We start from the raw sequence: 48,973 nt of genomic DNA, 5'->3' as shown, positions 1-48,973 counted from the left end.
AAAAAGGGGTCCCCTCCCCCAGTTCTCCCTCCTCTCCCAAAGGAATTTCTATGAGTAAACGTGGGATATGGCGGTTGACGGTGACGGAGTCGTTTAGCGCTTCGCATTGTCTGCGGGGCTACGAGGGGCCGTGCGAGAATTTGCATGGCCACAATTTTGGCGTCGAGGCGGTGGTGGAGGGCGAGCGGCTGGATCCGAAGGTCGAGTATTTGATGGATTTCAAGCGATTGCGAGGTGCTTTGCGAGAGATCTTGGCCCCCCTGGATCACCATCATTTAAATGAGGTGCCGCCGTTTGACGTGGAGAATCCTTCGTCCGAGAATCTGGCCCGGTATATTTACCGGAAGTTGGAGGGGGCGTTGGAAGGCGAGGCGGCCCGGCTGGTGAGCGTGTCGGTTCTGGAAAAGGAAGCCAGCAAGGCGACCTATATGGAGTATTGAGGGTGCGGCTTTTGCTCCAGCGGGCGCGGCGGGCCTCGGTGACGGTGGACGGGAAGGGCGTGGCCGCCATCGGCCCGGGTATTTTGGCCTTGGTGGGCTTTGGGCGGGATGACGGCCCGGATTTTGCCGATGGTCCGGTGTGCCGGGCGATGCTCGGGAAGCTCTGCGATCTGCGCATTTTTCCCGATGCCGCCGGCAAGTTCGATGTCAGCCTGCGCGAGGCCGGCGGGGAGCTTTTGCTGGTGTCGCAGTTCACGCTCTACGCCGCCTGTCGCAAGGGCCGCCGGCCGTCCTTTTCCGCCGCCGCCCCGCCGGATGTGGCGGCGGCGCTCTATGACCGGTTGCTCGTCCTGGCCGGGCAAGTGTTGCCCGGGCGGGTGGCTTCCGGCGTCTTCGGCGCGGACATGGATGTTTCCCTTGTCAACTGGGGGCCTGTGACCATTCCCCTCGACAGCGCGACCTTTGGGGCATCCCGGCCTCTTGACGGCGCTTGAGGTTTCAGCGCAAAGCGTAATCGGGCCCACACGCGGCAAGCGGCCGCAAGCCATCCGGAGCGGGATTTTGAAACAGCCGGTGATTCACAAGGTCTTTGGCGCCATCTCCCATCCTGGCGACAGCCGTCGGCTGGCCAAGGACGTGGTGGAGTATCTGGCCCGCGAGCATCTGGCCGATGTCGACGCCTTGCACGACCTCGACATCATCCTGACCGAGGCCTGCGCCAATGTCTGCCGGCATGCTTACGGCGGGAACCCGGGCCGGGTGGAAGTCCGGCTGGCCGTGCTGCCGAAGGAGTGGGTGGAGCTCGAGATCGTCGATTGGGGCAAGGGATTCGCCTCGGGCGCCCGCTTCGAGAATCCGGGGCCGGATTCCGAAGGCGGCCGGGGCCTTTATATTATGCGCATGCTCTCGACGCACTGCCGGGTACATCGGCGGGACGGCGAAAACGTGGTCTTCATCCATAAGGACATAGGGACGACGCGGTGGAAAAGCTGACCCTCACGCATGTCGGAAACGCCTTGATGCTGCGCTACGTCGGCGAAATAACCCTGGAGATCACAGGGGATCTCAAGCGCCGCCTGGACGCGGAACTCGACGGGAACAGCGTGGGCACGGTCGTCATCGACCTTTCCGACGTCACGTTCATGGATTCCTCCGGCATCGGCTTTCTGGTGTCGGTCAACACCCGGATGCGCAGCGCCGGGCGGTCTTTCTACCTCTATCGGCTGAGCAAACCCGTTGAAAAGACCCTGGGGCTGGTCCAGTTGCTCCAGTTCTTCCAGATTCTCGCCGACGAAACCGCCCTGGCCGCCGTTTGCGCCTGACGGGGCGTCATGGTGCATTCCCGGCATGCCGCCACGCCAGGTTCCCGAAGGCCGCTTTTCCGTCAAAAGCCGCCCCGGGTGCTGTGCCTGACCAGCCGGTTGTTCCTTTTGGGCGAGGTGACGGCCGCTTGCGAGCGGCTTGGCGCGCCGTGCCGGTATCTCGAAACCGGCGACAGCATGGACCTCGACGCCTTCGTGGCCATGGTGCGCGGGGCGGTGGCCGAATTCCGCCCGGATTTCCTGCTGACCGTCAACCACCTGGGCGTGGACCGCGAGGGTGTGCTGCTTGCCTTGCTCGCCGAGATGCGCCTGCCCTTGGCCTCGTGGTTCGTGGACAGCCCGGAGCTGACCCTGCCGCTCTATGCCCCGGCGGCGACGGAAGACACGGTCCTTTTCACCTGGGACGTGGACAGCATTGAACCGCTTGTCGCGGCCGGGTTTCCCCACGTGCATTATCTGCCGCTGGCCGCCGACGAGACGCGTTTCGCGCCGCGTCCGCCCGAGCCGGCGGACCATCCCTGGCGGGCGCGGGTGTCTTTCGTCGGCAATTCCATGCGCGTCAAGACCGCCTTGCGCCTGGCCGCCGCCAGACCGCCGAAGGCGCTGCTCGACGCCTTTGGCGAACTGGCCGCCGGGTTCGGCGCGTCGCGCCACCGACTGGTGCGCGCCTACATGGCCGAGGCCCGTCCCGATCTGTTGCCGGCCTATGCGGCCCTTGGGACCGTGGAGCGGGGCCTGGCCTTCGAGACGGCCGTGATCTGGGAATCCACCCGCCGCTACCGGGCCGACTGCGTTTCGCGCACCATGGCGCACAAGCCGCTGCTTGTCGGCGATCCCGGCTGGCGCGACACCTTTGACGGCGAGGGAACGGACTGGCGCTACCAGCCGGAGCTGGCTTACTACAACCAGTTGCCGCTTTTTTATCCGCTCTCCGAGGTCAATTTCAACGCCACCAGCCTGCAGATGAAGGGCGCGGTCAACCAGCGCGTCTTCGACGTGCCGGCCTGCGGCGCGTTTCTCCTCACCGACGCGCGGGCCCAGATGGAGCGGCTTTTCGAGCCCGGCCGCGAGGTGGCCATATATAATGATGCCAAGGAGATTCCCGAACTCCTCGCCCGCTACCTGGCCGATCCCGCCGCCCGGCGGGCCATTGCCGCGGCCGGCCGCCGCCGGGTGCTGGCCGAGCACACCTATCCCAGGCGCATGACCGAGCTTTTCGCCGTCATGCGCCAGACCTTCGGGGGCGGCGCCTGATGCGGACGGGCCAGGAGCCGTTTGCCCGGTTGCCGGAAACGGTCCGCCGCCTGCTGCTCGTCGGCGGGCGCGGTCCGGGATTGGCTGCGGCCCGGGACGCGGCCATGGCCGCCGGGGACGGCTGTGCGCTTCTGGCCGACGCCCTGGCCCTGGCCGTGTGGCGGGACGCGCCGCTTTGGCCCGAGGCGGCGGCGGTGCTCGCGGCCCGCGATGCCGCCCGTGCTTTTCTGCCGCCCGAGACGGCTGTGCTTGCGGCCCATGTGGCCGCATATGCCGGGAAAAGCGTGCCCGAGCCGTATTTCGAGCGTCTGGCCGCCAGGCGCGAGACGGCCAAAATGCTGGCTTATCTGCTGACCCGGCAAGGGAAGGCCCCGGAAGATCCCGGCTTGGCCCACAGGATCGCCTGCCTGGCTCCCATGGTCGGGGATTTTGACGGGGCGATCGCCCGCATGGCCGCGCTCCCGGAGCCGCTTGCGCCGCTTGGGCGGCAGGTGGCCGGCGAGCTGGCCCTTTTTGCCGGACGGGCCGGGGAGGCGGCGGCGCTTTTGCGACGCGCCCTGCCGACGCCGGCCGTGGACAAGCGTCTGGCCGAGGCGCTTTTTGCCGGCGGGGACCGGGAAGGGGGGCTGGCCGCGCTTTCCCGGGCGGTTTCGGCCCGGCCCTTCGACGCCTTGGGACTGGCCCGGCTGCACGATCTGGCCGCCGGCTTCGATTGGCGCACCGATTCTCTCCCCGGCTCGGTCGCGGTATTGGTCTATTCCTTTAATAACGCCCGGCTGCTGGACCGCACCCTGGACGCCCTGTCCCGGACCGACTGGACCTTTGCCGCCGGCGGGGCGCGGCTGACGGTGCTGGACAACGGCTCGGGCGACGACACGGCCGCGCTGCTGTCCGGCTGGCGCGAGCGCATGGCCGGGCGCATGGATGTCGTGGCGCTTCCCGTCAATATCGGCGCGCCCGCCGCCCGCAACTGGCTGGCCGCTTTGCCCGGGACCCGAAGCGCCGATTTCGCGGTCTTTTTCGACGACGACGCCTTGCCCCCGCCGGACTGGCTGGGGCGGTTCGGCGCGGCCGTTGCCGCTCAGCCCGGGGCGGGCGTGTGGGGCGCGATGATCCGGGGCATCGGCAGCCCGCATTTCGTCCAAAGCGCGGACACGCACCTGATCCCCACGCCGCGCTTGCAGGGGGAGTGGGGCAGGGGATTCGACCTGGCCCGTCCCTGGCTGGCCACGGCCGATGACGGCGCGTACGGCGTCTGCCGGCCGTGCGCTTCGGTCACGGGCTGCTGCCATCTGTTTCGCGCTCCCGTTTTGGCCGATCTCGGCGGCTTCGACCTGCGCTTTTCCCCCACCCAGTACGATGACCTGGATATGGACCTGCGCCAGCTGCTCGCCGGCCGGCCGGCCGTGTGCCAGGGCCATTTGCGGGTGGTCCACGCCAAGGCCACGGGCGCGGCCTCGGGCCAGGGCGGCAAGCAGTACGGCTCGGGCTTCGCCAACCAGTTCAAGCTCCACCACAAATATGACGATGGGCAGTTCGCCGCCGCCGCCGAAACGGCGTTTGCCGCCCTGGCCGCCGACTGCGCCGCCAAGGCGGAGATCCTGACCGGCATGGGGCGCATCGCGCCGGAAACGGCGGCCCTGTGGCGCGTCGCGGAGGGCGGCCGTGTCGGCTGAAAAGCTCCCCATCGCCGTGCTCCAGACCCAGCGCATGGGGGATTTGATCCTCACCTATCCGTTGCTTTTGTGGCTGGCCCGGCGCTATCCCGGCCACCCGGTCACAGTGGTGGCCGAGCCCGATTTCGCCGCGCCTCTGGCCCCGCTGAGTCCCCCGGCCGACTACTGGCCGCTTGCGCGGGGAGGGGAGCTGGCCCGGCGCGAACACGCCCTGGTCGTAAACCTGAGCATCCGGCCCGAGGCGGCCCGATTGGCCGGCCTGATCCCGGCCGAAACGACCCTCGGCCCGGTCGCGGACGCGGCCGGCGTGGTGCGGGTGGCCGGCGACTGGCAGCTCTACCGGGCTTCGGTGGTCGGCAACAACCGCCACAACCGTTTCCATTGGGCCGAACTCAACGCCCTGGACCTGATCCCGGTCCGCGACATGGCGGCCACGGCCTGGCCCGAGCCGCGCGGCGGCCGGCCCGACCGGTCCAAGGTCGGGGTGTTCGTGGGCGCAAGCGAGCGCGACAAGCGGCCGTCCGCGGCCTTTGCCGGGGCGCTTTGCCGCGAACTGGCCCGGCGGGGGCTTTTGCCGGTGCTCCTTGGCGGTCCGGGCGAGGTCGCGCTCGGGGCCGAGGCGGCAAGACACGCCGGCATTCCGGTCTGCGACCTGTGCGGGAAGCTGGGGCTCATGGAGCTGGCCGTGCTCGGCCAGGAACTCTCCCTGCTCGTCACCCCGGACACCGGCCCCATGCATCTGGCCGCCTGGACCGGACTGCGCACGCTCAACATCTCCATCGGGCCGGTCAGCGCCTACGAAACCGGTCCGTACCAGCCCGGCCATTTCGTGCTGCGGCCCCGCATGTCCTGCCGGGGCTGCTGGGGCTGTGTGCGGGAGCGGCCGTTTTGCCGGGAGCGCCTGGACGCGGCCCGGGTGGCCTACGTGGCCTCCCGGCTGGCCCGGGGCGAAGCGGACCGGCTGGCCGGGGCGGTGGTCCCCGGCTACGAACTGCTCGCCACCGGCCGCGACGACCTGGGGCTTTACGGCCTGACGCCTCTTTGCCGGAAGGAGCTCCCCGACGCCCGGGAGGCGCTGGGAGCCTTTTGGCGGGCCCAGTTCGGCTGGCTGCTCGGAGCCTTTGACGCGGCCGAGCCCCGGACCGCCCTGGCCGTCCTGGCCGCCGCCCATCCTCGGCTCCTCGCCGCCCTGTCCCGGGGGCTGGCCGTTCTTGGGGCGCGCCTTGCCCGGCAGGCCCGCCAGGGGGACGTGCCCGATGCCGGGTTCGCCGCGGCCTTTGCCCCGGTGGTGCGGCCTCTGGCCGGATTCGTCGAGCGTCTGCTGCAAAACGCCGACGGCGACCGGGCTTCGCGCCTGCGCGCCCTGGCCTTGCTCGAGCGCACCGCTTCCCTCGTCTCCAGATCCTGATCGCCGGCCCGTCCGGCCGTGTCCCGCTTCGCCCGTTTAGGGCCCCGGAGGCTCTCGGCCCGGCAAGGCGGAAAAAAACTCCCTGTTCGTTTCCTTTCAATTCGGCAACCTCGCGCCAATGCTCCCTTTTTCAAATTGGAACGAGACTTGAACAATACCAGGCGTCAGGAGGCCCGGTATGCAGATTCTTCCGCTTGTCACCACCCGCGCGCAGGCCGCCGCGGACGCCACGCAGCAAAATGCCGCGCTCACCTCGCGTCAGTCCGCGATGTTTGCCAGCATGCTGCAAAGCGCCCGAAGCTCTACGGAAGCGAACCAAGTCTCGTCGGTCGCTTCCTCGGCTTCCGCCACCACCACCGTCACCGATCCCATGGAAGCGGCCAACACGCCAAGTCGGCAGGATTTGATGAATCTGCCCATGACCAGGGAAGATGTTGCCGCCCTGCACGACGACTTGGTGGAGCAGGGCTTTTCCGAAGACGAATTCGCCGCCATGGAGCAAAAGGCCGAGAGTCCGGAGGGCCTGACCTGGGGCGAAATGATGCACGAGGTGAAGAAGAAGATTTCCAAGACCGAGAGCAACGAGAAGAAGGAAGTGTCCAACGAGGATACGGTCCAGTTGCTCGGTCTTTTCGGCAAGCTCGGCTTTACCGCCGACGAGTCGCAATCCATGGTGGACGCGCTCGGCAAGGGCGAGGCCAACGGCGTCTGGTCCAAGATCAGCGACAAGGTGGCGAGCCTCGGCGACAATGATTCCGTCAGCCTCAGCTCTTCCGAAATGTCCACCCTCGGCCGGACCATGAACCTGTCCGAGGCCGCCCAGAAGCGCCTGACCGCCCTGTTCGACCAGTCCAATGCCGAATCCGGGCTGTCCGGCCAGGGCCTGCGCACGGCCTTCGGTCTGGTCAAGAACGAAGTGTTGTCCCAGCTGGGCCAGGAAGCGCAGTCCATGCAGGCTTTTCGCCAGGCCGCTTCGGTGGTGTTGGACAAGGCTTGGCAGCGCCAGCAGACCAAGATCAGCTCCGACCTGCATCAGGATGACGTGGCCCGCAAGGCCGCCCAGGTCGTGGCCATGGGCGGCGAAAAGAAGGCCAAGGCCCAGGACGTGCCCACGGCCAGCCAGCCCGGCATCGACGTGTTGGCCGATGTGCCCGACGCCGGCACCTCGCCCCTGCCCAAGGACGGTCAGGGTCAGCGGGTCCAGGGCCAGGACGTCCAGAGCCAGCAGACCCAGGCGCGCCAGGTCCATCAGGATGCGCGCGGCGCCGGACATGGCGCCCAGGCGCCGGCGTCCGAGCTGCACGGCAAGGCCGGCGCGGTGGCCACCGCGCAGGCGGCCGCGACCGGCAGCCTGAACGCGACGGCCGGCGGCGACGCGCAGACCGCTTCTTCTTCTTCTTCTTCGGGCGACGCGGCCCCGCAATCCCAGGTTTCGCACAAGCAAGCGGCGTCCGCGCCCCAGTTCGGGGTCGGCAACGCGGCCTCCGGCAACACCGGCGGATCCTCCGGCGGGCAGCAGGGCGGCGGCGCGGGCGGCTCGTTCGAGCACGGCGACCAGGAAGGCGGCTGGGGAGAATTTTGGAGCAAGGTGCGGGTGGACAAGTCCGGCGGGCAGGCCGCCACCGGCGCGGGAAGCAATACCTCCCAGACCATGGCCGCCATGGACGCGGTCGCCGGTTCGAACCGGGCGTCCGCGGCCAAGCCCTTTGACGCCGCCCTGGCGGCTCGGGCCGCGCGCCAACTCGAAACCGGTATTTTGCGCAACGTCGGCCAGGACACCAAGCAGCTGACCCTCAATCTTTCGCCCGACGAACTCGGCAAGCTGAGCGTCACGCTGACGGTCAAGGACAAGGAAGTCAAGGCGATCATCAAGGCCGACAATACCGACACGGCCGCCATGCTGCACGATCAGGCGGCGCACATCAAGAAGACCCTGGAGGACCAGGGGTTCAAGGTGACCAAGCTCGAGGTGCAGACCGGCGTTTCCCAGGACAACCAGAGCGCCTGGCAAAGTCCCGAACAGCACAACCAGGCCCGTGAACAGCGCGAGGCCATGGAACGGATGCGTTCCTCCCAGCGTCTGGCCCGGTCCGGCGGCGGCATCGCCCTGGACGCCGACGCTTCGGGATTCGTGCCCCAGGCCGCGACATCCGCCGCCTCCGGGCTCGACCTTTTCGCGTAACAACGGAGCATAGCCATGAGTTACGTCAGCAGCATCCTCGGCGCCGATACGTCGACCACGTCGACCACATCGAAGACAGGCGCGGCCAGCCTCGGCCAGGACGCCTTTCTGCAACTGCTTGTGACCCAGTTGCAGTATCAGGATCCCCTGAGCCCCATGGACGACAAGGACTTCGTGGCCGAGTTGGCCCAGTTCTCCAGCCTCGAGCAACTCACCGAGATCAATACCGGCATCGACAAACTGGCCGACCTCAACACGCAGTCGCAGGTCATGGGGGCGGTCAATTTCATCGGCAAGACCATCGAGGCCAACGGCGAAGCCGTGAGCCTCACCAAGGGCAAGGCCACTCCCGTGACCTTCACCCTGCCCGAGGATGCGAGCACCTGCCTCGTCAACGTGCTCGACAGCGCGGGCACCATCGTGCGCACCGTGGATCTTGACGCAAAGAAAGCCGGTGAAGTGGAATTTACCTGGGACGGCAAGGATCACGACGGCAACGTCTGTGACGACGGCCAGTACCGGGTCGCGGTGACCGCCACCAACGCCGACAGCGAAGTCATGAAGGTGTCGAGCACCATGACAGGCACCGTGGTCGGCGTCACCCAGCAAAACGGAACGTACTACCTCAATATCGGCGGCAATCGGTACGTGGCCTTCGGCGACATCACCAATGTGATCGACAAGACATCGTCGAACGACAGCGATTCGGGCAAGGATTCGGGCAGTAACTCAGGCAGCGATTCGAGCTCCTAGCCGCGTAGACACGGGACGAAAGGAGGAGGTTTATATGGGCGTTGGATTAAATACCGCCATGTGGTCGGGAGTGTCCGGTCTGATGGCCAACTCGACGAAGATGACCAGTATCGGCAATAACCTGGCCAACGTGAATACCTACGGCTTCAAGTCGGCGCGGACGGATTTCGTGACGCTCATGAGCGCGACCATCGGCACGGCTTCGGGTGTGGACCAGGTCGGGCGCGGCGTGCGCGTCGGTTCCGTGGTGACGGATTACTCGCAAGGCGGCCTCGAGATCACGGGCACGAACACCGACATGGCCATCAACGGCAACGGCTTTTTCATGGTCAAGCAGAAGAGCTCGGTGGGCTCCAACGGCAAGATGCTCAATACCGGCAACCAGACCATGTATTATACCCGGGCCGGCGACTTCCACTTCGACGAGAACGGCTACCTGTCGAGCACCACCGGACTGGCCGTGCAGGGCTGGAAGGTGGACCAGGACAAGATCGACACCGCCACCGCCTCGGGCACGACCCTGAGCAGCACCCCGATCACCGGGCAGATCCGGGACATCGTTCTCGACTCGTACTCCAGCCCGGCCAAGGCCACGACCAGCACCACGGTCATCACCAACCTGGATTCCGATTCCGTCAGCGCCACCACGCGCAACCTCGCCTCCGGCGGGAGCTTCTACGCCATGAGCGCCTCCTGGGACGGCACCAAGGATCCGGCCATGGCCTCCACCGCCTACGACTACCAGACCACCGTCAAGGTCTACGACGCCAACGGCTCACCCCATACCCTGACCGTGTATTACGACAAGATAAAGAACGACAACGGCAAGGAATACTGGGAATACTCCGTGACCTGCGACCCGGCGGAGGATGGTCGGGTGGACCTCCTGAGCAATGCCTTAGCGGGCACGCAGATGGCCGGTCTGCTCATGGTAGGCACCATGACCTTCGACTCATCGGGCTCGATGGAAAATATGAGCGCCTATACGCTCAAGGCCAGCAACGCCACCGCCGGCGCTTTCAACTCGAATCTGTGGAGCGTGGCCAACATCTCTTCCAGCGGCTATCCGGAGTTCACGGCCAACTTCAAGTCCGTTTCCAACGGCAGCTTCACGGACCAGGGCAACGCCACCAGCATCTCGCTCAATCTCGGTATGCGCTGCACCACGGGCTGGGCCACCGGCACCACCCTGGGCGACATCGACCCGACCGACATGACCACGCTCGGGTCCTTCAACCCGGCGCAGCTGAAGATCAACAGCAACGTGACCACCAACTACGCCACGTCCTCCTCCACGGTGTTCACCTCGCAAAACGGCTACACCGCCGGCCTTTTGACCAGCGTCTCGGTGGACAGCGACGGCGTGCTGACCGGCACCTTCTCCAACGGCGTGAGCCTCCAACTGTGGGTGCTGGCCCTGGCCAACTTCACCAACCTGCAAGGGCTCAATAACGCCGGCAACAGTCTCTACACCGCCACCCTGGAGTCCGGCGAGGGGACGACCAACCGGCCGAACAGCGGCTCCGTGGGCTCCATCTCCGGCAACACCCTGGAATCCTCCAACGTGGACATGGCCGCGGAGATGGTCAGCATGATCGTGACCCAGCGCGGTTTCGAAGGCAACAGCAAGACCATCACCACCGTGGACACAATGCTCTCGGAGATCATCCAGCTCAAGCGCTAGCCCCGTTCCTCCTCCTCGTCCGCAAAAAGGCCGCTCCCGTCCAGGGGCGGCCTTTTCCCTTTCTTGCGGCGCTCGGGGCGGAAAAGCTTGCCCTGCCTTCGTCCCGGTCTTGGCGGCCCGGGTTTGTCAACAGCGCGGGAGAATTGACTTTCGTGGGGGCATTTTTTTCCCGTATTCTTGAATTGAATGTCTATCTCGCTGTTATTTATTTGGAAATGAGTGTTGGTACGGTGTCTGCTTAATTTCAGCAAAACCAACAAGGAACGTCTGGTTGCAACAAGGAGGTTTTTATGGCCCTGACCATCAACAATAACATGATGGCGATGAATGCCGCGAGGAACCTGTCCCATTCCTACGGCGCCCTGGCGACTTCGACCCAGCGATTGTCTTCGGGGCTTCGCATCAATACCGCCGCCGACGACGCCGCCGGCCTGGCCATTCGCGAGCTCATGCGCTCCGACGTCGCCACCCTCAACCAGGGTGTGCGCAACGCCAACGACGCCATCTCCATGATCCAGACCGCCGACGGCGCGCTCCAGGTCGTGGACGAAAAGCTCATCCGCATGAAGGAACTGGCCGAACAGGCCGCCACCGGCACCTACACCTCGGACCAGCGCCTCATCATCGACTCCGAATACCAGGCCATGGCATCGGAAATCACCCGAATCGCCATGGCGACCGACTTCAACGGCATTTATCTTTTGAACGGCAACCTCTCCGGCGCCAACTACGATGGCGCGGGCATCAATTCCGTGGGCAAGCTCAAGGTCCACTTCGGCACCGGCAACTCCAGCGCCGAGGACTATTACTACGTCCGGATCGGCAACTCCACGGCTTCCGCTCTTGGCGTGGGCATGGGCGCGGCGGCGGGCACCTCCGGCCGCAGCATTTCCACCCAGGAGATGGCCCAGAAGGCCCTCGACGCCATCCAGACGGCCATCGTGTCCAAGGACAAGATCCGGGCCAACCTGGGCGCGTTGCAGAACCGTCTGGAAAACACCATTTCCAACCTGCAGATCCAGGCCGAGAACCTGCAATCGGCCGAATCCCAGATTTCCGACGTGGACGTGGCCACGGAAATGACCAACTTCGTGCGCAACCAGATTCTTACCCAGTCGGCGGTGGCCATGTTGTCCCAGGCCAACTCGCTGCCGAAGATGGCCATGCAGCTGATCAGCGGCTAGGCCTGACGGAGACGGGGTACATAATGGAAAAGGGCCAGGGAGGCGAGGACCGCAGGACGTCGGTCCCTCCCTGGTCCGAAACGATTCGATGACGGTCGCGGCAAAGAATTGACGCCGCTTCGCCAAGCGCCCCTGGCGGGGAAAACGACACTTTGCCTGAGGAGCTTTCGGCTTGCGGACGCGCCGCCGACCCTGCCGCCGCGACAGGCCGGCTACCAGGTCGCCGCGGCGTCCGAGATTTTCTCCAGCGCCAGTCTGGCGGCCATCTGCTCCGCTTTTTTCACGCTTTTTTCCATGGCCGTGAGCGCGTGGCCATCCGGCAGCTCCAGGCGCACGGTGAAGCGCTTGTCGTGCTCCGGGCCTTCGCTGTCGAGCAGGGTGTAGACGGGGCGCGCCTTGTGCACCTTCTGGGTGTATTCCTGCAGCCGGCTTTTATAGTCCCGGGTTTTGGGCGCGACGGACCGGACCGGCCAGACCTCGGCGAAGGTCGCGTTCACGAAGCTTTTGGCCACCCCGTAGCCCCCGTCCAGAAAGAGCGCGCCGATGACGGCCTCGAAGACGTCGCTTAATAGCGACGGCCGGGTCCGGCCCCCTTGATTCTCCTCCCCCTTGCCGAGCAGGATGTGGTCCTCCAGGGACAGGCGCAACGCCATGGCGGCCAGGCTCGATTCGTTGACGAGCTGGGAGCGCAGGAGCGTCAGTTCGCCTTCCGGCGCTTCCGGGAAACGGGCGAAAAGTTCCTCGGATACGGACAGCTCCAGTACCGCATCGCCTAAAAATTCCAGGCGTTCGTTGTGCTTGGCGGCTTCGCCGCGTTCATTGGCATAGGAACTGTGCGTCAACGCCGTGGTGAGCAGTTCCGGACGGACGAAAACATGCCCCAGGGCGTTTTCCAGGGCGGTGGGTTCAGACATTTTGCAGGCTCCAAATGGCGGCGGGTCGTGACATGGGCAGCGATACTAACGCGTTCGGGCGTTCTTTCCAAGGCACGGGCCGAACGTGACCGTGTTTTTACGCTCTCCCCGGCCAATTGTCTTGATTATCCCGGCCGGGGCAGGCATTTTATGCCGAGGACGTCCGTGATCGGCGCCACGTGCGGCGGCTGCGGACGAGCCGCACAGGAGGGCAGCCATGGCTGGACTGTATGTTGGCGCGACGGCCGGATATTCCGGTAAAAATATGGTGGTCATGGGGCTTGGGCTCCGGTTCCAGAAGGAAGGCTACTCCGTGGGCTACCTCAAGCCCGTGGGAGCCATGCCGCGCGAGATCGACGGCCGGCTCTGGGACGACGACGCCTACCACGTCCAGCGCATCCTGCGCACAAGCGAAGAACCCGAGACCCTGACCCCGGTCATCGCCTCCCACGATTTCCAGGTCAAGGCGTTCCGCAACCAGACCGGCGACGTCATGGGGCTCATCCGCGATTCCTACGAGAAAGTCTCCGCCGGCAAGGACATCACCATTGTCGGCGGCTCCGGCGGCATGCACACCGGCAAATACTGCAACGCCGACGGCGTGCGGGTGGTGCGCGAACTGGGGCTCACGGCCGTGGTCATCGACCGCTATTCCAAGGAGCTCAACTACGACTACCTGCTCGTGCTCAAGGAACAGCTCGGCGACCACCTGGGCGGCGTGATTCTAAACGACGTGGCCCAGAACTTCCTGGACGAAACCCAGACGCTTATCGCGCCCTTTTTGCGCGACCGGGGTATCCGGGTGCTCGGCGTGATCCCCAAGGACCCGCTCATGGGAGCGATCAAGGTCTCGGATCTGGCCGAACGCCTCGGCGGCAAAGTCATTTCGGCCCACCACAAGGCCGACCGCATCGTGGAGAGTTTTCTCATCGGCACCATGCAGGTGGAAAACTTCATGACCCATTTCCGCCGGCAAAAAAATTCCGCCATCATCGTCGGCGGCGACCGCTCCGACGTCCACCTGGTGGCCCTGGAGGGCGACAGCCCCTGCCTGGTGCTGACCGGCAATCTTTACCCCAACGACATCATCCTGACCCGCTCCGAAGTCCTGGAGATCCCCATCATCGTGGTGCGCGAGGATACCTACACCGTGGCCAAGAAAATGGAGACCCTGCTGATGCGCCATAAACTGCGCGACGAAATCAAAATCCGCCAGGGCGCGCAGCTTATTAACGCCAACCTCGATTTCGCCGTGCTGCTCGATATTTTGGGTCTCAAACGTTAGTTGGGGCTGAGAGAAGAACGTGCGAGAGGGGGACCCTTTTTGAAAAAAGGGTCCCCCTCTCGCGCTCTCCCCTCCCAAAAACTTTTAACGGTTATGGGTGGATAACGATAACACTCTGTAACTACTAAAAGTCTTTTGAAAGGGGGCCCGGGGGGAAACTTTTCTACAGAAAAGTTTCCCCCCGGTTGCTTCCTCCCCCTTCCCCTCTCCCTAATTCCGTCGATGTTCGTGGCAACTGATGAGGAAAAGCGCGGCGCGAAGGCGCAGCACCTCGCGCGGGGCCCGGTCCATGAGGCTGTGTCCCGGCATGGGCTCCATGGTGGCGAAGGCGGTTTCCTCCCGGGAGGGCCTGTCGGCGTAGCGCATGGTGCCCAGTTCGGCCAGGGCGGCCTGGACCTCGTTGCGTTCCCGGGCGAAGGCCTCGCTTAAGCGGGCGGCGTGTTCGGGCCGGTGGATATCGAGAATGCGGTCGGGTTGTTCGTGGCGTTGGACGGCGGCGTCTTTCATGGCGGACTCCTTGCCCGGTTCTCTTCGGCCGTCCGGGCGCAAGTCTTAGGGAGGGGCGGCCGATTTTTCCTGGCACGAATGCTGCTTTATCCCTGGAAAACGCAGGGAAGCGCCATCGTGAAAGCACTTGTGACGAAATTCCGCCCGGTTCGCCTTGTCCGACTGCTCTTGGTGTTGCTCGTCATCGCGCCATGCTGGTTTGTCGCGGCGGCAACCGATGCCCTGGCCACGGACGCGGCCCAGGCCGCCGTACGCGAACCGCAACCGCCCCAGGCCGATCCGTTGCCCCCGGTCGCGCCGGGCGAGGAGACCGACGCCGCCCATGGATTCCGGGTGGAGCTGGTCAAAAGCGCGCCATCCGCCGGAACCATGCGGGTCGGCGGCGCGGCCTCGTTCGCGGCCCGGATTTTCGACGGCGAACGGGAGCTGGACCGGGGGGACTACGTCTGTCGTTGGCGTTCCGACACCGAAGCCCGGTTTCTGGAAACCGAAGGGCCGTTCACCAATACGGCCGTCTTTTTGCGCCCGGGCCGTCAACGGGTCTGGGTCGAGGTCGTGCCCCGGTCCGGTCCGTCCGAAGGGCTGGCGGCGGTATCCGTCCCGGTGGAGCTGGATGTGGCCCAGCCGGCCTTTTCGCTCGGCGTGAGGCCGTCGTCGCCGCTGGTCGGCGAGGAGACCACGGTCGTCATTCGGGATTTTCCGGTCCACGACGGGGTGGAATTCCGCTGGGACCCGCTGCCCGCCTCGGCCAAGCTGGTGCGGGTGGGCGAGCGCAGCCTGACATTTTATCCGACGGCCGCCGGGGAGGTCCCCGTGCATGTGTCGGCCACGGCCGGCGCGGGCGCGGGCGACACGGCGGATTTGGGCGCGGCCACGGTCCGGGTGCGGGCCAGGGAATACGCCGTCGCCGTGGCCGACAAGGGGCTCACCGGGCCGCCGGCCACGGTTTGGCGCGAGGGCGAGGGGCCGGTTGCGGCCTCGGGCGTGGCCGTGCGGCAAAACGTGCGGCTTTTGGCCCGGATTTCGCCGTCTCCGCACAATCCGCCGTTGGCCTATGCCTGGAGCCTGTGTCCCGGGGCGCGGGCCCGGGGCGGGACCGACGGCCGGGAGATCGAGGCCTCGCGCGACGCCGTGGGGCCGTGCAAGGCTTCGGTGGAAATCCGCGACGCCAGGGGCCTGCTTCTCGGCCGGGGCGAGGGCGGGTTCACTGTTGCCGTTTCCCAGGAAGAACTCGATGCGGCCGTGGCCAACGCCCGCGAGACGGACAGGCTTACCCGGGCGGCGGCCGACGCCTGGGATGCCGGCGACGCGGCGGGGGCCCTGGAAGCGGCCGGACGGGCCGTGCGCAAAAATCCCCGTGACGCCCCGGCCCTGACCGCCTACGACCGCATAAGCCGCGACAAGGCCCGTCTGGACGATACGTTGGCCAAGGCCGACGCGGCCCTTGGCATGGACGATTTCGGCGAAGTGGCGGCCATGCTCGGCGAGGCAGCCAAGATATGTCCCCGGGCCGAGGCCATCGGGGCCATGCGCCAGGCGGCCGTCGCCCGTCGCGAGACCCTGGACAGGGTGGCGAGGCTTTTGGCCGCCGCCCGGGATAAATGGGATGCCGGCGCGGTGGACGGGGCCTTGAAGCTGACCGGCCAGGCGCTTTCCCTCGATCCGAACCATGCCGCGGCCAAGGCCGAGCGCGAGCGCATGGTGGCCGACCGCGACAGGCTTATCGCGGCGCTCAAGCAGTCCACCAGCTATCTTGCGGCCAAACGCTTCGACAGCGCCGGCGAGGCGCTGGCCGAGGCGCGGGCCATATGCCCCCGGTTCCCGGCCATCGCGGAACTGACGCGGGCCATCGCCGCCCGCAAGGACAAGGCCTGGCGCATGGACGAGCGGCTGGCCCGGGCCCGGGACCAGTGGAACGCCGGGGATGCCGACGGGGCGTTGGCGACGCTGACCGAAGCGGCGCGCCTCGATCCCGAACACGCCGGCGCGGCCGCGACCAAAAGAAAACTGGCCCAGGCCAGGGAACATCTCGGTGCGGCCGAGGACCGGGCCGAAGCGGCATTGGATGCCGGCAAGATCGACGCCGCCAAGGCGGCTCTTTCCGCCGCGTCCGGGATCAACCCGCGCCATGAGCGCCTGAAGCAATTGCAGGCGGCCCTGGCCCATCGGGTGGACCGCGACCGGCGCGTGGCCGGGCTCGCGGCCGAGGCCGAGCGCCGCAACGCCGCCGGCGATACGGACGGCGCGATTTTGGCTCTCAATGACCTGATCGCCCTGGTCCCGGACAACGCCAAGGCGACCGCGACGCGCGATGCGCTCGTGCGCGCCCGCGACGCGGCCAATGAAGCCCTTTCCCGGGCCAAGGACGCACTGGCCTCCGGTCGCTATGACTTGGCCCTCGGGGCGGTGGCCGAGGCGGAAAAGGCCAACCCCAAGCTGCCGGCCCTGGCCGGCTGGCGCGACAAGATCCAGGCCGCTCGCAAGCGGGCGGAAGCCGTGGCCGCCTCGCGTCTGGCCACGGCGGAAAAGCTCTTTGCCCAAAAGGATATTCCCGGCGCGGACGCGGCCCTGCGCGCGGCCCGGGAGGCGGGGCCTTTGCCATCCGCCCTGGCCGGCAAGGCCCGGGACCTTTCCCGGCGTATCGAGGCCGGTCTGGCCCGGCAGGCCGCCGCCCGGCGCGAGCAGGCCAACCGTGTGCGCACGACCGCCCAAACCGCCGACGCCGACCGTCGCGCCCGTTGCGCCGCCATCGGCCGGCAGGCTGCGGCCAAGCGGAGCGGGGGGGATCACGCCGGGGCCATCCGCGACTACCAATCCCTGCTCAACCTGTGTCCCGACACCTGCCAGGCCTACAACAACGTCGGGGCTTCGCTTTTCTCCCTGGGCTACGCGGCCGAGTCCCTGCCCTGGTTCGACGAGGCGGTCAAATGCGCGCCGGACGAGCGGCTCTACCGGGACAACGCGGCGCTCACCCAAAAGCGTCTGGCCCAAAGCCGCCAGCCCGATCCCGAAAAGGCCGCGACCTGCAAGGCCGCCTTCGAGACCGCCGAATCCAGGCGCGTGGGCGGGGATCTTTCCGGGGCCATGGAGGGCTACCGTCGCGTGGTGGCGACCTGTCCGGATTTTTGCGCCGCCTACAACAACATGGGCTTGGCTCTGCACAAGCTCGGCCGTACGGCCCAGGCCCTGCCCCTTTTCGAACGGGCCCTTCGCTGCAACCCCAAGGAAAACCTGTTCAAGGACAACTACGAGCTGACGGCGAAACGCCTGCGCACGGCTGAACGGCGTCCGTGACGGATTGCCTTGCGGCGGGGGAGGCGGCTATGCTCCGGCCATGGGAAACGACGATGCCCGCGTGGTCGAAGGCGCGATCCCCGGGGACATGGCCGGTGAGCGCCTGGACCGGGCGGCGATCCTTGTGCTGCCGGACACGGGGCTGCGGGGCCGCCGCCGGCTGATCGAAGCGGGGCGGCTGCTCGTGGACGGGCGGGCGCGGCCCGCCGCCTACCGGGTCCGGGCCGGGGAAAAACTTGCCGCCCGCATCGCCGCGCGCCCGGAAGGGGAGTTTCGGGCCTCGGACATCCCGATTCTTTTCGCCGATGCCGCCTATGCGGCCGTGGCCAAGCCGGCCGGCCTCCACAGCGCCGCCATCGCCTGCGGCGGCGGCCAGAGCCTCGAGGACCTGCTGCCGGAGCTTTTTCCCGGTCGCGCCGCCGGACTGCTCTCCCGCCTGGACAGGCTCACCTCGGGCATCGTTCCCCTGGCCTTTGACGCCGCGTCCGGGGAACGCTATCGCCGCCTGGAAAACGCCGGCCAAGTGGCCAAGACCTACCTGGCCGTGGTCCACGGCGGGATACCTTCTCCGTTCGTGGTCGATTTTCGCTTGGATATGGCCGACCGGGCCAAAACGCGGGTGCTGCGCACGGCCGATTCCGATCCCTTGCGCCAGACCCGTGTTTCGCCGCGCGCGGCCAAGGGCGGGCTGACCCTGGTCGCCTGCCGCATCGCCAAGGGGGCGCGTCATCAGATACGGGCCCATCTGGCCGCCTCGGGCCATCCTCTGGTCGGGGATCCGGTCTATGGTCGGGGGGAGGGGGCGCGGCTGTACCTGCACTGCGCCCGGCTCGAAAGCCCGGTGCTTACGGTGACGAACCAACCGCCCTGGTCGCTTGCGGAAGCGGCCCGGACAGTCGAAAGCGATGCGCTGGAAAAAAACGCGGAACAGGATACGAATGGCGTGGGCTAATCGGCGTTGGTGGCAAGCGCGTCGAGCAGGCCCTCGATGATCTCGTAGCGTTGGATGAGGTACGTGCCGGACTGGACGCGGCGCTTGAGATCGGCGATACGGCGGGCGCGATCGGCCGGGTCCTCGCGGGGCGGGGAGACGCCTGGGGGCCTGCAGGTACTGTCTGGTACGGTCATGGCTGACATCCTTGTCTGCGCCGCCCGGTCATGGCCGGGAAGCCTTTGGGTCCTTCGCTTGGCTTATCGGCCCATGGTTTTCCGAACTTTAGCGCGGTCGCAAAATTTCGTTTTGCGGGGGCGGAAAAAAGCTTGCCCCCTGTTGACGGGTTGTTTATAAGAATCAACATGACGCAACGACATGACGCCACGTCCGCGGCTGCCGGCGGTTTCGAGGGTTTTTTCGCCCGGGCCGCGCAGGCGGCGGACATCGCTTCCCAGGCCGAACTGGCCGCCCTGCTCGGGGTGCATCGTTCGGCCGTGACCCAGGCCAAGAAGAAGGACGCCGTGCCCAAGGCCTGGGTGTTGGCCGTGTCCCGCCGGACCGGGGCGGACGCCGACTGGCTGGAATACGGCCGGCCGGCGAAGTCGGCCGCCAAAAACGACACGGCGGAGGACGGCCCCTATATCGGCGTGCCCAAGGTCCGGGCCAGGCTTTCGGCCGGCGGCGGCTCCTTCGAGACCCGGGGGGAGGTCGAATCGGTCGTGCCGTTTCGCGGCGACTGGCTGCGGCGCAAGGGCAACGTCTCGGGCATGGTGCTCATGGATGTGGTGGGCAACAGCATGGAGCCGGAGATCCGCCACGGCGACACGGTGCTCATCGACCAGGGGCAGACCGCCATTGTGGCCCACGGCGTCTACGCCATGGGCGTCGAGGACACGGTGCTGGTGAAAAGAGTGGAAAAACGCCCGGGCTCGCTGGTGCTTTTGAGCGACAACCGGGACTATGCGCCCATTGTCCTTTCCGGCGACGAAATCGACGCCTTGCGGGTCATTGGGCGCGTGTTGTGGGTGGGGCGCGAGCTGTAAGGGGGAAATTTTTTTCTCCGCTGTGTTTATACTTATAAACTGATTGTTGCGCGACCGCGCAACACGGAGGCGCATCATGCAACGTCGCTATTGCCGCTGCGGCATGTCCATCCTGGTGGAATTCAAACCGACCGGCCCGACCTGGCGGGCGCTTTTCTTCCGACCGAGCCGCCTGTTCCGGGCCCGGCTGTCGCGCTGCCCCCATTGCGGCGAGGCCCTGGACATCGACCGGCTGTCCTAGGTGGCGGATTCGTTTTGAAAATGAAGCCGCGTGAGGGAAAAACCTCGGAAAAGGGCTTTCCCTTCGCGCGCGTTTCCCTTGCAAGACGCTTTGTTGTGGCGGGCGCCTTGTGGGGCTTCCCTCAAATGGCTGGTCGGCCCCTTTGTCCGCGCATTACCGGGCAGGTCAGCGGTCATCGGACCCGTCACCATGCGGCGGCCTTCCCCCCGATCGGTCGTCCGGTGACGTTCCCCGTCCCGTGGCCGCATACCCCACGCCTTCGGCGTCGCACCCGCTCCCGCGGCGCCGAAGGCATTTTCCCGGTCTAGACGGCTTTATACTTTCCTCCGGCAAGCGTTGTGCGTATAAAGGCCGTTGGCTCGAGGCCACAGGGAGCGAAACGTATGGGGAAATGGACGCTTTTCGTATTGTACGCCGCCACGGTCAGCGGCATCTCCTCCATTTACGCGCCCCAGCCGCTGCTTCCGGTCCTGGCCTCGACCTTCGGCGTGTCCGAGTCCACGGCCGGGCTGACCATCACCGCCACCATGCTGCCGCTGGGCCTTGCCCCGCTGGCCTACGGTTTTTTTCTCGACGCCGTGCCGGCCCGCCCGTTGATCGGCATTTCCCTGGCCTTGCTGGCCGTGTGCGCCGGCGGCCTGTGCCTGGCGCCCAATTTCGGCTGGTTTCTGGCCGTTCGCGTGGGGCAGGGGTTGCTCGTGCCGGCGCTTTTGACGGCGCTTATGACCTATCTGGCCACTGCCGCGCCGCCATCCCAGGTGCGCCGCGTCATGGCCGCCTATATCGCGGTCACGGTGTTCGGGGGCTTTTTCGGGCGTTTTTTTTCCGGTCTGACCGCCCAGGCCTTTGGCTGGCGCATCCCCTTCGCCGGCTTGGGCTGCTTCCTGGCCCTTTGCGCGGCGGCCTGCCTGACCCTGCCGCCGGATGCGCGCACGGCCTTTTCGCCCATCCGTCTGGCCTATGCCCCGCAGGTGCTCAAAAAGCCGGGCTTTGCCGCGACCTACGCCGTGGTCGCCCTGCTTTTCTTCGTCTTTTCCGGCATGCTCAACCTGCTGCCCTTTCGCCTGGGCCATCTTTCGGGCGGCTATTCACCGCTTCGGGCCGGGGTCATGTATTCCGGCTATCTCATGGGCATCATCGTAAGCCTCACTTCCCACCGGTTTGCCAAAAACTTCGGGGGACCGACCCGGGCCATGAGCGCCGGGGCCGCCATCGTCATCACGGCGGCGGCCGTATTTTCCATCCCCGCCCAGGCGGCGATCTTCGCCAGCGTCTTCGTGCTGTGTTCGGGCATGTTTCTGGCCCACTCCGTGGCCCCGGGCGTGCTCAACGGCGCGGAGAACGAGCACAAGGGGCTTGTCAACGGCCTCTACATTTCTTTTTATTATTCGGGTGGGTCGCTCGGGACCTATCTGCCCGGGCTGCTGCTTGCCGAGTACGGCTTTTTCGCCGCGGCCGGGCTGCTGCTCCTTTCGGCGGCCACGGCCACGTGCATCGCCCTGCGGCTGCGCACGACGGCGTTTCGTTGACGGCGACCCTCGAAAAGTGGAGATGAGGGGATGCGACGACATCTTGCACTGCTTTTTGGGACCGTAGCCCTGCTGTGCGCGCTGCTTGCGGCCCGGGACGCTCCGGCGCAGCAGCGGGAAACCTTCGTCAGGGGCGGCACGGCCGTCTACTCCGACGTCGACGTCAATATCACCGACGGCGCGCGCTTGGCCCGGCTGCATCTGGCCTTCGAGGCCCAGTGCATAAGCGAAGATGCGGCGCGCCTTGCGGCAAGTCCGGAAACGCGCGAGGCCGTCCTGCTTTTCCTGCGCGAGCGGACCGTGGCCGAATTGTCCACGCCGCGTGGCAAACGCGAGTTCAAGCGTCAGCTCCTGGCGGTCATGAACAAGGCCGTGGGCGGGCCGCGCGTGGTGCGCATCTACTTCCTGCAATTTGTCATCGAATAGGGGAAAAGGGGATTCCATGCCGCTTTTCCGCCTGATCCGCCACGGACAAAGCGCTTCCAACGCCGGCCATGTGACCGACTATCCCGATACCATCCCCTTGACCGACCTGGGGCAAAGGCAGGCCGCCCTTGTGGCTTCCTGCTTTCGGCGCGCGCCCAGGCTGGTCGTTTTTTCCTCCTTCGACAGGGCGGTGCAGACGGCAACGCCCCTTTGCGAACGGTTTCCCGAAGCGTCCGTCGCGGTCTGGCCGGTGCAGGAATTCACCTACCTGGCCCCACACCGCTACATCGGCACGACCAGAAAGGAGCGTGGCGAGGCCGTGGTCGCCTATTGGAAACGCCTGGACCCGCGCTGGCGCGACGGCGACGGCGCCGAGTCCTTTGTCGGCTTCTGGGACCGTGTGGAATCTTTCATGGAACGCGTCGCCAGGACCCGGGGCCCGGCGGTCGTTTTTTCCCATGGCCAGTTTTTGCGCGGGGTGGTGCTGCGGGTTTTGGCCGGGCCGCTCGGGGCCGAGGAAGCCATGGTCCGCTTCCGGGCCGTCCGGCAAGCCGTCGCCTGGCCCAACGCCGCCATGGCCGTGCTGGCCGTCTCGCCGGCCATGCCGCTCATCGGGCCGGTCACGGTCGAACATTTGCCGCCGGAAATGCTTTCCACGTAAAAAAGCGTTGCCTTTTTGCGCAACCCATTGAATCGATATCGTTGTTGCTCTACAACGTTGGCGCAACAAAAAAAGCCCGCCCGGGGGACCGGAGGGAGAGGGAAATGGCGCAAAGGCGCATGGCGCTATCGGCCGGTATGGCGGCATTGGTCGGGGCGATTGTCCTGGCGACGCTGCTTTGCGCGCCGTCGCGGGCCTTGGCGGTCAAACGGGCCGGGGCATTTTGGTCCGGGCTCTCGCGCGAGCAGAAAACCGACCTGATCCTCGGCATCTTCGACGGCTTCAACCTCAACGAGAATATTTTGGGGATCACCCTCAAAAACGAATACACCATTTGCACCGACATCATGGAAAGCATCATGCGCCAGTCCGACGCCTTTTTCGCCGGCATGCCCGCCGGCAGGATCGTCACGGCGCTGGATGCGTTTTATACCGACAGGAAAAATAGAAACATCCCGGTTTCCTGGGGACTCTGGGTGGTCGTGCGACAAAACCGCAAGGACCCGACCGTGGGGGATTTCCTGCGCGAATTGCGCGCCTTGTATCCCTAGGGCCGCATGCCTTGCTTTTTTGCGCCGCGCGATTAAAAGGTCTTGCGCCGACGGACCGGGCGGCGCAAAGGAGACGGCATGCAGGCACCGATCGAGACATATTACGCCAAGCGGCTTGAGGAGTTGGCCAAGGCTCTTCAGGGCAACCACTTCAACGCCCACGTCGTGCCCGACGCGGCGGCGGCGCGTGACCTCGTCATAAACGAAATTCTCCCCGCCTCCGGGGCCAAAACCGTGGCCTACGGCGGTTCGGCCACCCTGCTCGCAACCGGCCTGCCGGCGGAGCTGGCCGCCATGCCGGACATCGAGGTCATCAATACCCTGGATAAGACGCTTTCCGCCGAGCAGGCTTACGAGCGGCGGCGGCAGGCGCTTCTGTCCGATCTCTTTTTCACCGGCACCAACGCCGTGACCGAGGACGGCGTGCTGGTCAACCTGGACATGATCGGCAACCGGGCCTGCGCCATCGCTTTCGGCCCCAAGCGGGTCGTGGTCTTTGTCGGGCGCAACAAGATCGTGCCGGACCTGACCTCCGCCGTGCGCCGCATCAAGGAATACGCCGCTCCGGCCAATGCCATCCGCCTGGCGAAGAAGACGCCCTGCGCGGTCACCTCCCGTTGCGAGGACTGTGGCAGCCCGGAGCGTATTTGCAACGTTTGGACCATCACCGAAAAGTCCTTTCCCAGGGGACGCGTCACGGTGATATGCATCAATCAGGATTTGGGACTGTAACAGAGCCGCAAGCGGCTAAACGAGGGTCCGGCTTTGGCTTGGAAGAAGATACCCCCCGAGGCGGATTATTTTCACTGCGAACCCGGTACGGAGTACTATATCTGCGAGGAGGGGCTTGTCGTCGAGGGGCGCTTTCTCCAGGACGGGGGCGCCAATCTGGATAAGGCCATCTGGCCCACGGTGCAGGGCAGCCGGGCGTATATCCGGGTGCGGCGCAAGGGAGTGGACAAGAAGTTTCAGCTCGTGCGCATTTTCGCGGAGCTTTTTCCCGATCTGCTTGGCGGCGAGATCCAGGTGCGCACCCGCAAAGGGCCTTTCGCCTTGCGCGTGGAAAGCGAGCCCCGCGAGGCCGAGGCTCCCGTCCGCCCGGCGGCGGCGAAACCGCGTCGGGAAAAGGCCCCTCGCCATGAGCATGAAGAAGTTGTCGCGGAGCCAGTCGACAACGAGGACTCCGGCGGAGGGGACGAGGACGAGGACGAGGAAGCGGTGACTTCGGTTTCCGACGCCCGCATCTGCAAGGTGTGCAACCTGCGCAAGCGCGCCTCGGAGTTCAGCCCCCGCGACGATATGTGCATGGACTGCTATATGGGCCGCGACGAGCTGCTCAAGGAGATCATTGCCCGGCGTCGCCGCAAGAACCGTTCGGCCGCCCCCCGTTCCGCCGAGGAGCACGAGGGTCGCGGCAACTCCGACGACAGCTTGGACTCCTTCGGGCGCATGGATTTTCGCATCAATCTTCCCGAGTAGGGCCCGGCGGGCGTCCCGCGGGAAGCCTTTTGCGGGGCGGAAGTGCACGGTTTTCGGAACCGGCCGTCCGCCCCGCGCCCTCTCCGTCGCCCGGCCTTTCTTGACAGCCTGTCCCAATCCCTTATGATTGTGCGATAGCAGGAATGCATCGCGTTGACGCGGGCTTGGGGGGCGATTGGTCAGACGCAACGTTTCCGAATTGCGGGAGGGCATGATCCTGGCCGAGGATGTGCTCACACCCGGCGGGCGTTTCCTCATGCCCAAGGGAACGACCCTTGATCATGGCCATCTGAAATCCCTGCAGGCCTGGAACTTAAACGCCGTATCCGTGGCCGACGAAGCCCCGCCGCCGCCCGTGGCCGAGGGCCGGGGCGAGGGCGCCGACGCCGCCGAGGAGGCCGCCGTGGCCGTGGTGCGGGAACGGCTTTGCCGGCTCGACCGCGAACACGAGGCCGGGGAAGTGCTGTGGCGTCTGGCCCTGGAGCGGGAAACCCGCCGCCGCCTCGCCGGGGACGCCCAGGCCGCCGGCCAGGAAGGCGCCGTGCCGGGACGCCCGGAAGAGGTTCCGCCGCCGCTGTCCTCCCCCGAAACGCTTTTGCGCGACGAGCCCCAGCTCGTTTCGCCCCCGGAAGTCTACCTGCGCATAAACGACGTGCTGCGCGATCCCAAAAGCACCGTCGAGGACGCGGCCGAGAGCATCCGCCACGACCCGAGTCTGGCCGCCAAGCTTTTGCGCCTGGTCAACAGTTCTTTTTACGCCCGCACCCTGCGGGCCGTGCGCGGCCGTTTCCCGGCCAAGGTGGACAGCCTGTCCCGGGCCGTGATGGTGGTCGGCGCGCGCCAGCTCGCCACACTCGCCCTGGGCGTGTCCGTGTTGCCGCTTTTCCAGGACATCCCCCCCCACTGGGTCAACATGCGCGTGTTCTGGGAGCACAGCGTGGGCTGCGCCGCCGCCGCCCAGGCCATTGCCGCCGCCACGTCCCGGGGCAATCCCGAGACGGCCTTCGTGGCCGGGCTGCTCCACGATATCGGCCGCATCATCTTCTTCAAGCAGGCTTCGACCCACATGGCCGCCGCCATGCGCCAGGCCGCCGCCGACAGAGACCCCCTGTACCGCGCCGAACGCGACCTGCTCGGCTTCGACCACGCCGTCCTCGGCGGTCATCTGCTGCAGAAATGGCAGTTTCCGGCCAATCTGGAAAAGATGGTCCGCTACCACCACGATCTCGACGAGCCGCTTTTTATCGACGAGCCGGCCGTGATCCATCTGGCCGACTGTGTGGCCACGGCCATGGGCTGGGGGGCCAGCGGCAACCGCCATGCGCCGCCGCTTAATCCGGCCGCTTGGCAGGCCCTGGGGTTGACCGGCGAGGGGCTCGCCCGGCTGGTGCCGGCCATGGAGGCGCGCCTGGCCGAAACCATGCACAGTTTTTTCCCGGACAGGGAAGGGCCGCCATGAGCGCCCGGCGGCAAGACGAGTTGGAGCGGTGATGTCTGCGCGTATTCTGGTCATCGAGGACGATGCGGCCTTTCGGGCCATGCTGTTGGAGGCGCTTTCCTCCAAGGGCTACGATCCGGTCGGCGTGGGCTCGGCCGAGGAGGGCGTGGCCCGGGCCCGGGCCGAGGCTTTCGACCTCGTCATCACCGACGTCATGCTGCCCGGCATGGACGGCATCGAGGGCCTTTCCAGAATCAAGGAGGCCAGCCCCCAAAGCGAGGTCATCGTCATGACCGGCTATTCGGCGCGGGAAAAGGCCTTGGACGCGGTCCGGCTCGGGGCCTACGACTTTTTCACCAAGCCCTTTTCCCTGGCCGAAATGGAGGTCGTCATCCGCCGGGCCCTGGAGCGCCGGGGACTGGTGGCGGAGCTTGCCCGCCTCAAGTCGGCCATGGCCGCCGGGCGCGGACCGGTCATCGTGGGCCAGTCGCCGGCCATGCGGGACGTGGTGGACATGGTGCGCCGGGTGGCCCCGCTCGATTCCACGGTGCTCATCACCGGCGAATCCGGCGCGGGCAAGGAGGTGGTGGCCGACGCGGTCCAGGCGCTCAGCCTGCGGGCCGATGCGCCTTTCATCAAGGTCAATTGCGCCGCCATCCCGGAGAACCTGCTGGAATCGGAGTTGTTCGGCCATGAGAAGGGCGCGTTCACCGGCGCGGTGGCGCTTAAAAAGGGCAGATTCGAGCTGGCCCACGGCGGCACCATCATGCTCGACGAAATCGGGGACATGCCGCTTTTCCTCCAGCCCAAGCTGCTGCGCGCCGTGGAGCAAAAGCAGATCGAGCGCGTGGGCGGTTCGCGGCCCATCGACATCGACATCCGCATCATCGCCGCCACAAACCAGGATTTGCCGACCCTGGTCGCCGAAAAGAAATTCCGGGCCGATCTCTACTACCGCCTGAGCGTGGCCGCCATTCCCCTGCCGCCGCTTCGCGACCGCAAGGAGGACCTGCCGCTTCTGGTCGGACATTTTTTGGAGCGCATCAACCCGCGCGTGGGCGTCAATTTGCGCGGCGTCTCCCGCGAGGGCATGCAGCTCCTGTACGCCTGCGACTGGCCAGGCAACGTCCGCCAACTGTCCAACGTTTTGGAGCGGGCGGCCATCCTCAGTTCCGGGGATGTGCTGACCGCGGCGGAGATATCCCGGGCCCTGGACGGAGCGCCCCTCCGTCCGCCCGAGGAAGCGCGGGAGCAGGCTCCCGCCGACCGGATCGGCAACCTGCGCCAGACGCTTCAGGACATGGAGCGCGGCATGATCGTGGCCGCGCTGCGAAAAACCGGCGGCTCCCAGAAAGACGCGGCCAGGCTTTTGGGGGTGAGCCCCAAAAACCTGTGGAATAAGATACAAAAGCATCGCATCGGGACGGCCGATTACGCCGCCTCTCCGGCTTCCTGACCGTTTTCGGCCTTGCCGCGACGGCGAAAATCGGGCATCGCCCCACTGCTTGCTTCCACCGCGTCGCGTACGCTGCCCGAGGAGGTTTCATGGGCGACAGACGCCTGGCCGAAATCGTCTCTTCCGACGTCATCGCCATTTCTCCGGCCGAGACCATGCGCTCGGCCCTGGCCGTCATGCGCGACCGAGGCATTTCCTGCCTCGTCGCCACCGAAGACGGCGCGCCCGTCGGCATCGTCACCGAGCGCGACATCCTGTGGGCGGCGGCCCACCGGGGGCTGGACTTTCCGGAGCGCCCCGTGGGCGACGTCATGACCGCGCCGGTCATCACCGTGCCGGCGGACACCATGCTGGTCGAAGCCTACCACCTGATGGCCCAGAAACACCTGCGCCATCTGGTCATGGTGGACGCGGCCGGCAAGGCCGGCGGCGTGCTCACCCAGTCGGATTTGGTGGCGGGGCTCGAGCATGAGGGCCTCACCGGCGCCAAGTGCGTGGCCGACATCATGACCCGCGACGTGGTGACCGCGCCGGGGAACATTTCCGTGCGCGAGGCCGTGCGCCGCATGGCCTCGCGGTCCATCTCCTGTCTGGTCGTGGCCCGCGAGGATCGTCCGGCCGGGATCATCACCGAGCGCGACGTGGTCCGCCTTTTGGCCGACAATCCCCGGCTTGGCCGGCTGACGCTCTACGACATCATGAGCTGTCCCGTGGTGTGCGTGGAGGCCGACCAGCCCGTGTTCGAAGCGGCCATGCTCATGAAAAAACGCCGCATGCGCCGGCTGGTGGTGGTCGACGACGACCGCCGGGTGCTCGGGCTTGTTACCCAGTCGGATATCGTGCGAGGGCTCGAAAGCCGCTATGTGCGCAGCCTCAAGTCGGCCCTGGACGAGAAAAGCCGGGCGCTGCGGCAGGTGGGCGACAGCCTGGACGAAAAGACCCTCTTTCTCGACAACCTGTTGCGCAGCGCCGAAACGGGCGTCGTCGCCGCCGACGAGCAGTGGCGCATAACCTACGTCAACCCGGCGGCCGAGGACATTTTCGGCATCTGCGGCGCGGTCCTTGTCGGCAGGGACATCCGTGAGGTGCATGTGGAGCGCGGCGTGGACCTCGGGGCGCTGGCCCGGGGGCTCGACGCCATTTCGCTGAGCCGCAGCCACGAATTTTCCTTCACCCTCACCGGAAGCGACGAGTCCCGCCACTATGTCGCCCGGGCCTCGGGCATCTACGACGCGCGGGGCGTGCCGGCCGGCTTCATGGTCGTGGTGCGCGACGACACCGAGCGCTGCCGGGCCGGGGAGCATCTCGAACGCCTCACCCGGAACCTCGAGCGACTCGTTATCGAGCGCACGAGCGATTTGACGGCGAAGGCCCGGGAGCTGACGGAAGCCAATGAGCGGCTGCGCGATATGGACGCCATCAAAAGCGCCTTCCTCTCCTCGGTTTCCCATGAACTGCGCACGCCGCTGACCTCGCTTCTGGGTTTTTCCAAGCTCATCGATCGGGATTTCTCCCGCTTTTTTCTGCCCCTGGCCGCCGATGATCCGGTCCTGGCCAAGCGCGGCGGGCGTATCATCGAGAACCTGCGCGTGCTCTCGGTCGAGGGGGAGCGTCTGGCCCGGCTTTTAAACGACTTCCTCGACCTGTCCCGTATCGAGTCCGGGCGCATGGAGTGGCGCGACCGCCCGGTTGAGCTGGCCGAGGTGGTCAAAAACACCCTGGCCGCCGTGTCCGGGCTTTTCGCTTCCCGGCCGGAAGTGGACCTGGAATCGCTGCTGCCGGAGGCCTCGCCCGTGGTGGTGGCCGATCCGGACCGGCTGGAGCAGGTGCTCCTGAACCTCATCGGCAACGCGGCCAAATTCACCGCCGTGGGCGCGGTCACGGTGAGCCTCGACGCGCCGTGTCCCGGGGTGGCCCGGGTGACGGTGCGCGACACGGGGCCCGGCATCGCCCCGGAGGACCGGGAACGCATTTTCGACAAGTTCCGCCAGGTCCGGCGCGATCCCGAAGGTTCGGCCCCGGCCAAGGGCACGGGCTTGGGGCTGGCCATCTGCCGGGAGATCGTGACCCATTACGGCGGGAGCATCTGGGTGGAGCCGGCCCCGGCGCGCGGGGCGGCCTTTGTTTTCGAACTGCCCGCCGTCACGCCTGGAGCGGCGAGCGCCGCGCCGCCCGCGTCCAAAGCACGGCGGCGGGAAAAGCCGCTCGTGCTCGTGGTCGACGACGATCCGGCCGTGTCCTCGTTTCTCATCCAGTTTCTGGAAGGGGAGGGCTACCGGGTGGCCGCCGCCCACGACGGCGAATCGGCCCTGGCCGCGGCGGAAAAGCTGCGCCCGAGCGTCATCACCATGGACATGGCCATGCCGGGGATGGACGGCCGGGCGGCCATGGAGGCCTTGCGCCGGGATCCACGGCTGGCCGCCATTCCCATCCTGGTCATCACCGGCCACGGCGACGCGCCGCTAGGCGCCGCCGACGCGGTGCTGCCCAAGCCCCTCGACCCCGAAAAACTGCTGGCCGCCATTGAGGCGCTTTTGGCCCGGAAATGATGCCCCGCGATACGGACGGACCCTTTACAACGGGGCGGGGATGCTTATTTGAAAGGTGTAAGGGGAGCGGTTCTCCAAGCGATATGGGAGCAACGGAAACGGAGGGCTGAAAGAAATAAAAGTCAACAACCATACCAAGCGCATCGAGGCGCACTTTTCCGAGATTCGCCAGACGTCATAGGAAGAGTTCCCGAAGCAAGCTTCGGAACCGGTTGTGTAAGCAACTCCTGCGTCGACGGCGAATCTCTTTTTTTGTGCCTTTAGCAAAAGAGACCGGGGGGAAACTTTTCTGTAGAAAAGTTTTCCCCCAGACCCCCTTTCAAAAGACTTTTAACGATAACAGCTTGTCACCGTTAAAAGTTTTTGGGAGGGGAGAGCGCGAGAGGGGAACCCTTTTTTCAAAAAGGGTTCCCCTCTCGCATCGCTTTCCATTTATTTCCGTCTATACCGTACCGTCGGCGGGTGGAGTGATATTCCATTTCTTGCGTACCAGCGTCTCGAGTTCCTCACCGGCCACGGGCTTGGAAAAGTAGAATCCCTGGGCGCTTTCGCAGCGCAGGTCCGACAGGGCTGTGCGGTGCTCGGCCAGCTCCACCCCTTCGGCCACCACCTCCAGGCCCAGTTTGTGCGCCATGGCGATGATCGTGCGCACGATCTCCATGTTTTGTTCCGCCTCGTTCATGTTCCCCACGAACGAACGGTCCACCTTGAGGCTGTCGAAGGGGAAGCGCTGGATGTAGGACAACGAGGAATAGCCCGTGCCGAAGTCGTCGATGACCACTTTGACCGACAGGGCCTTGAGCCGCTTGATGGTGTCCACCGCCTCGTCGGCGTTGTCCATGAGCACGGATTCGGTCAGCTCGAGCTTGACCAGCGAGGGGTCTATGTCGGTTTCGGTCAGGATGGCGGCCACTTCCTCCACGAAATCCGGCCGCTTGAACTGGCGGCCGGAAATGTTGACGGAAAGCGTCAAATGTGTGGCGTCCGGGTTTTCCTTGCCCAGGGCCACCATGCGCCGGCAGGCCTGGCGCAGGACCAGGGCTCCGAGATCGTTTATCAACCCGGTTTCTTCGGCGATGGGAATGAATTCGCTTGGCGGGATCGTCCCCTGGGTGGGATGGAACCAGCGGGCCAGCGCCTCGACGCCGGTGATCTCGCCTGTCGTCAGCGACACGATGGGCTGGTAGTGGACCGTCATTTCGCCCGATTCCAGGGCATGGCGCAAGGCCAGCTCCATCTCCATGCGGCGCTGGGTGAGCACCCGCATGCCGGCGTCGAACACGGTGTAGTGGTCGCCGCCGTGCTCCTTGGAGCTGTACATGGCGTTGTCCGCATCGCGCAGCACCTGGTCGGGGTGTTCATAGGCCCCGGAGCCGAGCACCACGCCGATGCTGCACGTGACGAAAATTTCCTGTTTCTTGAGGCGAAACGGCGCGGCCAGATGGCGCAGCACGCTGTCGGCCATGGCGCTGGCGTCGGCCAGGCCGGCCACGTCCTCCACCAGGATGGCGAACTCGTCGCCGCCAAAACGGGCCAGGGTGTCCACGTCGCGCAGAAGCTTTTGCAGCCGGTTGGCGATGACCATGAGCAACCGGTCGCCGGTGACGTGGCCGAATGTTTTGTTGACCAGCTTGAAGCGGTCTATGTCGAGATAGACGACCGCGTAGAGGGCCTCGGGATTGCGTTTGAGGCGCTTTATGGCCTGATCCAGGCGGTTGAGGAACAGGGCCCGGTTGAAAAGCCCGGTCAGGGTATCATGGAAGGCGTCGTGGAGGATGTGCTCCTCGAGCTGCTTTTGCCGCGAGATGTCCGTGAGGATGACCAGCGCGCCGGGCAGCGCTCCGGTAAGCGGCGTCACGACCATGGAGCGCCAGCTTGTGGACTGCGTCTTGCCGTAGGACAGGTCCATGGCGTAGCGGGGCGCTTTTCCCTTGAGCACCGCGGCCAAGCCTTCGCGCACGGCCTTGGCGGACGAGGACTGGAGAAGGGCGTTGCAATAGTCGGTGAAGGCGCGTCCCACGGGTTCGCCCGGGGCGATCTCCCGCAACAGGGACTGGCAGGAGGCGTTGGCCGCGACGACAACCCCCGCCGCATCAAGAACGGCGGCGTATGATGGAAGGGATTCCAGCAGGTCGGAAGGTTCGGGAAGCATGACCCTCGGTCGCCGGTTGCTTGAGTGGAGGAGCAATTTGGCCGCCGCTGTCGCGTTTTTTGTAAGGGTTTTGGAATGAACCGTAAAGAGGACAGATGCCCGGCCACGCGTTCTCCCTCAAAACGCCTGACAGGGCTGCCACAACCCACGAATTTTTTATTTGGCATAAGATGCAAGTAAACACAACGCCTTGACCTTGGCTTTCGAAAGGGCGCTCCACCCGGGCCGTTCTTGACTTTTCGTTGGCGCCCCGTCATAGACGAACTTCCCGGGCAATGTGCCTTGCCCGGATGTTGGAGGGAAGAGCGCCCCGTGCGCGGAGCCGATTTTCTCCAGCAAACGCGGAATGTTCTGGCATTTTCCAGGGTGAGCGCTTCTCCCTGGAGCGGCAGAGGGTTTAGTGACGACATCCTGGCAACATAGGGTTTACAAGTCGGCTTTGACGCCGCCCAGGGGTTTTTCCGGAAAACCGGGCATGGCGGCTACGAGCCAAACCTTTTAAGGAGGACCGGTCATGTCCATTGTTATCGACGACGACGCTTGCATGGGTTGTGAAGCCTGCGTGGAAACCTGCCCCGACGCCTTCGAGATGAACGGCGACGGCGACAAGGCCGTTGTGAAAGACGCCGATTCCGACGCCGAGTGCGTGGACGAAGCCATCGACGCTTGCCCGGCCGAAGCCATCAGCAAGTCCTGAATTCGTTCGCCCGTCACGGGCAAAACCGCGCCGGGAAACCGGCGCGGTTTTTTTATTTCCGGCGGCGCCAATCAGTTCCGCCGATTCCGCCAGTGATTGTCGCGAATTTTCGCTATGGTTTCCGTGCCATGGCGCATCGTTTGTCCATGGGCAGGCCATGGGCGGCTTCTTCGTCGAGAATGCGTTGCAGATCGCGCGGCGGGGGATCCATCACCCGAAAGCCCATCTTTTCATAAAATGGCTGGTTCCAGGCGACATGCCGAAAGGTCGTCAAGGTGATGGCCCAGAATCCTTGGGCTTTGGCCGCCTCGATGGCCCGATCGAGCAGCGCCCGGCCGATGCCGCGCCGCTGGAGCTCCAACGCCACGGCAAGCTCCCAGATGTGGAGCCCGTCCCCCAGCCGTCCGGCGCTTAAAAAACCGACCGGCGCGTCGTGCTCGTCGACCGCTACCCAGCAATGCCCGTCGGCGATCAGCTCCCTATGGCGGTCCGTTGACAGGACATCGTCCCGCGCGATCCAGGACAGATCGGGCAAAACGAGAAAGGCCGAACCCGCCGAACGTTCGACCGTGGGCAAGACATGGGCATCCGATGGTCGTGCCTGTCTGATTCGCATCCTGTCGCGCATTTTTATACGGGTCGGGCAGCCATCGGGCTTCCCGGATCGCACCATTGAGGTTTCGCAATGGTGAGCCCGATCAGCCAGCATCCGGCAAAAAAGTCGTCTTTACGGATACCTCCTGCCGTATGGGACCGCAAGCAAGCCGCCCCATGGCCTCGCGGCGGAAGCGGCATGGTTATTTCTTTCCGCGGCAGGGTAAGCCCTTTTCACGATCGTCCGATAAGAACAGCGAAGGCCTCCCCGGAGGAGGGAGGAGAAAATAAAAAGGAACGCTTCTTGCTTATGAAAAAGCGTCAGGGGGCTCCACCCCATCCGAGGTGTCATCATGAAGCGCTTTCGAAACTACCTGCAACATCGGCTCAACCCCGTGCACATGTACTGCCGGCTTGTGGATTTCGGCCTGGCCACCGTCAGCGCCAAGCGCGTCTGCTCCGTCTACGAGCGCTTCATCTACAAAGCCTTGCTGTTTCATTAGGAAACGCCGCCCCCTGGTCGTAAGCCGGCCGCGCCACCCTGCCGCCGGCCTTACGGCGCTCCACCCGTCCGCAATCTCCCCCCCTTGGTCAGTGTGCAAATTTTTCTCACTCCGATCCCGATTTGTATCATTTTCGTAACCGGAGCCCTCAGCCGCGTCCCCTCCGGTCTCGCCTCCGCCTTGAAGCATGGCTTCTTTGGGCGTACGTACGGGCACTTTCATAGCCAAGGAGGCGGCGATGGCCGAACGCACGCTGTGCCTGGATATCGGTTCCGGTACCCAGGACGTCTACTACCACCTGCCCGATCTGGAACCGGAAAATTGCCCCAAATTCGTGCTGCCTTCGCCGGCCCGCCGCGTCGCGGCAAGACTTGCCGCGTTGACCGCCGCCGCCAAGCCCGTCTACTTGTGCGGCCGGAATATGGGTGGCGGCTTCTTCAAGGCGTTTCGCGCCCATAGAAAGGCCGGCCTGCCTCTCGCCGCCCACCCGGACGCCGTCTGGGCCCTGACCGACGATCCCAAACGCCTCGAAGACACCATGGGCGTTACCATTACCGAACACCGCCCCGACGGCTACGTGCCCCTGCCGCTGTCCGATTACGACCCCGGTTTCTGGTCCTGTTTCCTGTCCGCCGCCGGACTGCCCGAACCGGAACTTGTCATGGCCTGTGCCCAGGACCACGGCCTGCACCCCGGCAAAAGCAGCCGCGAAGGCCGCTTCAAACTCTGGGAACGCTTTCTGCGCGAGGCCGACGGACACCCCGAAGCCCTGGTCTACGAAACGCCGCCCCCGGAACTCACCCGCTTGGCCACCCTCCAGACCGCCATCGGCGGCGGGCCCGTGGCCGATACCGCCGCCGCCGCCGTGCTCGGCATGCTCACCGACCCGGCCGTCAAAGCCCTCTCCGCCGAGACCGGCGTCATGCTCGTCAACGTCGGCAACAGCCATACCGTCGCCGCCCTGGTCCATCGCCAGCGCATCTACGGCGTCTACGAACACCACACCGGCATGCTGCCCGCCGACGACGTCTGGAGCGACCTCGAACGCTTCCGGCGCGGCGACCTCACCAACGCCGAAGTCTTCGACAAAGGCGGCCACGGCAGCCTCACCCTGGCCTTCCCCGAAACCGCCGGCATCTTCCCCCATACCTGCGTCATCGGCCCCAAACGCGCGCTGCTCAAAGGCTTTGATGTCACCTTTCCCAGCCCCGGCGCCGACATGATGCTCACCGCCTGCTTCGGCTTGGTGGACTGGCTGCGCCGTCGTCGGTAACGGCGACGCGGAGGCGGAAGAGGCGGGGGCTCTGCCCCCGTACCCCCGGCTGAGGCTCCGCCTCTGCACTTCGCCGGGAGGCCACGGGCCCCCGGACCCCCCTTCTGGTGTGCTTTGGCCAGGCGGGAGGTTTGGTTGGTTGGCGGAAGGGCGGAGAGTGGAAGATGGCGGCGGAATTTGTCGGGACGGTGCATGTCGCTTCGCGACAAGCTCGTCCCGGGCAAATTCCGCCTTCACCACGCCGTCGCCCCTTTGGGGCGAACGAAGATTTTATGGGTATGGGAGTATCAATGCCCGACGGTTTGCAGCCATTGTACGAAGGTGGACGTTTTTATGCCGCGACCGAAATGATGCACGACGGCTTCTTCGAAGTGGCGCTGCTGGTCCCGGTTGAAGGCCGCCGTGGCGTCGGTCAGCACAACGACGTCGTAACCCCGGTCATGGGCGTCGCGGAGCGTCGATTCGACGCAGACATGGCTGGCGTAGCCCATCAGATAGATCGTTTCCACGCCGTTGTTGCGCAACATGCTTTCCAGGTTGGACCCGGCAAAACCGCTCGCTCCGGTGCGTCCTTCCACCACCCACTCGCCGGTTCGCGGCACGAACGGCTCCACGAAGGCGCTGCCGGGCGTTCCCTTCCGAAACGTTCCCGCCCTGGGAATGGCGGCCCGCAACCCGGACCGGGCTTTGCCCAGCTCGGGATAGCCGGGTGAAAAACGCAGGCCGACGTGGACGATGTGCATGCCCGCCCGGCGCGCCGCTTCAAGGGCGCGTTCGGACTGTTCGACGGAATCCGTAAACAGCGTGCGATCCTGCATCAGTTTGTTGAGCTTGCCGTCCGCATCGAGCCACTCGCCCTGATACTCGACAAGGGCCAGAGCGCAATGTTCCAATGTGTCGTTTCCCATGGAATGCTCCTGTGACGCGTTTGCGGTGGCGCTTACGAACAGTAGTACGACTATCCCCATCCAAAATTTTCTTGATTTTCGCGCCAGGTCCGTCTCTTTGAACTCTTAAAATGCGGCGCTTCGCCGCTGGCGTGGTTGCCGCCGGGCCGATCGCGGCGACAAGATCCCCCGCCTACCGCTCCTCCACCCACCATCCAAACCCGGTAAAAGGGGGGGCCGGGGGACATCAAGTCCCCCGGCGGTGGGGGCCAGGGGAGGCAGCGCCTCCCCTCAGGCTGCTGAAAAGGCCCGATTGCTGCGTTGCTTCAAAAACTCCAAACCCTCGCGTAGTTATCTACGCGTCGGCCTTGGAGTTTTTTTGCGCCTTGCACTCGAACCTTTTCAGCAGCCTGATTCCTTTGGGTTTATCAACAAGCTCAGGGAAGGTCTCCTCTTCCTTCTTCATTCTTCCTCCTCCGCGAACGCCTCCCTGGCTACGGCCAGGCCGTTGAGGGCGGCGGGGAAGCCGGCGTAGACGGCCATCTGGATGAGGACCTCGGTGATTTGTTCACGGCTGACGCCGACGCTGCGGGCGGCCTTGATATGCACTTTGAGTTGCGGGGCCATGGTGCCCCTGGCGGTGGCGGCGGCGATCATGGCGATTTCTTTTTGGGCCGGGGTGAGGACGGCGCGGGAGATGACGTCGCCGTAGGAGAAGTCGAGGATGAAGCCGGCCATGTCGGGCGCGATATCGGCCAGGGAATCGACGACGCGTTGTCCGGCGGACTGGCTGGTGACGGCCAGGGCGGCGAGGCCGCGTTCGCGCCGGTCGGGGTTTTCGGGCGCGGTCGGGGGCGTGGGGGCGACGCCTTGGGCGGCGAAGACCTCGCGGGCGGCGGCCAGGGCGTTGAGCCCGGCGGGGAAGCCGGCGAAGACGGTGGTGACATAGATGATGTCCACGACGGCTTGGGGGGTTAGCCCGATGGCCAGGCCGGCTTCGATGTGGAAGCGCAGCTGGGGCGCGGCGTTGCCGAGGGCGGCCAGGGCGGCGATGGTGGCGGTCTGGCGCGAGGCCGGATCGAGCCCGGGCCGGGTGAAGACGTCGCCGTAGCCGAATTCCACGACGAACCGGGCCATGTCCGGGGCGATGTCGGCCAGTCCGTCCTGGACGGCCTGGGCTTTTTGGGGGGCCAGGGCGACAAGCGCCTTCCAGCCGCGTGCGTAGCGTTCGTTTTCCATGGGCGCGCCTCCGCAAAGGGTTGTGGTTGTGAGGGTGAGCAAAAGGGCCAGGGCGGCCCGGATGCCGGTTACGGGTGATCGGATCATGGTCGCCTCCCTGGGCTGTTTCGGGCAGGGTAGGCGGGCTGGATTGATATGTGAAATATAATTTCACATTCTGATTGATATGTGGAAAGTATCGATCCATGGAATTGCGGGATTGTCAGTGTTTCGTGGCCGTGGCCGAGGAGCTGCATTTCGGTCGGGCGGCGGCGCGGCTGGGCATGGCGCAGCCGCCGCTGAGTCAGCGGATACGGGCGCTCGAGGAGGAGCTGGGGGCGGCGCTTTTCGCGCGCACCAGCCGCATGGTGGCGCTGACTCCGGCCGGGGAGGCGTTTTGGCGTGAGGCGCGGGCGCTTTTGGCTTTGGCCGGGGAGGCGGCGACGGTGCCCCGGCGGGTGGCGGCCGGGCTTTGCGGACGGCTTCGGCTGGGGTTCGTCAATCCGGCCATGGACGCGTTTTTATCCGCGACTCTGGCCATATTTCGGCGAAATGCCCCGGATGTGGAACTGGTGCTTAGGGAAATGGGCAGCCGGGAGCAGGGCGAGGCCCTGGCCGCCGGGCGGCTGGACGTGGGGTTTGTGCGCCAGGGCGGGCCGGAGCCGCCGGGGGTGGAGGTGGCCGTCCTTTTCCGGGAGCCGTATCTGCTGGCGGTGCCGGCCGGGCATGTCCTGGCCGGGAAGAAGCGGATCGCGCTGGCCGATCTTGGCGGGGAAGCCATGATTTTGCCCAGGCGCGGGCAGGCGTCGGCGCTTGTGGCGGCCATCGAGACGGCGCTCGACGCGGCGGGCGGCAGGCCGGTCGTGGTTCAGGAGGCGGCGTCGAAGTTCACCATGCTGTCGCTGGTCGCGGCCGGGATCGGTATGGCGCTTTTGCCGGCCTCGGTGAAGGTATGGCGGCGGCGCGGCGTGGTTTTCCGGGCGCTCGAGCCGGGGCTGCCGGAGGTGTCGCTGGCGGCGGCCGTGCCCCGGGGGCGGGGGGATGCGGCCGCCGCGCGCCTTGTCGATCTTGCCCGGGCCTGTGCCTCGGGCGCTCAATAAATCTTGCGTTGGGCGAAGCCGCCGCCGAGGACGTTGAAGGTATTTTCCACCACAAAGAAGGCGTGGGGGTCGTGTTTGAAGACGAGTTCCTCCAGGCGTTTCATCTGCACGTTGTTGGTGATGGTGAGGATCACCCGCTTGTCCCGGCCGGTATAGGCGCCGGTGCCGTGCAAAAAGGTCGCCCCGCAGCGAAGGCGCTGCGTGATGTCGCGGGTGATGGTCTCGGTCTGGTCGGAGATGATGAACACCATCTTGCGTTGGTTGAAAAGGGACAGGAAATATTCCATGACCTGGGAAGTGGTGTAGGAGAGGATGATGGAATAAAGCACCAGGGTCGGTTCGTAGAAGGCGAAGCCGGCGGCGAACACGGCCAGATTGAAAAAGAAATTGAACTGGCCGATGCGCAGATTGTATTTCTGGTTGAGCCAGATGGCCAGGATGTCCGTGCCGCCGGCGGAGCCCAGCGAGCGCAGCATGATGCCCGAGCCCGCGCCGAGGACCGCGCCGCCGAAAATGGCGGCCAAAAGCGGGTCGGCGATGAGAACGCGTTCGGGCAGGATCTGCATGAAGAGGCTGACGATGCCCATGCCGAAACAGGTGTACAGGAAGAAGCGGCGCGACAGGCTGTGCCAGCCGAGCAGTAGCAGCGGCATGTTGAGCAGGAAGTAGAGCGGACCCGGACCCAAGACGCCGGTCAGGTAGTAAAGGAGCAGGGCCAAACCGGAGATGCCGCCGGACATAAGTCCTTTGCCCACGGCGAATTCGTTGACGCCAAGGCTGAAGATCAGGCCCCCGAAAGTGAGCAGGCCGAGGTTCCAGAATACGGCGCGGATGTTTTTGGGCATGCCCCCCTGTAGCCTTGCCGGCTTGCCCGGGCAAGGGGATTGTTGCCACCGCGATGGAGCGGGTGTAGCCCTGGCATGGTGTTGTCGGCAACCGGCCGGACATACGGGATTTTTTAACATGGCGTGTGGTGAGCAAGCGTATGGATGACGCCCTGCTGCAGCATCTGAAGGCCGCCCTGTGGGGGTATATGGGCAAGGCGGCGGACTTTTGTCTGGGACTGCTGGAAGCGGCCCTGGGCAAGCTTCTCGACGCGGCTGTCGCGCTGGCCGGCTGGACCGAGCACGTCCTTGCCCGGATCGCGGCCCTGCCCCTGTGGATCACCGTTCCGGCCGCCCTGGCCGTTATCGCCCTGGCGACAGCCTATGCGATGCGCCAGAAGCTCTACGACCGGCTTCTCCTTTATTACGACGTCTGGCTGCTGCGGGAAGGCTACCGCCGGCGGACGCTTACGGTGCGTCGCGGCGCGGTGCGGCGGCGGCGGGTGCTCATGGCCCGGCCGGTGGCGCTGCCGGAACGCTTCGACGCCGTGGCGCTCTACGAAGCCGCGCCGGATCGCTATGCCGTGGCCTACGACCCGGTCGGCGAGGCGGCCGAGGACGTGCGGCTGTACCGCCGCGACAGGCGCGCGGGCCTGCGGGCCATGGGCGAGGACCTGATCCGTCACTTCCGGGCCAATGTGCGCATGCTGCGCGCCGACGGGGAACTGCGGGCGCTGTTTGCCGTGCTCGATGCCCGGGACCCGGATTTCGCCGCCTCCCGGCCGACGCTGCCCGGGGAGGACGTGGAGAAGAGGGGGAAGAAAAGTGCGAGAGGGGAAACCCTTTAAAAAGGGTTTCCCCTCTCGCGCTCTCCCCTTCCTAAATCTTTTAACGGGGATGTATTTTTCCGTAACGGCTAAATTTTATTAAAAGTATTTGGAAAGGGGCCGGGGGAGAACCTTTCGTAAGACAAGGTTTCCCCCCGGCTTCTCCCTCGCGCCTAACGGCGGACGTTGGCCCGGTTGGTGCATGTGACGAAGCGGGCGTTGCACTGGTTGTAGCACAGATTGCGCGCCTGGCCGAAGGTGGCGTGGTTGCAGCGCTGGAAGCAATCGGCCTGCACCCGGTTGCAGCGGGCCACGTCGGCGGCCCTGGCCCGGTCGGACCGTCCGGGTTGCCGCACGACGGCGGCCGGGGGCACGATGACCGATCCCGGAGGGGCCACCACCGGCGCGCCGGGCCGGACAACGCTCGGGGGCTGCGGCACGTATTTGCGGCGCGGTTTGAAGGCCGGAGCCTTGGGCACGGGCTTCGTCGGCGTCGTCACGCGGGGCGGTTTGGGCACGGGCGCGGTGGGCGCGGTCACTCTGGGAACCTGGTTTTTGAAGATGGGCTTGCCCGGCTCATTGGGATTGATGGGCTGCCTGGGCGCGGAGCCCGAAGAAAGCGGCACGATGGGCTCGGCGGCAAAGACCGGCGCTGCTACGGCGAGCGCCAGGCAGAAAAGAAATGTCTTGATGCGGGGGTGCATGGGGTAAGCCTCCTTTATCGCAAAAAGCGTTATGCCGTTTGACAGCATGACGCGATCCTGCGAAAAAATATACCGCCAAGAGGTATGCAGGGAGTATGCCGTGGATGAGGCCTCGTTGGAAAAGGCGGCCGGGCTTCTGGCCCGGTCCAAGACCGCCATCGCCCTGACCGGCGCCGGTATTTCGGTGGCCAGCGGCGTTCCCGATTTCCGCAGCCCCGGCGGCCTCTGGGACCGCTACGATCCCATGGCCGTGGCCACGACGACGGCCCTGGACCGCGCGCCGCGCCAAGTCTGGGAGTTTCTGCTCGACGCCATTTCGGTCATCGGCCCGGCAAAACCCAATCCGGCCCATGCGGCCCTGGCCCGGCTGGAGGCGGCGGGGCGGCTTGCCGGCATCGTGACCCAAAATATTGACGGGCTGCATCAGGCCGCCGGATCGAAAAACGTGATCGAATTCCACGGCGGCATGGAGCGCTATTTCTGTATGGGCTGCGGCCGGGCCCACGCCCCGGAAGCGGCGCTTTCGCTGACCCGGGCGGACATCCCCTGGCGTTGTGAGGCCTGCGGCGCGGTGGTGCGGCCGGACATCGTTTTCTTTGGTGAGGCCATACCACTTGACGCCCTTGATAAAAGCGGTCAATTGGCCTTGGCCGCTGACTTGATTATCGTGGCCGGAACATCGGGGGAGGTCGCCCCGGCCAATCTCCTGCCCAGGGAGGTGAGGGCCAGGGGCGGAACGGTCGTGGAAATCAATCTGACGGAAAGCGCCCTAACGGGGCTCGCCGACGTCTCGATCTTCGCCGCTGCGGAGACCGCCTTGCCGGCCCTGGCCGAGCGCGCGCTTTCCTAACCTCTTACATTTCCCACAGGTGGGTCGCAATGGATGCGCTTACGCCGCATGGCGGCTTTTGGGCCATGATGGCCAATGCCACGCCGACGGTCATTTTCGTCTTGTGTGTCCTTGGGGTCATGTCCCTTGGCTGTTGGAGCATCATCTTCGTCAAGATCTTCACGCTGACCTCGGCCAAACGTGAGACCGCCAGGGATTTCGACAGGTTCCAGGAGGCCGACACCCTGCGTTCGGCCATGCAGTCCCTGGGCCAGTCCCGCCAGTCCCCGGCGTTCAACGTCGGACGGCTGGCCTTCGAGGAACTGGTGCGCATGGAGCAGGCCGATCTCGATCCGGCGGAAAAAGGCCACATCGCCATGGACAACATCCGCCGGGTGCTGCGCCAGGGCGTGTCCCAGGAGCTGGCCAAGCTCTCGAGCTCCCTGCCGTTTCTGGCCACCAGCGCCAACGCCACGCCCTTTATCGGCCTGTTCGGCACGGTATGGGGCATCATGAACTCGTTTCACTCCATCGGCCTTATGCAGTCCGCCGCCCTGGCCGCCGTGGCCCCGGGCATCTCCGAGGCGCTGATCGCCACCGCCATCGGCTTGGCCGTGGCCATCCCGGCCGTCATCTCCTACAACTTCTTCCTGGGCTACATCCAGGCCATCGAGGGCGAGCTGGTCAACTTCGCCGGCGCGTTTTTAAACCGCATCCAGCGCGAAGTGACCTGGACCCCGCGCGACGCCGAGGCCCCGGCCGCGGCCCGTCGCCGGCCGGCCTCGGAGAGGTTCTAGGCCATGGGCATGCAGGTCGGCGGCAAGGGCCGCTTCATGGCCGACGTCAACGTGACCCCCTTCGTGGACGTCATGTTGGTGCTCCTCATCATCTTCATGGTCACCGCGCCCATGATGACTCAGGGGTTGCAGGTCGACCTGCCCCAGACCCGCGCCGTCTCCGTGTTGCCCAAGGAAAGCGACAGCGTGGTGTTGACCATCAAGGCCGACGGTTCCCTGTACCTGGACAAGTACCAGGTGGAACTCGGCGATCTGGGCGGGCAGGTGCAGCAGCTGGTGACCGCTCAGAAAAAGCAGCTCTTTTTGCGGGCCGACAAGTCCGTCCCCTATGGCACGGTGGTTGCTGTCATGGGCGTGGTCAAAGAGGCTGGCGTTGATAAGCTCGGCGTTGTGGCCGAAGAAGAGAAAACGGCCGCGCCCTCCCCAGCCGCCAAAAAGAAATAGGACCCGGACGCGTCGCCCGACGTGTCACAGCGAGTGCCCCATGCGCGTTCTTGGCTGGATATTTTCCATCTTCCTGCACCTGACGGTGGTGCTGGCAAGCCTCGTCTTCATCAATATCGAGCCGGTCAAATTCCAGCTCAACGTTCCCGTGTACGAAGTCGACCTCGTCTCGCTCGGCGCTCCCGGCCTGCCCCCCGGCGAACCCGGCCTGCCGCCGGGACCCAAGGGGCCGGGCGACAGGCCCCAGCCCGGTCCGCCCGAACCCGAGGGAGGTCCCGGAGATGCCGCCGAGGCGCAGGTGCCCGAGCCGGCTAAGGCTCCGGCCGAACCGGCCAAGCCCACCGCGCCCGAGCCCGTGGCCGCCGTGCCCCAGGCGCCGGAACCGGAAACCAAATCCGAGCCGAAGACCGAACCCAAGCCCGAGCCCAAAATCGAGCCCAAGCCGGATTTCAAAAAACTCGAGGAAGAGACGCAGAAGGCCGAACAGGCCAAGAAGAAGGCCGAGGAGGCCAAAAAACTCGAGGAAATCAAGAAGGCCGAGCTGCTCAAAAAGGCCGAAGACGCCAAAAAGGCGGAAGAAGCCAAGAAAAAAGCGGAAGAGGCCAAGAAGGCCGAAGAGGCGAAAAAGAAGGCTGAAGAGGCCAAGAAAAAAGCCGAGGAAGCCAAAAAGGCCGAAGAAGCGAAGAAGAAGGCTGACGAAGCGAAAAAGAAGGCCGAGGAGGCCAGGAAGGCCGCTGAAGCCAAAAAAGCCGAGGACGCGAAAAAAGCCGCCGATGCCAAGAAAGCGGCGGAAGCGGCCAAAGCCGCCGCGGCGGCCAAGGAAGCGGCCTCCGCCAAGAACGTTTTGGCCAAGGCGCTCAAGGATGCCAAGGCCAAGGCCGGAGAAGGCGGCGGCAAAGGTTCGGGCAAGGGCTCGGCCGGCGGCGATCCCTTGGCCAAGGCCCTGGCCGATGCCCGTCGCATGGCCGGTGGCGGCGGCGGCGGAGGAGGCGGCGGTGGCGGCGGCAGCGGCGTCACCATGGGGGTCTATGCCCAGATCGTCAACCGCGAGGTCAAAAAGAACTGGCGTTTCCCGAGCGGCTCCCGCCAACCGCTTTTGGCCGTCGTGGAAGTGCATATCGACCAAAACGGGCGCATCCTCGAATACAAATTGGTGCAGTCCTCCGGGCAGGCCAGCTTCGACGCCTCGACCGTCAAGGCCGCGTCCGAGACGGATACGCTGCCGCCGCCGCCGCCGGGCCTCAATGTCCTGCAACTGCGGTTTAGCTCCCAGGAGCTTGGGCGGTAGGATCGCGACCGGGGATCGCATTTTTTTCCGGGGGGCATTTGCCTGGGCCCCGGGAACAGGCTATAGGCCGAAACATGGGAATACCCGTGCCGGCCGCGAGGGCAGGCTCCCCGGCGACATCGCCGGGGCTTAACGACAAACCGGCAAGCAGCGAGCATCAGGGACTTGGACAATGACCACGCGCGCGCATAAGCGAATCATCAGTGTTTTCGGGGCACTTTTCATGCTTTTGGGCATTTTGTCCGGACGGGCACCGGCCCAGACTTCCCTGGCCGTGGACATCCAGGGGCCGGGACAGGCCAAAATGAACCTGGTCCAGGCCAGGCCCTTTGCCGACGGCGGACAGATGACCCCGGCCGACAAGCTGCAGGATCTTATCAATAAGGATTTGCAGTTCCTTCCGTTCCTGCAACTGGTGCCGCCCTCGAATATCCCCGGCCAGATCGGCGGGGCCACGGCGGACCAGATTGATTTCAAGCCCTTCAGCATGGGCAAGATCGACGTGCTCGTCACCTCCAAATGGACGCCCGGCGGCAACCTCGGCAACGTGGAGCTGCGCGCCTTCGAGGTCTATTCCCAGAAGGTGATCGTCGGCAAAGGCTATGACAGCGTCACCGACGCCCAATTGCCCGATATCGCCGACCGCTTCTGCATGGAGCTCATGGCCGCGCTTACCGGCCAGGGCGGTTTTTTCAATTCCCAGATTGCTTTCGTCAAACCCAGCTCCGGCAAGGGCACCGACATCTGGACCGTGCGCCCCACCGGCCGTGGCCTGACCCGCATCACCCACTACAATGAGCTCGGCATGGCCGAAAGCCCGGCCTGGTCCTTCGACGGCCGCAGCATCGCGTTTACCCTCATCGGTTCGCGTTCCCATTACCTGGGCGTGTGGTCCGGCGGCGGCAAGCCCCAGGTCTACACCCTGCCGAGCACCAACGTGGTGAGCCCGCGCTTTCTGCCAAACGGCCAGATCGCCGTCAGCGTGCGCATGCACGGCAAGGCGGATATCTACCTCCTAAACGCCAACCACCAGCCGGGACGCGTGCTGGCCGGCGGTCCGGGCATCAACGTCTCCCCCAGCTTCGACGCCTCGGGAAGCCTCATGGCCTTCGTCAACGACCAGGCCGGCAATCCCAATATCTACTTGCAGAATGTGAGCGGCGGCTCGCCCCGGCGCATCACCCCGTCGGGCTACAACACCAACCCGTCCTTAAGCCCAGACGGCAAGCTCATCGCCTACACCAAGCAGCTCGGGGGCGCGCAAAAAGTTTTCGTCCACGACATGACCACCGGCCAGGATACCCAGGTCACGTCGGGCGGCGGCTCGGACGAGAACCCCAGTTTTTCGCCGGACGGCTATTTTATCGTGTTTTCCTCGACCCGTAGCGGTCAGAAAAAATTGTATGTCACGACCCGTCACGGCACGCCGCCGATCATGATCCCCACCGGCGACGGAACAGCCCAAATGCCTTGCTGGGGGCCGCTTCCGAAGTAGTGTCACGGTTTTTTCCATTCCATGACGATCCTGTAATGGTCGCGTCCAATATGACAAAGGACGGAATAAATGGAGTCCAGGGGTTAGCAAAAGAACACAACTATGCAGAACGGCCATAATTTCCCTGTTGCATTTTATTGCAGGAGGCGTAATTGGAGGCGCGTTCCGGTTGGTGCTTCGCCAGCCCCATCGAGAACACGGCCAGGGGTAAAGCTCCTGGCTCTGTAACGCCCGGGCGGGCTATGTGAGGAGGAAGAAAAAATGACGCGTTCGAGGATTTTGACTTTGGCGGTACTGGTGCTGATGCTTTCCCTGACGGGATTTGGTTGCGCCAAAAAAGCCGGCGGCCCCGGCGATGGTTCCGGAACGAGCTGGGAAGACCAGGAAAAGGCTCGTTTGGAACAGGAGCGTGCCCTGCGGGAAAAGATGGGACAGGCCGCTAACGAGCTGGCCCAGATGATCCACTTCGCCTTCGACAGCTCCAACCTGACGGCCGAATCCCGGCAGATCCTGACCCGCAAGGCCGAGATCATGCGGCAGTACCCGCAGATCAAGGTCATCGTGGAAGGTAACTGCGACCAGCGTGGCACGGCCGAATACAACCTGGCCCTCGGCGAACGCCGCGCCCAGGCTGCCGCCCAGTACCTGAGCAACCTGGGGATTCCCGCCGACCGGCTGTCCACCGTCAGCTACGGCAAGGAACGTCCTCTGGATCCGGGGCACTCCGAGGCTGCCTACGCCAAGAACCGCCGCGACGAATTCCGCGCCACCTACTAGTTTCCGTTGCTTTCACGCCGTTAAGGCGCAAAAGGCCGCCGGGGTTTCCCGGCGGCCTTTTTTGTGCGTGGGCATGGCCGGGGTGCCACCCCGGACCCCGCCAGGGCTCTGCCCCTGGACCCCCCGGGGGACTTGATGTCCCCCGGACCCCCTTTTACCGGGTTGGGATGGTGAGGTGTGAGCATGGGGGTAGGGGGGCGGCGGAACGCCGTATGTTAGTTGCCGCAATCGGCCCGGCGACACGAGGGGCTTACGCCCCTCGACGCCGGACGCGATTGCGGCAACAACCGCGCCAGCGGCGAAGCGCCGCATTCAAGAAAACAGAGTGTCTTTACATGTCGCCCCAAAGGGGCGACCGGCGTGGTGGAGGCGGCATTTGCTTGGGACGAGCTTGTCGCGAAGCGACATGCACCGTCCCGACAAATTCCGCCTCCATCTTCACCCAACGACCTTCCCGACAGCCAACGTCATTTCCGCCAAGCCAGAGCCGAAAAGGGGGGCCCGGGGGGCGCGCTCGCCCCCCGGCGGAGTGCAGAGGCGGAGCCTCTGCCGGTGGGGTGCGGGGGAGGCAGCGCCTCCCCTGCCTGCGCTATGACCGGAGCCAGTGGAAGATGGCGAGGCAGATGCAGGCGTAGATGCCGGCCAGCACGTCGTCGATCATGACGCCGTAGCCTGCGGGCAGCCAGTTTTCCGAGGCGCGCACAGGTGGCGGCTTGAGGATATCGAAGGCGCGGAAAAGGAGAAATCCGGCGGCCAGTTCCAGGGTGGGCAAGCTGGCGAAGGGCAGGAAGGTGACCCATTGGCCGATGAGTTCGTCGATGACGACGTGGCTGGGGTCTTTTTTCTGGAGCAGGGTTTCGGTGCGGGTGGCGGTGAAGCTGCCGATAAAAAACAAGGCGATGAGGATGAGGACGCGCCAGAAGCCGGGCAGGGGCAGGAAGAGGGCCGGGGCGGCGATGGTGGCCGCGGCCGAACCCCAGGTGCCCGAGGCGTAGGGGATTTTGCCGATGGGGCCGAGTCCTGAAACGAGCAGGGACAGGCGGTCGCCTGTGGTCATGTTCGGGGCCTCCGTGGTGGGGGTGAATTGGTTCGGGCAAGCTACACCGGGGCATGGGGCGGGGCAAGGGGCGGCAGGGCGTCTTGAGTTCGGGGGCGAAGTGTGGGAAAAAGCTGGCGGCGGGTCCTTGGCGCGCCGCAACCCGAAAGGAAGGTGTCGATGTTGAGCCTGCGTTATGCCATGGTGCTCTTTGTCCTGTATTTCATGTTCTTTTGGCTCTTTTATCGTTTCTACTTCCGTCCGCGGATTTATTTGCTGCTGTTGGCCGAGCATTCCTATATGGATCACTATATCGACAAGCTGCCGCATATGTGTGACCGCCCCGACGAGCGGCTCGGCATGATCGAGTTCATGCTGGCCAAACGGAAGCGGTTCGTCCGCACCATGCGGCAATTCGTCTTCACTGCGACGGCCGTGTATGTGGCCCTGCTTATCATCGGCGCAACGCTGTAACGCTTCGGCGGACTTTTTCCGATTCTACTATGAAAGATGAACGTTTTTCGCTCCCGGCCACGGACGATGCGGCTGCATCCTTAGCGCAACGGGTGGTCGAGGCGGCGCGGCAGATTGCCGTGCACTACGGGTTATGGCTGGCCGAGACGGCGCATCAGTTGGGTCCGGAGCGGGCCGTGGCGTTGGAATCCCAGGTCGGGGACGCCTACATTCCGCTGCTCACACGTCGCATTGAGCGGGCGCTGGGGCTTTCCGGGGACATAAACGCCGCCCTCGAAGCCCTGGGCGAGGAGAAGCTCGGCAAGCTGCTCGACGCCCTGGCCGTTTCCTGGCTGGCGGCGGACGGGGTGTGGTTCCGCAAGGTCGAGGACGCCCGGGGCATGCACGATGCCAAGCGGGTCAACGACACCTGCTGGTCGCGCCTGGGCTATTACGAAGCCTTGCGGGCCAAGGCCGCCCTGGCCCTGCCCGAACGGGGCGGACTTCCCGCCCTCAAGGCCGCCTTTGGCGCGCGGCTGGTGTCGCGCATCAACCAGTGGGAGATCGCGGACGAGACCCCGGATTCCTTCGTCCTGCGCATGGTGCGCTGCCGGGTGCAGTCCTCGCGCGAACGCCAGGGCCTGCCGCCCTATCCGTGTATCTCCGGCGGTTCGGTGGAATATACGGCCTTCGCCGCCGGCATCGACCCCGCCATCGTCACCACCTGCGTCAGCTGCCCGCCGGAGATCACACTCCCCGCCTGCGCCTGCGCTTGGCACTTTTCGACGAAATGAAGAGGCGAGAGGGGGAACCCTTTTTGAAAAAAGGGTTCCCCTCTCGCGCTCTCCCTTCCCAAAAACTTTTA

Annotated in this window: 48 protein-coding genes; 38 read left to right on the top strand and 10 right to left on the bottom strand. The window is 65.3% G+C overall.

What is annotated here, in order from left to right; all coding sequences use genetic code 11:
- Positions 1–50: 50 nt before the first annotated feature.
- The 11 genes from queD to DESFRDRAFT_RS16840 all read left to right on the top strand — a co-directional run bounded on the left by queD (position 51) and on the right by DESFRDRAFT_RS16840 (position 11,903).
- On the top strand, positions 51–440 hold the full coding sequence (gene queD, locus DESFRDRAFT_RS16890) for a 6-carboxytetrahydropterin synthase QueD (protein ID WP_005995952.1): 390 nt from the start codon (positions 51–53) through the stop codon (positions 438–440).
- A gap of 2 nt (positions 441–442) precedes the next feature.
- Positions 443–934, top strand: coding sequence for a D-aminoacyl-tRNA deacylase (gene dtd, locus DESFRDRAFT_RS16885; protein WP_005995950.1), 492 nt, complete (start codon positions 443–445; stop codon positions 932–934).
- A gap of 67 nt (positions 935–1,001) precedes the next feature.
- On the top strand, positions 1,002–1,433 hold the full coding sequence (locus tag DESFRDRAFT_RS16880; protein ID WP_005995948.1) for an ATP-binding protein: 432 nt from the start codon (positions 1,002–1,004) through the stop codon (positions 1,431–1,433).
- On the top strand, positions 1,421–1,762 hold the full coding sequence (locus DESFRDRAFT_RS16875; RefSeq protein WP_005995947.1) for an STAS domain-containing protein: 342 nt from the start codon (positions 1,421–1,423) through the stop codon (positions 1,760–1,762). The genes DESFRDRAFT_RS16880 and DESFRDRAFT_RS16875 overlap by 13 nt, the downstream gene beginning before the upstream one ends.
- Before the next feature lie 9 nt (positions 1,763–1,771).
- The gene (locus DESFRDRAFT_RS16870) at positions 1,772–3,016 is read left to right on the top strand and encodes a CgeB family protein (protein ID WP_005995946.1); all 1,245 of its coding nucleotides are present in this window, start codon (positions 1,772–1,774) and stop codon (positions 3,014–3,016) included.
- Complete coding sequence (locus DESFRDRAFT_RS16865) at positions 3,016–4,692, top strand: glycosyltransferase (RefSeq protein ID WP_005995945.1); 1,677 nt, start codon at positions 3,016–3,018, stop codon at positions 4,690–4,692. The genes DESFRDRAFT_RS16870 and DESFRDRAFT_RS16865 overlap by 1 nt, the downstream gene beginning before the upstream one ends.
- The gene (locus DESFRDRAFT_RS16860) at positions 4,682–6,100 is read left to right on the top strand and encodes a glycosyltransferase family 9 protein (RefSeq protein ID WP_005995944.1); all 1,419 of its coding nucleotides are present in this window, start codon (positions 4,682–4,684) and stop codon (positions 6,098–6,100) included. The genes DESFRDRAFT_RS16865 and DESFRDRAFT_RS16860 overlap by 11 nt, the downstream gene beginning before the upstream one ends.
- A 178-nt stretch (positions 6,101–6,278) precedes the next feature.
- Positions 6,279–8,282: a flagellar hook-length control protein FliK gene (locus DESFRDRAFT_RS16855; RefSeq protein WP_005995943.1), complete on the top strand. Its 2,004-nt coding sequence runs from the start codon at positions 6,279–6,281 to the stop codon at positions 8,280–8,282.
- A 15-nt stretch (positions 8,283–8,297) separates the two neighbouring features.
- On the top strand, positions 8,298–9,035 hold the full coding sequence (locus DESFRDRAFT_RS16850; protein WP_005995942.1) for a flagellar hook assembly protein FlgD: 738 nt from the start codon (positions 8,298–8,300) through the stop codon (positions 9,033–9,035).
- Between the two features lie 34 nt (positions 9,036–9,069).
- Positions 9,070–10,719, top strand: a complete 1,650-nt coding sequence (locus DESFRDRAFT_RS16845; RefSeq protein WP_005995941.1) for a flagellar hook protein FlgE — start codon at positions 9,070–9,072, stop codon at positions 10,717–10,719.
- A 290-nt stretch (positions 10,720–11,009) separates the two neighbouring features.
- Complete coding sequence (locus DESFRDRAFT_RS16840; RefSeq protein WP_005995940.1) at positions 11,010–11,903, top strand: flagellin N-terminal helical domain-containing protein; 894 nt, start codon at positions 11,010–11,012, stop codon at positions 11,901–11,903.
- Between the two features lie 212 nt (positions 11,904–12,115).
- Here DESFRDRAFT_RS16840 and rnc read toward each other — a convergent pair whose 3' ends face one another.
- Positions 12,116–12,817: a ribonuclease III gene (gene rnc, locus DESFRDRAFT_RS16835; protein ID WP_005995939.1), complete on the bottom strand. Its 702-nt coding sequence runs from the start codon at positions 12,815–12,817 to the stop codon at positions 12,116–12,118.
- Positions 12,818–13,034: 217 nt separating this feature from the next.
- Here rnc and DESFRDRAFT_RS16830 point away from each other — a divergent pair, with 217 nt between their 5' ends.
- Positions 13,035–14,102: a phosphotransacetylase family protein gene (locus tag DESFRDRAFT_RS16830; RefSeq protein WP_005995937.1), complete on the top strand. Its 1,068-nt coding sequence runs from the start codon at positions 13,035–13,037 to the stop codon at positions 14,100–14,102.
- 210 nt (positions 14,103–14,312) lie between these two features.
- On the opposite strand, the gene DESFRDRAFT_RS16825 is transcribed toward DESFRDRAFT_RS16830, so the two are convergent.
- Positions 14,313–14,609: a hypothetical protein gene (locus tag DESFRDRAFT_RS16825; protein WP_005995935.1), complete on the bottom strand. Its 297-nt coding sequence runs from the start codon at positions 14,607–14,609 to the stop codon at positions 14,313–14,315.
- Positions 14,610–14,726: 117 nt separating this feature from the next.
- On the opposite strand from DESFRDRAFT_RS16825, the gene DESFRDRAFT_RS16820 reads away from it, so the two are divergent.
- Together DESFRDRAFT_RS16820 and DESFRDRAFT_RS16815 are read left to right on the top strand one after the other, a co-directional pair.
- On the top strand, positions 14,727–17,903 hold the full coding sequence (locus DESFRDRAFT_RS16820) for a tetratricopeptide repeat protein (RefSeq protein WP_233489640.1): 3,177 nt from the start codon (positions 14,727–14,729) through the stop codon (positions 17,901–17,903).
- Positions 17,904–17,943: 40 nt separating this feature from the next.
- On the top strand, positions 17,944–18,855 hold the full coding sequence (locus tag DESFRDRAFT_RS16815) for a pseudouridine synthase family protein (protein WP_005995931.1): 912 nt from the start codon (positions 17,944–17,946) through the stop codon (positions 18,853–18,855).
- On the opposite strand, the gene DESFRDRAFT_RS16810 is transcribed toward DESFRDRAFT_RS16815, so the two are convergent.
- Positions 18,852–19,031, bottom strand: coding sequence for a flagellar biosynthesis anti-sigma factor FlgM (locus tag DESFRDRAFT_RS16810; RefSeq protein WP_005995929.1), 180 nt, complete (start codon positions 19,029–19,031; stop codon positions 18,852–18,854). The genes DESFRDRAFT_RS16815 and DESFRDRAFT_RS16810 overlap by 4 nt on opposite strands.
- A 168-nt stretch (positions 19,032–19,199) precedes the next feature.
- On the opposite strand from DESFRDRAFT_RS16810, the gene DESFRDRAFT_RS16805 reads away from it, so the two are divergent.
- The 11 genes from DESFRDRAFT_RS16805 to DESFRDRAFT_RS16760 all read left to right on the top strand — a co-directional run bounded on the left by DESFRDRAFT_RS16805 (position 19,200) and on the right by DESFRDRAFT_RS16760 (position 30,210).
- The gene (locus DESFRDRAFT_RS16805) at positions 19,200–19,880 is read left to right on the top strand and encodes a LexA family transcriptional regulator (RefSeq protein WP_005995928.1); all 681 of its coding nucleotides are present in this window, start codon (positions 19,200–19,202) and stop codon (positions 19,878–19,880) included.
- Between the two features lie 76 nt (positions 19,881–19,956).
- Positions 19,957–20,121 carry a hypothetical protein gene (locus DESFRDRAFT_RS22765; protein WP_005995927.1) on the top strand — a complete coding sequence of 55 codons (165 nt, stop codon included), beginning with the start codon at positions 19,957–19,959 and terminating at the stop codon, positions 20,119–20,121.
- 383 nt (positions 20,122–20,504) lie between these two features.
- Positions 20,505–21,650 carry an MFS transporter gene (locus DESFRDRAFT_RS16800; protein ID WP_005995926.1) on the top strand — a complete coding sequence of 382 codons (1,146 nt, stop codon included), beginning with the start codon at positions 20,505–20,507 and terminating at the stop codon, positions 21,648–21,650.
- 30 nt (positions 21,651–21,680) lie between these two features.
- A complete protein-coding gene (locus DESFRDRAFT_RS16795) occupies positions 21,681–22,076 on the top strand; it encodes a flagellar basal body-associated FliL family protein (RefSeq protein ID WP_005995925.1) in 396 nt (131 codons plus the stop codon).
- A gap of 16 nt (positions 22,077–22,092) precedes the next feature.
- A complete protein-coding gene (locus DESFRDRAFT_RS16790; RefSeq protein WP_005995924.1) occupies positions 22,093–22,737 on the top strand; it encodes a histidine phosphatase family protein in 645 nt (214 codons plus the stop codon).
- 104 nt (positions 22,738–22,841) lie between these two features.
- On the top strand, positions 22,842–23,288 hold the full coding sequence (locus DESFRDRAFT_RS16785; RefSeq protein ID WP_005995923.1) for a hypothetical protein: 447 nt from the start codon (positions 22,842–22,844) through the stop codon (positions 23,286–23,288).
- Between the two features lie 78 nt (positions 23,289–23,366).
- Positions 23,367–24,020 carry a lactate utilization protein gene (locus DESFRDRAFT_RS16780; RefSeq protein WP_005995922.1) on the top strand — a complete coding sequence of 218 codons (654 nt, stop codon included), beginning with the start codon at positions 23,367–23,369 and terminating at the stop codon, positions 24,018–24,020.
- Positions 24,021–24,053: 33 nt separating this feature from the next.
- On the top strand, positions 24,054–24,767 hold the full coding sequence (locus tag DESFRDRAFT_RS16775; protein ID WP_005995921.1) for a hypothetical protein: 714 nt from the start codon (positions 24,054–24,056) through the stop codon (positions 24,765–24,767).
- A gap of 175 nt (positions 24,768–24,942) precedes the next feature.
- Positions 24,943–26,226 (top strand): HDOD domain-containing protein, encoded by a 1,284-nt coding sequence (locus tag DESFRDRAFT_RS16770; RefSeq protein ID WP_043795121.1) that lies wholly within the window; start codon positions 24,943–24,945, stop codon positions 26,224–26,226.
- A gap of 31 nt (positions 26,227–26,257) precedes the next feature.
- Complete coding sequence (locus tag DESFRDRAFT_RS16765; protein WP_005995918.1) at positions 26,258–27,661, top strand: sigma-54-dependent transcriptional regulator; 1,404 nt, start codon at positions 26,258–26,260, stop codon at positions 27,659–27,661.
- Between the two features lie 89 nt (positions 27,662–27,750).
- Positions 27,751–30,210 (top strand): CBS domain-containing protein, encoded by a 2,460-nt coding sequence (locus tag DESFRDRAFT_RS16760; protein WP_005995916.1) that lies wholly within the window; start codon positions 27,751–27,753, stop codon positions 30,208–30,210.
- 442 nt (positions 30,211–30,652) lie between these two features.
- Here the strand turns inward: DESFRDRAFT_RS16760 and DESFRDRAFT_RS16755 are convergent, their stop codons facing one another.
- Complete coding sequence (locus tag DESFRDRAFT_RS16755; RefSeq protein ID WP_005995914.1) at positions 30,653–32,362, bottom strand: putative bifunctional diguanylate cyclase/phosphodiesterase; 1,710 nt, start codon at positions 32,360–32,362, stop codon at positions 30,653–30,655.
- Between the two features lie 514 nt (positions 32,363–32,876).
- Between DESFRDRAFT_RS16755 and DESFRDRAFT_RS16750 the strand changes: the two genes are divergently transcribed.
- On the top strand, positions 32,877–33,059 hold the full coding sequence (locus DESFRDRAFT_RS16750; protein ID WP_005995912.1) for a ferredoxin: 183 nt from the start codon (positions 32,877–32,879) through the stop codon (positions 33,057–33,059).
- A 112-nt stretch (positions 33,060–33,171) separates the two neighbouring features.
- Here the strand turns inward: DESFRDRAFT_RS16750 and DESFRDRAFT_RS16745 are convergent, their stop codons facing one another.
- Positions 33,172–33,636, bottom strand: coding sequence for a GNAT family N-acetyltransferase (locus DESFRDRAFT_RS16745; RefSeq protein ID WP_005995910.1), 465 nt, complete (start codon positions 33,634–33,636; stop codon positions 33,172–33,174).
- A gap of 370 nt (positions 33,637–34,006) precedes the next feature.
- Here DESFRDRAFT_RS16745 and DESFRDRAFT_RS22760 point away from each other — a divergent pair, with 370 nt between their 5' ends.
- A complete protein-coding gene (locus DESFRDRAFT_RS22760; RefSeq protein WP_005995909.1) occupies positions 34,007–34,156 on the top strand; it encodes a hypothetical protein in 150 nt (49 codons plus the stop codon).
- 238 nt (positions 34,157–34,394) lie between these two features.
- Complete coding sequence (locus DESFRDRAFT_RS16740; RefSeq protein WP_005995907.1) at positions 34,395–35,429, top strand: DUF1786 domain-containing protein; 1,035 nt, start codon at positions 34,395–34,397, stop codon at positions 35,427–35,429.
- Positions 35,430–35,716: 287 nt separating this feature from the next.
- Here DESFRDRAFT_RS16740 and DESFRDRAFT_RS16735 read toward each other — a convergent pair whose 3' ends face one another.
- Together DESFRDRAFT_RS16735 and DESFRDRAFT_RS23160 are read right to left on the bottom strand one after the other, a co-directional pair.
- Positions 35,717–36,337, bottom strand: coding sequence for a cysteine hydrolase (locus tag DESFRDRAFT_RS16735; RefSeq protein ID WP_005995905.1), 621 nt, complete (start codon positions 36,335–36,337; stop codon positions 35,717–35,719).
- Between the two features lie 441 nt (positions 36,338–36,778).
- Positions 36,779–37,642, bottom strand: coding sequence for a carboxymuconolactone decarboxylase family protein (locus tag DESFRDRAFT_RS23160; RefSeq protein WP_005995901.1), 864 nt, complete (start codon positions 37,640–37,642; stop codon positions 36,779–36,781).
- A gap of 98 nt (positions 37,643–37,740) precedes the next feature.
- On the opposite strand from DESFRDRAFT_RS23160, the gene DESFRDRAFT_RS16725 reads away from it, so the two are divergent.
- On the top strand, positions 37,741–38,634 hold the full coding sequence (locus DESFRDRAFT_RS16725) for a LysR family transcriptional regulator (protein ID WP_005995899.1): 894 nt from the start codon (positions 37,741–37,743) through the stop codon (positions 38,632–38,634).
- Here DESFRDRAFT_RS16725 and DESFRDRAFT_RS16720 read toward each other — a convergent pair.
- Positions 38,628–39,479, bottom strand: a complete 852-nt coding sequence (locus tag DESFRDRAFT_RS16720; RefSeq protein ID WP_005995897.1) for a YitT family protein — start codon at positions 39,477–39,479, stop codon at positions 38,628–38,630. The genes DESFRDRAFT_RS16725 and DESFRDRAFT_RS16720 overlap by 7 nt on opposite strands.
- A gap of 140 nt (positions 39,480–39,619) precedes the next feature.
- On the opposite strand from DESFRDRAFT_RS16720, the gene DESFRDRAFT_RS16715 reads away from it, so the two are divergent.
- A complete protein-coding gene (locus DESFRDRAFT_RS16715; RefSeq protein ID WP_005995895.1) occupies positions 39,620–40,306 on the top strand; it encodes a hypothetical protein in 687 nt (228 codons plus the stop codon).
- 152 nt (positions 40,307–40,458) lie between these two features.
- On the opposite strand, the gene DESFRDRAFT_RS20865 is transcribed toward DESFRDRAFT_RS16715, so the two are convergent.
- Positions 40,459–40,989: a hypothetical protein gene (locus DESFRDRAFT_RS20865; RefSeq protein WP_005995893.1), complete on the bottom strand. Its 531-nt coding sequence runs from the start codon at positions 40,987–40,989 to the stop codon at positions 40,459–40,461.
- 100 nt (positions 40,990–41,089) lie between these two features.
- Between DESFRDRAFT_RS20865 and DESFRDRAFT_RS16705 the strand changes: the two genes are divergently transcribed.
- The 6 genes from DESFRDRAFT_RS16705 (at position 41,090) to pal (ending at position 46,619) form a co-directional block, all read left to right on the top strand.
- Positions 41,090–41,839 (top strand): NAD-dependent deacylase, encoded by a 750-nt coding sequence (locus tag DESFRDRAFT_RS16705; RefSeq protein ID WP_005995891.1) that lies wholly within the window; start codon positions 41,090–41,092, stop codon positions 41,837–41,839.
- 29 nt (positions 41,840–41,868) lie between these two features.
- The gene (locus DESFRDRAFT_RS16700) at positions 41,869–42,615 is read left to right on the top strand and encodes a MotA/TolQ/ExbB proton channel family protein (RefSeq protein WP_005995889.1); all 747 of its coding nucleotides are present in this window, start codon (positions 41,869–41,871) and stop codon (positions 42,613–42,615) included.
- A gap of 3 nt (positions 42,616–42,618) precedes the next feature.
- On the top strand, positions 42,619–43,059 hold the full coding sequence (gene tolR, locus DESFRDRAFT_RS16695; RefSeq protein WP_005995888.1) for a protein TolR: 441 nt from the start codon (positions 42,619–42,621) through the stop codon (positions 43,057–43,059).
- 40 nt (positions 43,060–43,099) lie between these two features.
- Positions 43,100–44,347: a cell envelope integrity protein TolA gene (gene tolA, locus DESFRDRAFT_RS16690; protein WP_005995886.1), complete on the top strand. Its 1,248-nt coding sequence runs from the start codon at positions 43,100–43,102 to the stop codon at positions 44,345–44,347.
- A gap of 223 nt (positions 44,348–44,570) precedes the next feature.
- Positions 44,571–45,842, top strand: a complete 1,272-nt coding sequence (locus DESFRDRAFT_RS16685) for a translocation protein TolB (RefSeq protein WP_233489639.1) — start codon at positions 44,571–44,573, stop codon at positions 45,840–45,842.
- A gap of 261 nt (positions 45,843–46,103) precedes the next feature.
- Positions 46,104–46,619, top strand: coding sequence for a peptidoglycan-associated lipoprotein Pal (gene pal, locus DESFRDRAFT_RS16680; RefSeq protein WP_005995881.1), 516 nt, complete (start codon positions 46,104–46,106; stop codon positions 46,617–46,619).
- 589 nt (positions 46,620–47,208) lie between these two features.
- Here the strand turns inward: pal and DESFRDRAFT_RS16675 are convergent.
- Positions 47,209–47,676, bottom strand: coding sequence for a phosphatidylglycerophosphatase A family protein (locus DESFRDRAFT_RS16675; RefSeq protein ID WP_005995879.1), 468 nt, complete (start codon positions 47,674–47,676; stop codon positions 47,209–47,211).
- 102 nt (positions 47,677–47,778) lie between these two features.
- On the opposite strand from DESFRDRAFT_RS16675, the gene DESFRDRAFT_RS16670 reads away from it, so the two are divergent.
- Together DESFRDRAFT_RS16670 and DESFRDRAFT_RS16665 are read left to right on the top strand one after the other, a co-directional pair.
- Positions 47,779–48,129 carry a hypothetical protein gene (locus DESFRDRAFT_RS16670; RefSeq protein ID WP_233489638.1) on the top strand — a complete coding sequence of 117 codons (351 nt, stop codon included), beginning with the start codon at positions 47,779–47,781 and terminating at the stop codon, positions 48,127–48,129.
- A 29-nt stretch (positions 48,130–48,158) separates the two neighbouring features.
- Positions 48,159–48,902 carry a DUF6125 family protein gene (locus tag DESFRDRAFT_RS16665; protein ID WP_005995875.1) on the top strand — a complete coding sequence of 248 codons (744 nt, stop codon included), beginning with the start codon at positions 48,159–48,161 and terminating at the stop codon, positions 48,900–48,902.
- Positions 48,903–48,973 lie beyond the last annotated feature (71 nt).

It is taken from the genome of Solidesulfovibrio fructosivorans JJ] (assembly GCF_000179555.1).
GTDB classification, from domain to species: Bacteria; Desulfobacterota; Desulfovibrionia; order Desulfovibrionales; family Desulfovibrionaceae; genus Solidesulfovibrio; species Solidesulfovibrio fructosivorans.
This window is presented reverse-complemented; position numbering and strand designations above follow the sequence as displayed.

What these genes read in the sequence shown, in the direction of transcription:
- DESFRDRAFT_RS16840 (WP_005995940.1), top strand. Translation starts at nt 11,010, where the DNA reads ATGGCCCTGACCATCAACAATAACATGATGGCGATGAATGCCGCGAGG.
- DESFRDRAFT_RS16790 (WP_005995924.1), top strand. Translation starts at nt 22,093, where the DNA reads ATGCCGCTTTTCCGCCTGATCCGCCACGGACAAAGCGCTTCCAACGCC.
- DESFRDRAFT_RS16810 (WP_005995929.1), bottom strand. Translation starts at nt 19,031, where the DNA reads ATGACCGTACCAGACAGTACCTGCAGGCCCCCAGGCGTCTCCCCGCCC.
- pal (WP_005995881.1), top strand. Translation starts at nt 46,104, where the DNA reads ATGACGCGTTCGAGGATTTTGACTTTGGCGGTACTGGTGCTGATGCTT.
- DESFRDRAFT_RS16800 (WP_005995926.1), top strand. Translation starts at nt 20,505, where the DNA reads ATGGGGAAATGGACGCTTTTCGTATTGTACGCCGCCACGGTCAGCGGC.
- DESFRDRAFT_RS16845 (WP_005995941.1), top strand. Translation starts at nt 9,070, where the DNA reads ATGGGCGTTGGATTAAATACCGCCATGTGGTCGGGAGTGTCCGGTCTG.
- DESFRDRAFT_RS16715 (WP_005995895.1), top strand. Translation starts at nt 39,620, where the DNA reads ATGGATGACGCCCTGCTGCAGCATCTGAAGGCCGCCCTGTGGGGGTAT.
- DESFRDRAFT_RS16665 (WP_005995875.1), top strand. Translation starts at nt 48,159, where the DNA reads ATGAAAGATGAACGTTTTTCGCTCCCGGCCACGGACGATGCGGCTGCA.
- DESFRDRAFT_RS16760 (WP_005995916.1), top strand. Translation starts at nt 27,751, where the DNA reads ATGGGCGACAGACGCCTGGCCGAAATCGTCTCTTCCGACGTCATCGCC.
- DESFRDRAFT_RS16795 (WP_005995925.1), top strand. Translation starts at nt 21,681, where the DNA reads ATGCGACGACATCTTGCACTGCTTTTTGGGACCGTAGCCCTGCTGTGC.
- DESFRDRAFT_RS20865 (WP_005995893.1), bottom strand. Translation starts at nt 40,989, where the DNA reads ATGCACCCCCGCATCAAGACATTTCTTTTCTGCCTGGCGCTCGCCGTA.
- DESFRDRAFT_RS16870 (WP_005995946.1), top strand. Translation starts at nt 1,772, where the DNA reads ATGGTGCATTCCCGGCATGCCGCCACGCCAGGTTCCCGAAGGCCGCTT.
- DESFRDRAFT_RS22765 (WP_005995927.1), top strand. Translation starts at nt 19,957, where the DNA reads ATGCAACGTCGCTATTGCCGCTGCGGCATGTCCATCCTGGTGGAATTC.
- DESFRDRAFT_RS16685 (WP_233489639.1), top strand. Translation starts at nt 44,571, where the DNA reads ATGCTTTTGGGCATTTTGTCCGGACGGGCACCGGCCCAGACTTCCCTG.
- DESFRDRAFT_RS16815 (WP_005995931.1), top strand. Translation starts at nt 17,944, where the DNA reads ATGGGAAACGACGATGCCCGCGTGGTCGAAGGCGCGATCCCCGGGGAC.
- queD (WP_005995952.1), top strand. Translation starts at nt 51, where the DNA reads ATGAGTAAACGTGGGATATGGCGGTTGACGGTGACGGAGTCGTTTAGC.
- DESFRDRAFT_RS16765 (WP_005995918.1), top strand. Translation starts at nt 26,258, where the DNA reads ATGTCTGCGCGTATTCTGGTCATCGAGGACGATGCGGCCTTTCGGGCC.
- DESFRDRAFT_RS16785 (WP_005995923.1), top strand. Translation starts at nt 22,842, where the DNA reads ATGGCGCAAAGGCGCATGGCGCTATCGGCCGGTATGGCGGCATTGGTC.
- DESFRDRAFT_RS16735 (WP_005995905.1), bottom strand. Translation starts at nt 36,337, where the DNA reads ATGGGAAACGACACATTGGAACATTGCGCTCTGGCCCTTGTCGAGTAT.
- DESFRDRAFT_RS16675 (WP_005995879.1), bottom strand. Translation starts at nt 47,676, where the DNA reads ATGACCACAGGCGACCGCCTGTCCCTGCTCGTTTCAGGACTCGGCCCC.
- DESFRDRAFT_RS22760 (WP_005995909.1), top strand. Translation starts at nt 34,007, where the DNA reads ATGAAGCGCTTTCGAAACTACCTGCAACATCGGCTCAACCCCGTGCAC.
- rnc (WP_005995939.1), bottom strand. Translation starts at nt 12,817, where the DNA reads ATGTCTGAACCCACCGCCCTGGAAAACGCCCTGGGGCATGTTTTCGTC.
- DESFRDRAFT_RS16865 (WP_005995945.1), top strand. Translation starts at nt 3,016, where the DNA reads ATGCGGACGGGCCAGGAGCCGTTTGCCCGGTTGCCGGAAACGGTCCGC.
- DESFRDRAFT_RS16830 (WP_005995937.1), top strand. Translation starts at nt 13,035, where the DNA reads ATGGCTGGACTGTATGTTGGCGCGACGGCCGGATATTCCGGTAAAAAT.
- tolR (WP_005995888.1), top strand. Translation starts at nt 42,619, where the DNA reads ATGGGCATGCAGGTCGGCGGCAAGGGCCGCTTCATGGCCGACGTCAAC.
- DESFRDRAFT_RS16740 (WP_005995907.1), top strand. Translation starts at nt 34,395, where the DNA reads ATGGCCGAACGCACGCTGTGCCTGGATATCGGTTCCGGTACCCAGGAC.
- DESFRDRAFT_RS16805 (WP_005995928.1), top strand. Translation starts at nt 19,200, where the DNA reads ATGACGCAACGACATGACGCCACGTCCGCGGCTGCCGGCGGTTTCGAG.
- DESFRDRAFT_RS16780 (WP_005995922.1), top strand. Translation starts at nt 23,367, where the DNA reads ATGCAGGCACCGATCGAGACATATTACGCCAAGCGGCTTGAGGAGTTG.
- DESFRDRAFT_RS16850 (WP_005995942.1), top strand. Translation starts at nt 8,298, where the DNA reads ATGAGTTACGTCAGCAGCATCCTCGGCGCCGATACGTCGACCACGTCG.
- DESFRDRAFT_RS16825 (WP_005995935.1), bottom strand. Translation starts at nt 14,609, where the DNA reads ATGAAAGACGCCGCCGTCCAACGCCACGAACAACCCGACCGCATTCTC.
- DESFRDRAFT_RS16855 (WP_005995943.1), top strand. Translation starts at nt 6,279, where the DNA reads ATGCAGATTCTTCCGCTTGTCACCACCCGCGCGCAGGCCGCCGCGGAC.
- tolA (WP_005995886.1), top strand. Translation starts at nt 43,100, where the DNA reads ATGCGCGTTCTTGGCTGGATATTTTCCATCTTCCTGCACCTGACGGTG.
- DESFRDRAFT_RS23160 (WP_005995901.1), bottom strand. Translation starts at nt 37,642, where the DNA reads ATGATCCGATCACCCGTAACCGGCATCCGGGCCGCCCTGGCCCTTTTG.
- DESFRDRAFT_RS16720 (WP_005995897.1), bottom strand. Translation starts at nt 39,479, where the DNA reads ATGCCCAAAAACATCCGCGCCGTATTCTGGAACCTCGGCCTGCTCACT.
- DESFRDRAFT_RS16750 (WP_005995912.1), top strand. Translation starts at nt 32,877, where the DNA reads ATGTCCATTGTTATCGACGACGACGCTTGCATGGGTTGTGAAGCCTGC.
- DESFRDRAFT_RS16725 (WP_005995899.1), top strand. Translation starts at nt 37,741, where the DNA reads ATGGAATTGCGGGATTGTCAGTGTTTCGTGGCCGTGGCCGAGGAGCTG.
- DESFRDRAFT_RS16755 (WP_005995914.1), bottom strand. Translation starts at nt 32,362, where the DNA reads ATGCTTCCCGAACCTTCCGACCTGCTGGAATCCCTTCCATCATACGCC.
- DESFRDRAFT_RS16700 (WP_005995889.1), top strand. Translation starts at nt 41,869, where the DNA reads ATGGATGCGCTTACGCCGCATGGCGGCTTTTGGGCCATGATGGCCAAT.